This window comes from Mesorhizobium album (assembly GCF_033977205.1).
GTDB classification, from domain to species: Bacteria; Pseudomonadota; Alphaproteobacteria; order Rhizobiales; family Rhizobiaceae; genus Mesorhizobium; species Mesorhizobium album.
The window spans coordinates 283,431-339,763 of record NZ_JAVIIW010000001.1 but is presented as its reverse complement, the minus strand read 5'-3'; the positions used below and the strand labels follow the sequence as shown (position 1 = coordinate 339,763).

Sequence of the window (56,333 nt, the reverse complement as noted above, 5' to 3'; positions counted from 1 at the left end):
GGAATTCTCCCTCTCCAGCCATTTGAATTCCTGCAGGTCGTGCGACTGCGCCTCGCCGCTGGCCAGCACAAAACCGCATTCAGCGATCACCTTGTTGGCCGCGCCGATGCTGGCGGGATCGACCAGGATGTCGATATCGGTAAACGGCCGGTCCGAGGCATGGCGGTAAAGCTTGCGCGCAAAGATCGGACCTTTGACGATCCGGGCCGGCACGCCTTTTTCAGCCAGCACCTTCATGATGCGATCGCCGTGATATTGCAGCAGCATCGATTGGCCGGTCGCGATCGTCGCCTGGTCGCGCAGCGCGGAGAGCTTCTGCAGGAGGGCAGCGTCGTGCGGCAGTTGCGCGTCGCCTCGTTCCCTCAGCTTGCGCAGCATGATCGGCAGCACGCCGTGGAATTCCGCATTGGCAAGCAGCGCCATCAAGCTGTTTGCCGAAAGGCTCCGGTCCCGCTCGACCAGCGTTTCGGGATCGGCAAAATCGAGCAGCAGTTTTTCTTCGGCAGGCGAAAGCGGAGGCAGCATCAACCGGGCAATGTCGCGAACAACAGGAGGCGACCATGGTCGCAGAAAAGCCCGCGCGAAGCTACATCCCCCAGCGCAGCGCCGCCGTGTGCACCGGCGCGTCCCACAGCGCCGTCATCTCGTCGTCGAGCATCGTCAGCGTGATCGAGCAGCCGGCCATGTCGAGCGAGGTGACGTAAGAGCCGACTAGCGAGCGAACCACCGTCACGCCCTGCCGTTCGAAGATTTTGCGGGCGCTGTTGTACATCAGGTAAAGCTCCATCGACGGCGTGCCGCCGAAGCCATTGATGAAAAGCAGAGCCGGTCCCTTGGCGCGCTCGCCGAGGTCGCCGGTAATTGCGGCACAGACTTCCTCGGCGATGGCGTCGGCGCTCTTCAGCGCATCGCGCCGCCGGCCGGGCTCGCCATGGATGCCGACACCGAATTCCATCTCGTTGTCGCCGATCTCGAACGTCGGCCTGCCTGCCGCCGGCACCGTGCAGCTGGTCAGCGCCACGCCCATCGACCGCGTCGCGCCGTTGACGCGATCGCCCAGCGCTTTGAGATCGGGCAGCGCCAGGCCTTGCTCGGCCGCGCCTCCGACGATCTTCTCCACCACCAGCGTGCCGGCGACGCCGCGCCGGCCGGTCGTGTAGGACGAGTTCTCGACCGCGACGTCGTCATTGGTCACGACCTGCAGCACGCCTTCCGACATTTCGGCGGCCATGTCGAAGTTCATCACGTCGCCTTCGTAATTCTTGACGATGAACAGGCAGCCGGCGCCGGTGTCGACCACCTGAACGGCCGCCAGCATCTGGTCGGGCGTCGGCGAGGTGAAGACCTGGCCGGGGCAGGCGGCGTCCAGCATGCCGTGGCCGACCAGCCCGCCATGCAGCGGCTCATGGCCTGAGCCGCCGCCCGAGATCAGCGCCACCTTGCCCGGCTTGAGCTGTCTGCGGCGGACGAATTTGTACTCGTCGCCGAGCGTTAGGATGTCGGAGTGAGCGGAAACGAAGCCGTCGAGGCTTTCGGTGAGCACCGTGTCCACCGAATTGAGAAACTTCTTCATGGCAGTCCTCCCGAGTACGTCCTGCTTAGCCGCTGCCCTTGCCGGCGATGCTGGTGATCTTCTGGATGAATTCGTTGATCGCTCGGTCGAGCGCGGCATTCTGCTTGTCGTCGCCGAAATCTGGCACGATGAGGGAGACGTGGCGTGTCTTGCGCGGGCCCGAAGCCGTCGACATCTTGCCCGGATGCGCCTGGTGATAGGCGGTCATAAACTGGTCACGCTCGGCCTGGCTGAAATGGCAGACGGAAAAGATAGAAGGCAAATGCTTTGACGGGATCGGGATCGAATAGGCCGGGCTGGAGATCTGGGTGACGAAGCTGCGGTGCTTGCCGAGCGCATCGGCAAGGCGCTGGCGCATGCCCGACGGCCGCTGGTCGATGACCTGCGACAGGATCGTCTTGTAGGCGCGGATCGCATCTTCCGAGCCGGCTTCGGCTATCTTGGCGGTCTTGGCCATGCCGCGCTTACACCGAGACGTCCGCAATGGCCGCCTTGGCCATGGCGAGCTGCGCCGGCGCGACCGAAAGATTGCGAAGGCCGGCCTCGAGCAGCGCCGGGATGGCGGCCGGATCGCCGCCCGCATCGCCGCAGAGGCTGACCGGAATGCCTTTCTCCCGTCCGAAGGCGGCGACAGAGGCGATCAGCCGCAGGACGGCTGGATGGCGAACGGAATTCAGATGCGCGACGACGGCATTGTCGCGCGCCGCCGCCATCACATATTGGGTGAGATCATTGGAGCCGATCGAGAAGAAGGCGACATTGGCGAAAGCCTCTGGCGCGATCGCCACCGACGGCACCTCGACCATGATGCCGAGCGGCGGCAGCTCGTGGGCAACGCCGCGCGCGGCAAGCGCCGTCTGCTCCTCGGCAAACAGCGCTGCGGCTTGGGCATACTCTTCGGCTGTGGCGATCATCGGAAACATCACCTTCAGATTGCCGTGTACAGCGGCGCGCAGCAATGCCCGGATTTGCACTCGGAAGACGTCGAGCCGGGCCAGCGACAGCCGGATGCCGCGCAGGCCGAGGAAAGGATTGGTTTCCGCGACAGTGAAGCCTGGCACCGGCTTGTCGCCGCCGGCATCGACCGTGCGGATGGTCACCGGCTTGTCGCCAGCCCATTCCAGCACCTTGCGATAGGCGCGGTACTGCGTCTCTTCGTCCGGCAACGACTTGCCGAACAGGAACTCCGTCCGCATCAGGCCGACGCCATCGCAGGTCGCGATGTCGATGCCGTCGACATCGGAAGGGTCGGAGATGTTGACCTGAACGCGCACGGCAGTGCCGGCTTTCGTCGCCGCCGGCTGAGCCAGAAAAGTCTGCGCCTTGCCCTGGCGCGCCGCGAAGGCGGAGGACGACTGGCGAAAGGCTCCGACCTCGGCCGGCGAGGGCGAGAACACGATGCCGCCATGCTCGGCGTCGAGCAGCGCGACACCCGCGGGTTTGTCCGCCGAGGCGCCGAGGCCGACCACCATCGGCACGCCACGCGAGCGCGCCAGCATGGCGACATGGCTGGCCGTGCTGCCGGCCTTGAGCGCGATGCCGCCGCCTCTGCTCCAGTCGGTTTCGAGGAAGCGCGTCGGCGCGATGTCCTCGCCATAGAGGATGGCACCGGGAGGCGCGGCAGTCTCGCCGTCCTCGCTCAGGGCCCGCAGCACCTGGTCGCGAATGTCGCGCAGGTCGGCGGCGCGCGCGCGGAAATAATCCTGCTTCGAACTCTCATAGCCGGCGATTTCGGCATCCAGCGCCCGCCGCCAGGCAGCGTCGGCGGGCTGCCCCGAACCGATAGAGGCGAAGGCTGGGATACTCAGCGCGTCGTCCTCCAACATGGCGATCTGGAATTCGAGAATGCCGGCGGCGTCGCCATCGGCGGTTTCGACAAGCGAGGTCAGCCGGCTCACCGAATTGCCGATTGCCGCCTTCAGTGCTGCTTCTTCCTCCGCCGCGCTCGCCTTGCTTCTGTAGGAAATTGGGGGCCGGTCGAGGTCGAACAGCGGCCCTTCGGCATAGCCGGGAGAGGCGGGAAAGCCTTCAATCCGCATGAACCGCATTCCTTGCGGGTCGAACGCCACGTTCGCCCGTGTCAAGCGGACCGGGCATGGTCCCTATCCTCGTCGAAGTCGCGCTGCACCAGATCGACCAGCGCGCCGACGGCTTCCCCAGCACCATCGCCTCGCGCCCTTATGTGCAGCACGGTTCCCTTGGGCGCCTTGGCCGCCATCACCTTGACGATGCTCTTGGCGTCGAACCAGGGGCCGTTGGCGGCGAGCGCCACTTCCACCTCGGCCGCGAACGACTTGGCGAGTTTGGTGAACTTCACCGAAGGGCGCGCGTGCAGGCCCACCTCGTGGGTGATCAGAACCGTGGCTTCGGCGGATGCGGACATTCAGTCGGTTCCCGTTCGTTCACGACGGCGACAATTCATGCGCCGTCGCCACCACTTCCTTCAGCGAGGCTCCGCCGGAAGATTCCGTCGCCGCCATCACCGCGCCCTCGACGATCGGCGCGTTGCAGACCACGATCTTGTGGGAGCGCGGCTCGCCGATCATCTCGACCGCCATCTCGCTGTTGGTCTCGGCGCCGCCGAGATCGACCAGGATGGCGACGCCCGCTTCCGACCAAGCCTTTTCGATCGCGCCCATGATCGCTTCGACGCTGGTGCCGAGACCGCCATGGCCGTTTCCTCCGCACCATGCAAGCGGCACTTCGTCGCCCACCATCTGGCGCACCATGTCGGCCGTGCCTTCGGCGACAAGCGGCGAATGCGATACGATGACGATGCCCACATTGCTCATCAAGAACCCTCGATCGCCTCAGCGACTGCACGCACCAGAAGCGCGGTCGAGCGCGCCCCGGCATCCATATGCCCGATCGAGCGCTCCCCCAGGAAGGAGGCGCGCCCGCGCAGGGCTTTCATCGGCACGGTGGCGTCCGCGGCGTGATCGGCGGCATCGGCGATTTCCGTGGCCGTTTTGCCCTGCGCCAGCGCCTCATACACCGGCTGCAGTACGTCGAGCATGGTTTTTTGCCCGGGCTGCGATTTGCCGCGCGCCCCGACCGCCTCGATCGCCTTGCTGAGCGCCGCCGTCAGCGTGGCTCGGTCCGGCGTGCCGGGCAGCTCCTTGCCGAGCGCCATGAACAGCGTGCCGAACAGCGGTCCGGAGGCGCCGCCGACGGTCATCACCAGCTTGGTGCCGACCGCCTTCAGCGCGTCCGGCAGTGGCTTCGCTGCGATTCCGTCCGATTCGGCGCGCACGGCCTCGAAGCCGCGCTTCATGTTCAGCCCATGGTCGCCGTCGCCGATCGCCTGGTCGAGCGCAGTCAATTCATCGGCATGCGCCGCGATCGTATCCGCTGCCGCTGCGATCAATCGAGAGAATTCGGATGCGGCCATTCTCTGTCCTTCATGCCGGGGCGAACATGGCCGCCACGGCCGCGAACGCTTCTGCTATCGCAAAGGCGCCCGGATCGGCGACGCCGTCAAGCTGCCGGCCGATATAGGCGGAGCGGCCAGCCTTCGCCCTCTGCATCGCCGCCGTAGCCTCCGCGCCGTGGCGGGCCGCTTTGGCCGCCGCTTCCAGTCCGCTTGCGTCGAGCGCTTTCAGCGCCGGCTCCAGCGCGTCGACCATGGTGCGATCACCGACCTTGGCGCCGCCGTAGAAGATCATCCGGTCGAGGCCGGCGAGCAGCGCCTTGCCGAGCGACGCCCGGCCGTCGAGCGACTGCGCCGCAGCGGTGAAGAAGATCGACAAAAGCACGCCGCTGGAACCGCCCATCGAGGTGCCCAATATATCTCCGATTGCGGCGAGCGTTGCGGCCTTATCGGCAAGCGGAAGCGTGCCGATGCGGTCGAGCACGCTGCGTGCGCCGGTCGCCACCGTCGACCCCGTGTCGCCGTCGCCGGCCTTGGCGTCGAGGCTATTCAAGGGCTCTTCGAGCGAGATTAGTTTCTCGCAGACGGCCGTGATCAGCCGCATAGCGCCGGCGTCGCGACTGGTCGCCTTCGTATTGCGACTGGCGGGCTTGGCGACTGCCACGACCACCGGCGGGCGAACCGGCCTCGCCGGCGGCCAGGCATGCGGGCCGACCGGCGCCAGCAGCGCCGACTCGCGCTCCGCGCCTAGCCTGATCAGCGACAGCGAGAAGCCGTTCATGTTGAGGGCGGTCATCAGATGACCGGGGCCGATCGTCAGCGTCACCGCCTTTGCCAGCGACGAGGACAGCACGGTATTGGCGATCAGCGACATTTCGAGTGGTGGCACCGACCCGAGATTGTTGATCAGCAGGGCGTAGTGGCTGTGCGGGTCGATCCGTGCCGCAAGGCGTTCCGCCATGATGGCGACCAGCTTGCTGGCGGCCTCCAGGGCGATGCGCTCGACGCCCGGCTCGCCATGGATGCCGAGACCGAGTTCGCCGTCGTCGGCACCGAAGCGGTCTTCATGCGCCTGGCCCGGGATCGAGCAGGAGGAGAGCGAGATCCCCAACGAAACGATGTCTTTCGCCGCCGCGCGTGCCGCCGCGGCGACCGATGCGAGATCGTGGCCGGCTTCGGACAGATGCCCGGCGATCTTGTGCACGAACAGCGTGCCGGCGATACCGCGCGGCTGGGTAATGTCGGGGAGCGCGATATCGTCGGCGACGATCACCATCTCGACCGCAAAACCTTCGGCGCGCGCCTTTTCGGCGGCGAGGCCGAAATTGAGGCGATCGCCGGTGTAGTTCTTGACGATCAGCAGACAGCCGGCCGGCCCGGTCGTCGCGCGGATCGCCGCCAGCACCGCCTCGACGCTAGGCGAAGCGAAGATCTCGCCCGACACCGCGGCGGTCAGCATGCCGGCGCCGACGAAGCCCGCATGCGATGGCTCGTGCCCGGCGCCACCCCCGGAAACGATGCTCACCTTCGTCTTGTCCCAGTCGGCGCGCAGCACGACCTTGACTTCGGGATAGCCGTCGAGGCGCGCCAGCGTGCCGGAGCCTGCTGTGGCGAGAAAGCCATCTAGCGCTTCGGTGACGATCGAGTCCTTGCGGTTGAAAAAGTGCTTCATGGATTTCGTCCAGTCCGTATCTGCAGTCGTCAAAAACTGTGCGATGTGTGCGCCGGCTACATCAGCCTTTGCCCATCCGAGCCAAAATAAAGCGGCGCGCGGTAGCGGATCGTCACTCTGTCCCCCTTTTCGAGCGGCGTGTCGGGATCGGTCAGCGTCACCAGCTTCTTCGCTCCCACCGTCACATGCAGATGGTTCTGGTCGCCGAGATGCTCGACCCAGTCGACGACGCCGTCGGCATGGCCGTTGGCCGCCTTCTCGATCGACAGATGCTCGGTGCGGGCGCCGATGGTCGTGGTTCCCAACGGCGCGCCACCGTCGGGCAGCAGCCCGGCCGGCAACAGGTTGATCGCCGGCTGGCCGAGGCGGGCCGCGACATGAAGGTTTGCCGGCTCCGAATAGATGGCGCGCGGCGTGCCGATCTGGACCAGCACTCCTTCCGAGAGGATGCCTATGCGATCGGCCATGGTCATCGCTTCGATCTGGTCGTGCGTGACATAGAGCATGGTGGCACCGAGCTCCGACTGGATGCGCTTCAGCTCCAGCCGCAAGTCAGCGCGCAGCTTGGCGTCGAGCGAGGACAGCGGCTCGTCCATCAGATAGATCGCGGGTTTCCGCACCAAGGCGCGGCCGATGGCGACGCGCTGCATCTCGCCGCCGGACAATCTGGTCGAGCGATTTTCGAGCTTGTGGTCGATGCGCACCATGCGCGCCACTTCTTCGACGCGGCGGCGGATCGCCTCTTCGGGGAAGCGCCGTGCCGGCGAGCGCAGCGGGAAGGCGAGGTTGTCGTAGACCGATAGGTGCGGATAGAGCGAATATTGCTGGAAGACGAAAGCGGTGTCACGCTCGGCCGGCGATAATGCCGTCGCGTCGTGACCGCCGATGTGGATCGTGCCGCTGTCCGGCCGCTCCAGCCCGGCGATCAGCCTGAGCGTCGTCGTCTTGCCGGCGCCGGTCGGGCCGAGCAGCACGACGAATTCGCCGTCCTTGATCTGCAGGTCGAGATCGCTGATGGCGACAGTCTCGCCAAAACTTTTGGTCACACCCTGGACGCGGACGTCAGCCATGGCGCGCCTCCTGATCATGCATGGCGGTTTTCACCGCGCGTCCAGTGCCTTTCTCGAACAGCGACAGCCGCGCGCTGCTCAACGCCAGCCCGACCTGCTCGCCGGTAGCGAGATGGATACCGGCGGGCACGCGGGCCTTGATAATGCCGTCGGCGGTCTCCACCGCGACGATCTGCGTGGTGCCGAGATATTCGGTGCCGTAGATCGCGCCGCGCAGCTTCGAGGCATCGTCGAAGCGGATGTGCTCGGGCCGGATGCCCAGCGCCATGTCGGCGGGTGCGATATCCTCGCGCACTTCCGGCACCGCCACCTTGGCCCCTTGCACGACGATTTCCTTCGCGCCCCTGGCGAGGCCGCCGCCGAAGCGCAAGAAATTCATCGGCGGCGAGCCGATGAAATCGGCGACGAACATCGTCGCAGGCCGGTCGTAGATCTCGCGGGGACTGCCGAACTGCTCGATGACGCCATGGTTCATCACCGCAATTTTGTCGGCCATCGACATCGCCTCCATCTGGTCATGGGTGACATAGACGGTGGTGGCGTGGATGCGGTTGTGAAGCTCGCGCAGCTCATGCACCATCAGATCGCGGAATTCGGTATCGAGGGTCCCCAGCGGCTCGTCCATCAGGAAGCATTTTGGACGCCGCACGATGGCGCGGCCGAGCGCGACGCGCTGGCGGTCGCCGCCGGCAAGGCCGGAGACCGACTTGTCGAGCAGATGATCGATGCGGAGCAGCTTCGCGGTCTCTTCAACGCGCGCGCGGATCTCGGCCGACGCCATGCCCTGCGCTAGCAGCGGGAAGCCGATGTTCTTGCGCACATTCATGTGCGGATAGAGCGCGAAGAGCTGGAAGACGAAGGCGATGTCGCGCTCGCGCGCCCGGCGCATGGTGACGTTCTCGCCGCCGAGCAGGATCTTGCCGCCGGTCGGCAGCTCGAGGCCGGCGATCATCCTCAGCGTCGTCGTCTTGCCGCAGCCGGATGGCCCGAGCATGACGAAGAACTCGCCGTCCTCGACGACGAAGTTGGAATCCTGCACGGCGACGAATTCGCCGAAGGCTTTCCTCAGGTTCTGAACGCGGATCTCGGCCATGGCTATTCCGGGAATTTCGAGACGATGATGAACATGGCCGTGCCGGCGAGCATGGTGACGAAGGAATAGCTGTAAAGCGACAGCGCGAAGGGCTGGAACAGCATCAGGAAGCCAATCGCGATCATGGCGGTTGCGATGTTTTCCATCAGGCCGCGCCTCGCCCAGGCGGGCCAGCGGGATTTGCGTTTTATAGGCTGGGTCGTGCTCATTTGCGCACCGCGCCGAAGGTGATGCCGCGCAAGAGCTGCTTGCGGAGCAGGATGGTGAAGACGAGGATCGGCACCAGGAAGATCGTCGTGCCGGCGGCGACCGCCGGCCAGTCCTGGCCGCCTTCGCCGATGATGGTCGGGATGAAGGGCGGTGCGGTCTGCGCCGTGCCGGAGGTCAGAAGTGCGGCGAACGCATATTCGTTCCAGGCGAAGATCAGGCAGAAGATGGCAGTGGCGGCGATGCCGGTGGTCGCCTGTGGCAGCACCGTGCGCCAGAAGGCTTGCAGCCTGGTATAGCCGTCGATCATCGCCGCTTCTTCGTATTCGCGCGGGATCTCGTCGATGAAGCCCTTGAGCAGCCAGACCGCGAGCGAGACGTTCACCGCTGTGTAGAGCAGGATCATGCCGAGCGCGGTGTCGGAAAGGCCGAGCTCGCGGTACATCAGATAGATCGGGATCGCCACTGCGATCGGCGGCATGAAGCGCGTCGACAGGATGAAGAACAGAAGGTCGTCAGCCAAAGGCACCTTGAAGCGCGAGAAGCCATAGGCCGAGAGCGTTCCGAGGAACACCGCGCAGAAGGTCGAGCCGAAGGCGATGATCAGCGAATTGACGAAGCGCGGCAGGAAGTTCGACGGCCCTGCGATCACCATGTTGCGCTTGCGCACGGTCTCGTCGCAGAGCCCGGTCGCTGGCCCCAGCGAGTTGATGTATTCCGGCGTTTGCCTGGTTCGGGTGGTGAACAGGTTGCAATAGCCTTCGAGGCTCGGCTGGAAGACGATCTTCGGCGGATAGGCGATCGAATCCGGCGGCGTCTTGAAGCTGGTGGCGAAGATCCACAGCAGCGGCACGATCGAGATCAGCGCGTAGCCGACGACGATCGCGCCGGCGATCCGCTTCGAGTTGGCCGAGGGCGCGACGACGGAATGGGCGGTGGTCAGGCTCATCTCTGCTTCACCTTGTTGAGCGCCTTGACGTAGATGTTGGCCAAGCCGAACACCGCGACGAACAGGATGATGGCGAAGGCCGAGGAATAACCGGTGCGCCAGCTCTCGAAGGCCTGCCGCTTCAACGTGATCGAGGCGACTTCCGTGGTCGAGCCAGGGCCGCCGCCGGTGAGCAGGTTGACCATGTCGAACATCTTGAAGTTCTCGATGCCGCGGAACAGAACCGCCAGCATGATGAAGGGCAGCGCCATCGGCAGCGTGATCGACCAGAACTGCCGCCAGTTGGAGGCGCGGTCGACCTCGGCTGCTTCATAGATGTATTCGGGAATGGAGCGCAGGCCGGCGAGGCAGATCAGCATCACGTAGGGCGTCCACATCCAGGTATCGACGATGATGATCGCCCATGGCGCCAGCTCGACATTGGACAGCATCTGCACATTCGTCGGCGGGATGCCGGTGAGGAACGAGACCGCGTAGGCGAACAGCCCGATCTGCGGCTCGTAGAGGAAGCGCCAGAAATTGCCGACCACCGCCGGCGACAGCATCATCGGCACCAGGATGATCGTCGTCCAGAAGGCGTGGCCGCGGAATTTTCTGTCGATCAGCCAGGCCAGCGTGAAGCCGATCACTGTCTGCAGAAGGATGGTCCAGAAGACGAAATGCGCCGTCGTCTGCATGGCGATCCAGATGTCCTGGTCGCCGAGGATGCGCCGGTAATTGGCGAGCCCGAGATTCTTCACCGCCTCGTTGGGGCGATTGGCGCGGTAGTTGGTGAAGGAGAGATAGATCGCCCAGAACAGCGGGAAGATATTGATGGCGAGCAGCAACAGGATCGTCGGCGAAATGAACAGCCAGGCGAGCCCTTTGTCGCTGATGCCCCGGATCTTGCGGGCCAACGGCTCCGGCGTCGCCCGGGCAACGTTGTCCGCAGTCCGATTGAGCATGGTAAGTCCTGCTTCGGTCACTGTCAGTCTCGGCGATGGAATTTATCTGAACTGCGTCCCGTGCCAAGGGCGGCACGGGACGCTGCGGTCTGGCTCGGGAGGAGCCTTACATCTTGCCCCGACTACATCTTGCCGTCGTCCTGGAAGACTTGCGTCCAGTCCTTGACTAGGCTGTCGAGCGCTTCCTGCGCGGTGCCCTTGTCGGCCACCACATAGTCGTGGACGCGCTTCTGCATCGCCTGCAAGAGCGTGGCGTAGCTCGGCTCGGCCCAGAAATCCTTCACGATTGCCATCGATTCCAGGAAGGTCGACGCGTAAGGCTGGCTGGCCGGGAACTTCGGGTCGTTCACCACCGCATTGAGGCAGGAGTAGCCGCCGAGCGACCACCATTTGGCCTGCACATCCTTGTTGGCGAACCACTTGATGTATTTCAGCGCGGCTTCCTGCTTGTCGGAATAGGAGACCACCGAGATGCCCTGGCCGCCAAGCTGGGCGAAATGGCCCTTCGGGCCGGCCGGGTTGGTGAAGAAGCCGATCTTGTCACCACCTACCTTCTCGTCCTTGTAGAGGCCGGGCCAGGTGAAGGCGAAGTTCATATGGAGCGCGACCTGGCCTGATTTGAAGGCGTCGGCCGATTCACCCATGTAGACGTTCGACGACCCGGGAGGCGTGCAGCAATCGTATAGCTTCTTGTAGAATTCGAGGCCCTTGGCAGCGTCCGGCGAGTTGACGAAGCCCTGCATGTCGTAGGCTTTGTTCGGGTTCTGATAATCGAAGCCAAAGTCGTAAAGGACGTTGGTGACGCCCATGGTGATGCCTTCCGAGCCGCGCTCGGTGTAGATCGAGGCGCCATAGACCGTCTTGCCGTCGATCTGCCGCTTCTGGAAGAATTCGGCGATCTGCATCAGCTGGTCATAGGTCTTGGGCGGGCCAAGCTCCCAGCCGTATTTCTCCTTGAATTCCTTCTGCAGCTCGGGCCGCGAGAACCAGTCCTTGCGGTAGGTCCAGCCGACGACATCGCCCATGGCCGGCAGCGCCCAGTAGTTCGGCGTGTTCTTCGGCCATTCGGAGTAGCCGACGACGGTGGCCGGCACGAAGTCGTCCATGCTGATATGCTCCTTGTCGAAGAAGTCGTTCAGCTTGACGTAGTGGCCGTTCTCGGCGGCGCCGCCGATCCACTGGCTGTCGCCGATGATCAGGTCGCAGAGCTTGCCGTGAGAGTTGAGCTCGTTGAGGAAGCGATCGGCATAGTTCGTCCACGGCACGAATTCAAACTTCATGCCGATGCCGGTTTGCTTGGTGAAGTCCTTGGACAGTTCCACGAGCGCGTTGGCCGGGTCCCAGGCGGCCCAGCAAAGCGTCAGGTCTTCCGCATGCGCGGCGCTCGAGACGGCTGTCGACGCGAATGCCGCCGAGGCCAGTCCCAACGCCAGTTTCCAGGTCGATTTCATGCCTTACCTCCCATTTGCGAAACGCGTCCGGATGACGGTTTCAAAAGCCCTCAACCCTCGCTCCTCCAAGGGCCTGAACATGACGCGCGATGCGCAGTCGATGTTTAGTAATTTGTTTAGTAATGCTCTTTTTACTAAACAACGCAAGCGAATTCGTTGCTGCGCCGCAGCATGGCGAAACGGGCGGTTGGAATCGTTGGGAAAATAAGCCGCCGGCTGCTCGGCCGGTCGCTTGAGCCGGCTACTTGACGCTCTTCGTGCTCACCGTTACCGGCCGGATCGGCGGCGCCGGCGGCAGCAAGTCGCGTATGTCGGCGAAGGGAAACACGGGCTCGAAGCGGAAGGCTTCGGCAAGCGCGCCGGGCGCGCCATTGCACTGGCCGGCGCGAAATTGGTTTTGCGTGCGCATGCCGTCGACGAAGCGCTCGGGGTCCTGCGAGCGATGCGCGCGGATCGCTTGCGCCTTGAGATCCCAATGGGCGGAGATGTCGACATAGTGCGTCGGCGAAAAGCCGGTGCCGCCGAGCGCGTCGGCATGCAGCACCGGCACCGCGAAGGACGCCGCGATACGCGCAGTGTCGGACAGCGCTCGATGGTCGCCGTGATAATCGTTCGGCGCATGCGTGATCGCGAGATCGGGTCTTATCTCGGCGATCAGCGCCTTCAGAGTGCCGATCAACGCCCCATCCGCAACCAACGCCCCGTCGGGGAAGTCGAGGAAACGCGGCGCGACCCCAAGCAGGCCGGCTGCCACGATCGCTTCCTCGCGCCTTGCCCGGGCGAGCGCCACCGGGTCGCCCTTGCCCCCTTTGGCGCCGTCCGTGGCTATTGCAAAAGTGAGCTCTGCGCCTAGCGCGGCATAGGCGGCCATCGTACCGAACATGAAGATCTCGATATCGTCGGGATGCGCGCCCAGCGCCAGTATCTTCACTCTTTGTCTCCCGGAAACGAAACGTGCCGAACGGAATTCTGCTCGCCCTGATCGCCTATGCAAGCTACTCGTGCAGCGACGCCGTCATCAAGAGCCTGGGCGGGCAGTTCACGGTCTTCGAGATCGGCTTCTTCACCATCTTGTTTGCTGGCTGTTTTCTGTTCTTCACCCGCCCGGTCGGTGAGCGCTGGCGCGACTTCTGGCGCACCAGGCGGCCGTGGGCCGTGCAGGCCCGCGCCTGGGCAGGCATCGCCTCCGGCGTGCTCAGCGTCTATGCCTTCACCACCATTCCGCTGGCCGAAGTCTACGCCCTGATCTTCCTGGCGCCGCTGTTCGTCACCATCCTCTCCACCGTCATCCTGAAGGAGAAGGTCGGCCCCTGGCGGTGGCTGGCGGTGGTCGCCGGCTTCGCCGGCGTCATGCTCGTCGTCAGACCCGGCTTTCGCGAATTGCATCTCGGCCACCTCGCTGCCTTTGCCATCGCCTTCCTCGCCGCCACCAGCGTCATCCTGATGCGCTCGCTGGCGCAGCAGGAAAAGCGCACGACCATGCTCGGCGTGCTGGTCGGCTATGGCCTCGTCTTCAACGGCCTTGGCGCGGCGGCAACGTCGTTCATCCTGCCGGACGGCAGGCAACTGGTCTGGCTGGTCATGGCCGGCGCCTTCACCGCCTGCGGCCAGCTGCTGCAGCTTCTGGCGGCCAAATACGCGCCAGCCAACCGGATCGCGCCGACGCATTATTCGCAGATCGTCCGGGCGGTGGTCCTCGGCTCGCTGTTCTTCCGGGAATATCCCGACGCGTTGACGCTGGTCGGCCTTGCCGTCCTCGGCGCCTCGGGCCTGCTCACCATGGTGCGCGAGGAGGTGCGGCTGGGCACCGTGCGCTGGAATCCGTTCACGCGCACCAGGCTTTAAGCCGGTTGCGCGTCAGTCCGGGCCGCTGATATGCGAGCGCAATGAGAACCAGATCGTTGCCAGAGCTACCGGTATCGGCTGTGCTGCCGGCGCTCAGCCAGGCGCTGGCCGAGCGCAACAGCGCTGTGCTGGTGGCGCCTCCCGGCGCCGGCAAGACGACGCTGGTGCCGCTGGCTCTACTCGACGCGCCTTGGCTCGGCGATGGCAGGATCGTCCTGCTCGAACCGCGCCGGCTGGCCGCCCGTGCCGCTGCCCGCCGCATGGCCGAACTACTCGGCGAGGAACCTGGCGGCACCGTCGGCTATGCGATGCGCATGGAAAACCGCACCTCGGCGCGGACGAAAATCCTTGTCGTCACCGAAGGCGTGCTGTCTCGCATGATCCTCGACGATCCGGAACTGCCGGGCGTTTCGGCGGTGATCTTCGACGAGTTCCACGAGCGCTCGCTCGACGGCGATTTCGGCCTCGCGCTGGCGCTCGACGTGCAAGGCGCGCTCCGGCCCGATCTGCGACTGCTCGTCATGTCGGCGACGCTCGACGGCGCGCGCGTTGCAAAACTGCTGGCCGGGGCGCCGGTGATCGAAAGCGAGGGCCGCGCTTTCCCGGTCGAGATCCGCTATGACGAGCGCCCGGCCGGCGTGGCCGTCGAGGACGCCATGGCCAAGGCGGTCCGTTCAGCGCTCGCCACCGAGCAGGGCAGCGTGCTCGCCTTCCTGCCCGGACAGCGCGAGATCGAACGCACCGCCAAGCGGCTCGAAGGCAATGTCGCGGCCGATACCGACATCGTTCCGCTCTACGGCCAGCTCGACAACAGGATGCAGGATGCCGCGATCAGGCCGGCCCCAACCGGCCGCCGCAAGGTGGTGCTGGCGACGTCGATCGCCGAGACCTCTATCACCATCGACGGCGTGCGCGTCGTCGTCGATTCCGGCCTGTCGCGGCTGCCGCGCTACGAGCCGGCGAGCGGCCTGACGCGGCTGGAGACTGTGCGCGTCAGCAGAGCTTCGGCAGACCAGCGCACCGGCCGCGCCGGACGCACCCAGGCCGGCGTCGCCATCCGGCTGTGGCGCGCCGAGCAGACGGCAGCGCTTCCCGCCTTCACGCCGCCGGAAATCCTCGAGGCCGACCTTTCCGGCCTGCTGCTCGACTGCGCCGCTTTCGGCGTCGCCGATCCGTCGAGCCTGTCCTTTCTCGATCCGCCGCCGGCGCCCGCGCTCAACGAGGCGAGGGTTCTGCTCAAGGCATTGCACGCCATCGACGACGCCGGCCGGCTGACGGATGCGGGTGCTGCGATGCGCAAGCTGGCGCTGCCGGTGCGGCTCGCACACATGGTGGCGGAAGCGGCAAAGGCGGGCCAAGCGTTTGAAGCGGCGACGCTTGCCGTGCTTTTGACGGAGCGCGGGCTTGGCGGCGACAGCGCCGACCTTGAACGACGGCTGATGCGGTTTCGCGGGGAGAAGTCGCCACGCGCCAACGCAGCCCGGCAGCTTGCCGAGCGCCTGGCAAGGCAGGCTGGCGGCGGAAGGGCCGACACGCCGGCCGCCGCCGGTACGCTGCTGATCCACGCCTGGCCGGATCGGGTGGCGAGGGCCCGCGGCGAGCGCGGCCGCTTCGTGCTCGCCAACGGCTCCGGCGCGATGGTCGACGCCGCCGATCCGCTAGCCGGCGAGACTTGGCTGGTGATCGCCGACCTGCAAGGCAAGGCGCAGAACGCCCGCATCACCGCCGCTGCGCCCGTCGACGAGGCCGACATCCGCTCGGCCCTTGCCGACCGCATCGAGACGAAGCGTGAAACAAGCTTCGACCGCGAGCGTCGCGCCGTGCGCGTGCGCGAGACCGCCCGCCTCGGCGCCATCACGCTTTCCGAGCGCATGCTGCCGGCGCCGACCGGCGCCGAGGCGGATCGGGCCATCCTGGACGCCTTGCGCGAGCACGGCCTGTCGCTGCTCGATTGGGGCAAGGAGGCGGAGACGCTTCGCCAGCGGCTCGGCTGGCTCAATCGCGGCCTCGGCGCGCCCTGGCCCGATGTCTCGGACCAGGCGCTACTCGAGCGCCTCGAAGACTGGCTACTGCCCTTCCTTGCTGGCGATGCCTCCTTCGCGGCGATCAAGCCGGCGACGCTTATCGTGGGCTTGAAGTCGCTCGTCCCACACGACCTACAGCGCAAGGTGGATTCCCTGGCGCCGACCCATTTCGATGCGCCCTCGGGCAGCAACGTGCCGATCCGCTATGACGGCGAATGGCCGGTGCTGGCCATCCGCGTGCAGGAGCTGTTCGGCCTCGACCGCCATCCTTCGATTGCCAACGGCGCGGTGCCGCTGACGCTCGAACTCTTGTCGCCGGCGCATCGCCCCATCCAGACGACCCGCGATCTCCCCGGCTTCTGGCGCGGCTCCTGGGCGGATGTGCGCACCGACATGCGCGGCCGCTACCCCAAGCATGTCTGGCCGGAAAACCCGCTGCTGGCGGCCGCCACCAGCCGCGCCAAGCCGCGCGGAACCTGAAGGAAGTCATGCTCTATCGTTTCCACGCTTGCGGCTGTAATTCTTGGCAATGATCAACATTCTGCGCGCGCCCGATTCCCAGCAGAGCCAGCGGCTGCGGCTCAACACGCTGATCCGCCTGCGGTGGCTCGCCATTGTCGGCCAGAGCATCGCGGTGCTCGTCGTCGCCTACGGGCTGAAATTCCCACTGCCGGTCTCGATGTGCTTCGCGCTCATCGCCTGCTCGGCCTGGATGAACCTCTGGCTCACCTTCCGCTATCCGGCGGCGCATCGGCTTAGCCCGCTCGCGGCCTTCGTCATCCTCACCATCGATAGCCTGCAGCTCGCCGGACTGCTCTATATGACCGGGGGGCTCACCAACCCATTCTCGGTCCTGCTCTCGGTGCCCGTCGTCATCTCCGCCGCGTCGCTGCCGCTGCGCCTCACCGCGGTGCTGGGCGCGCTGGTCATTTCGGCGACAACGCTGCTGGTGTTCTTCCATCTGCCGCTGCCATGGTACGGGGGCTCGCCGCTGCCGATGCCCTTCATCTATGTCGCCGGCATGTGGATGGCGGTGTTCGCCTCGATCGCCTTTACCGCCATCTATGCCTTCCGCGTCGCGGCCGAGGCGCGCCTGCTCGCCAATGCGCTCGCCGCCACCGAGCTGGTGCTGCAGCGCGAGCAGCATCTCTCCGCGCTCGACGGGCTCGCGGCGGCGGCCGCGCATGAGCTGGGTACGCCCTTGGCCACCATAACCGTCGTCGCCAAGGAAATGGAAAAGGCGCTCGGCCAGGATGCGAAATTCGCGGAGGACGTGAAGCTGCTGCGCTCGCAGAGCGAGCGCTGCCGCGAGATCCTGAAGCGGCTCACCAGTCTGTCCACGGAAGGCGAGCAGCATCTTTCGCGCCTACCGCTGACCTCGCTGGTCGAGGAGGTGACGGCGCCGCACCGCGACTTCGGCATCTCGATCCGGCTGCGCCCCGGCGAGCGCATCGGGCCGGAGCCGGTCGGCCAGCGCAGCCCCGGCGTCATCTACGGGCTCGGCAACCTGGTCGAGAACGCCGTCGACTTTGCCAGGAAGACCGTCACCGTCAGCTGGAACTGGGACGAGACCGAAGTCTCCTTTTCCATCACCGATGACGGGCCGGGCTTCCCGCCGGAGATCATCGACCGCATCGGCGAGCCCTATATGTCGACCCGCCAGGGCAACGAGGCCGGCGGCGGCCTCGGCCTCGGGCTGTTCATCGCCAAGACCTTGCTGGAACGCTCCGGCGCGACGCTCGACTTCCGCAATTCGAGCGGGCTTGGCGAGGGCGCGGTGGTGCAAATCACCTGGCCGCGCAGCGTCTTTCTCAATCCCCAGCAGCTGTCCGGGACCATGTTCGACAACGCCTGAGCCTTGCGATTGCCGCATGGCAGCTTTGTTGCCGGCTGTTAAAATTGGACATTGCTGTTGCAGAATTGTATCTGCGTAAAAGTAAGGCAGTAGGATGCTGACGAAATGAGCGCAGAAGAACCCACCGGCGCAATGGTAGAAGGCGAGGACACCTCGCTGCTGATCGTCGACGACGACAAGCCGTTCCTTACCCGCCTTGCCCGCGCCATGGAAACCAGGGGCTTCGCGGTCGAGACGGCGGAGAGCGTGGAAGAGGCCGTCGCCAAGGCGCGCGCCCGTCCGCCCGCCTATGCGGTGGTCGACATGCGGCTGGGCGACGGCAACGGCCTCGACGTGGTCGCCGCCATCCGCGAGAAGCGCGACGATTCTCGCACCATCATCCTGACCGGCTACGGCAACATCGCCACCGCGGTGACGGCGGTGAAGCTCGGCGCCGTCGATTATCTGTCGAAGCCCGCCGACGCCGACGACGTTTTCGCCGCGCTCACCCGCACCTCGGGCGAACGCGCGGCGCCACCCGAAAACCCGATGTCGGCCGACCGAGTGCGCTGGGAGCACATCCAGCGCGTCTACGAAATGTGCGACCGCAACGTTTCCGAGACCGCGCGCCGCCTCAACATGCACCGCCGCACATTGCAGCGCATACTAGCCAAACGCGCGCCGCGCTGACCTGCTTGCGTCGCCAAAGACGCTTGCGCATCATCCGGCAACAGGATTCCGGCCGGCTGGCCGTGTGACGGAGGCGACATGCGCGACGAGCGGCCAAAATCGATCCTGCGCGAATTCCTCGACGGCGAGGCGGCCGGCGGCATCATCCTGATGGCGGCCGCCGCTCTGGCGCTGATCGTTGCCAACTCGCCGCTCGCTGGGACCTATTTTTCGGTCCTCCACGCCTATCTCGGACCGCTCAGCGTCTCGCACTGGATCAATGACGGGCTGATGGCGGTGTTCTTCCTGCTGGTCGGGCTGGAGATCAAGCGCGAGATGCTGGACGGCCAGCTCTCGACCTGGCCGCGCCGCGTGCTGCCCGGCATCGCCGCCGCCGGCGGCATGCTGGTTCCGGCGCTGGTCTATGTCGCCGTCAACCGGAACAATCAGGCCGCGCTCTCCGGCTGGGCGATCCCGACCGCCACCGACATCGCCTTTGCGCTGGGCGTCTTGTCGCTGCTCGGCAGCCGCGTGCCGGCCTCGCTGAAGGTCTTCCTCACCGCTTTGGCCATCATCGACGATCTCGGCGCCGTCATCATCATCGCGCTGTTCTACACAAGCGGCCTGTCGCTCGCCTATCTGGCGGCTGCCTTCGCTGCCATTGTCGTGCTGATTGTGCTCAACCGCATGCGCGTGATGAATCTCCTGCCTTATCTAGTGATCGGCGCGGTGCTGTGGGTGCTGGTGTTGAAATCGGGCGTGCATGCGACGCTTGCCGGCGTGGCGCTGGCGCTTACCATTCCGCTCGAGCGCTCGCCCGGCATCGGCCATGATGTCGAGCATTCGCCGCTGCATCGCCTGGAGCACGGCCTGCACAAGCTCGTGCCCTTCATCGTCATTCCGATCTTCGGCTTCGCCAATGCCGGCGTCCCGCTCGTCGGCTTGAGCTTTGCCGCTCTGGTCGAGCCGCTGACGCTCGGCGTCGCCGCAGGCCTCGTGCTCGGCAAGCTGGCCGGCGTGTTCGCCTCCTCGGCCATCGCCATCCGGCTCGGCCTTGCCGACCTGCCGGCCCATGCCGGCTGGCTGCATATGTTCGGCATTTCGCTGCTGTGCGGCATCGGCTTCACCATGAGCCTGTTCATCGGCCTGCTCGCCTTCGCCGGTGACGCCGCGCTTCAGGACGCTGTGAAGGTCGGCATCCTCGCCGGCTCGCTGGTCGCGGCGCTGGCTGGTACCGCGGTGCTGCTCTTGGCGCCGGCGGCGAGTGGGGTCGAAGAAGATCTGGGCTAGAACCTCTCAGGGCACGATAGGCTCCGGCGGCAGGCCAAAGGCCGCGAACAAAGTGGGGCCGAGTGGCGGCACATAGATCGTCAGCGAGGCGATTTTACCGTCGGCGGGTTCAATTACATGCAGCGAATGGGGTCGCCAGACGAAATCCTGACGCCCGAGCGCGTAAACGCCCACAGCTGGCTGGGCGTTGGCCCCGATGGCCACCGCGCGATAGCCGGCAAAATTGTCCCAGACGCTCCCCAGGAAAGCGCCGATCGCCAGGTGTCCGCGGTACCATTCCCGCCATGGCGGCATGTGATAGATGGCGTCCTCGCGCAGCAGATCGACGAGCCCGTCTAGATTGTCGGCTTGCCAGGCCCGCATGTAGCGTTCGAGCAGCAGGCCTTCGTCCGGACTGGGCACTAATCGCTTCAGTGGTCGGCCCTGGGGGTAGCGCCCGCCAAGCGTCGCGCGGGCCCGCTGCAAGGCGCTGTTGATCGAGGCGGTGGTTCCGCCAAGCAAATGCGCGGTCTCGATGGAAGACCATCCGAGCACATCGCAAAGCAGCAGGACGGCGCGCTGCCTGGGTGGCAACAGCTGGATCGCCGCGACGAAGGCGAGCCGCACGGCCTCGCGGGCCTCGTAACGCGCTTCTGGCCCCGGCCTATCATCAGCGATGTCAGGCAGTTCCGTGTCCGGATATGGCTCCAGCCAGGCGAACTCGGTGGCCGGTCCGCCGGTCGCTCTTCCTTCGGAGGGAGGTCGATCGGGCTGCTTGACAATGCGCTGCGCCGACGACCGTGCTTTGATGGCATTGAGGCAGCTGTTGGTGGCGATGCTGTAGAGCCAGCCGCGAATGGAACCTCTTCCGTCGAATTGCGACCTGGCGCGCCAGGCCTTTAGGAAAGTGTCCTGGACGAGGTCGTCCGCCTCGTTGAGCGAGCCCATCATCCGGTAACAGTGGAGCTTGAGCTCGCGGCGGTGGGCGATGGTCAGGCGCTCGAAGGCCAACCGGTCGAGGACCGGTTGGCCTGGCCGGCCTAAAGGCTCGAAAGGGCCCAGAGCGTCAGTCATGGAGAGCCCGGGGAGCTGAATTCGGCCGGCATCCTGCGCGCCTCATGCCGCCGCCGCAAGACCGCTGCCGCTGACAGTAAAGGAACTGCCTTGCAGCTTCCCGGTGGCGAGATGGACCACCGCTCGTCCAACGTCGGCCGGCGTCTGCATGTCGGTCATGCTGGCCAGGAAGTCGGCCGGGCGGATGCCCATATAGGCTGCAACGCCATCGATGCCATGATCGCCGACCCCGGTGCCCGGCATGATTCGGGCAGGCGAAAGCGCCATGAAGCGCAGGCCGAGGCCCAGGCGGTCCGATTCTTTCTGGCAATGGCCGGCCAGGAATATCTGCATGCGCTTGGCACCGGCATAGCCGCCAGAATTTGGCGGCCCTCCGCTGATTGCGGCGCCGCTGGAGATCAGCAACACTCGGCTTCCGGGCTTGAGCCGGCCATTGAGGGCTGCCCGGCAGAACAGGAAAGACGCTTTGACGTCCATTTCCCAGTTCGCCGAGAAGACCTCCCAGCTCTGCTCCGGTATAGGCGCGGAAGGAGCCAAGGCGCCCGCGCAGACCACCAGCACGTCCGGCGCAAGCGCATCGAAAACCGCTTCCGGCGCGGTTTCTGCCGTCGCATCGGCCGCAAGGGTCCTCAAGCCCGAGTGTTCCCAGGCGAGTTGCTTCAGGTCGGCGGCGCCACGGGCGACGGCAAGCACGGTTGCCCCCTCGCCAAGCGCGGCTTCCACGATCGAGCGGCCGACACCCCGGCTGCCTCCGACGACGACGACGTTCTGATTTTGCAACGATTCCATGCCTCACCTCTTTTCCAGGCCGCCGACCATTCGGACGCGCCTGTTGGTGCAGACAATCGGGATCAGCGGAAATCATCGGTGCGGAACGAAAATTCTCGCTGGCGTTAGGCAAGGGTTGGCGTGAGCCTCGGTCTGCGCCGGACGCCAGCTGCAACACGCCAACGCTCACGCTCTGCGATGAGTATTATTCGCTCTCGCCGTCAAGCGCCGGAACCGCCACGCCGGCAAGCTCCGCCGCCAAGAGCCGCGCCGCCCCGGCGCGGGCGATTCTCAGCATCAGCGCCTTGCGCGTCGCGGCCGCCATGCGGTGCTCTGGTGCCTCGCGCAGGATCTCGGCGCCATAGCCGTCGGAGAGGATGAAGCCGCATTCCTCCGGAAAGATCTCCTGCGGCACGCCGGGATGGGTGGCGAAGAAGAAGCGGTCGGAATGGAGCCGATAGTCCGGCCATTTGCGGTCGACGCGAAAATCCTCGATCGAGGATTTGATCTCGATGATCCAGATGTCCCCCTGCCGGGTGAGCGCGACGAGATCGGCCCGCCGCCCGGTGGCCAGGGACAGCTCTGGCAGCACATGCGCGCCCATTGCGGAAAGCAGCCGCTGCACGCCGCGCCGCACCAGCATGGCGCGCTCCGACTGGCGGCCGTCGATCAGCGGGTTGAGGGGAATCGGGGAAACGATGGGCATGGCCGGCACCATGCCAGATTTTGTTCACGGTTTGAACCCGTCTTTAAAGGACGATTATATATTTAACAAACCAGCCTGTGCATCTGGTGCCGTTCCGCTTTCCATCGGGAACCATCTGCCTTTCGCGTCCGTTGCTGCCGTGGACCGGTTCCGGGACGCCTGATGAAAAAAGCACGCATCCATGTAATCACCTTGGCGGTAGCCGACCTCGAGCGGGCACTCGCCTTCTACCGGGCACTCGGGCTTCAGTCTGCCGGTGTGACCGCAACGGAGTTCCCCGGCGACGATACGCATCCCGCTGGCGCAATCGTCATGTTCCACCTCGACGACGGTCAAATCCTCGCCCTTTACCCGCGCAGTGAACTCGCCAAAGACGCAGGCATCGCACCCGGGCCAGCGCGTAGCGGGGAGTTCAGCCTCGGCCATATCGTCGAGACCCGGCAGGAAGTGGACGCGCTACTGGCCAAAGCCGAAGCGGCTGGAGCACCCGTCACTGAACTGCACGACAGACCCTGGGGCATCTATTCCGGCTACTTTCGTGACCCGGACGGACATCTGTGGGAAATCATCCATAACCCAAACACGTAGCAGGCGAACAGCGCCGCTCTCCCGCTCTGTCACCAGTTTGCTTGAGGCGCTTGTCGCTGGTCTACGCGTGCACCGCCCCATCGTCCTCCATCACCCCCGCCATGTCATCCAGAATCGGACACTCCGGCCGGTCGTCACCATGGCAGGCGTGGATCAGTTTTTGCAGCGTCGCGCGCATCGACTCGAGCTCGCGCACCTTCTCCTCGATCGCCCTGACATGGGCTGCAGCGATTTCGCGCACGTCGTGGCTGGCGCGGTCGCGGTCCTGATAGAGCGCCATCAGCTGCCTGCAATCGTCGATTGAGAAGCCGAGGTTGCGCGCGCGGCGCAGGAAGGCCAGCCGGTGCACGTCGTCACGCGAGTAATCGCGGTAGCCGTTATCGGCCCGGGCCGGCCGGATCAGGCCGATCTCCTCATAGTAGCGGATGGTCTTGGCCGGCAGGCCGGAACGCTCGGCAGCATCACCGACATTCATGGCGCTCTCCTTGGTCTCGGCAGCCCTTTCGGCCGCCCCATTGATTTTGCTTCATAATCCCGTGAGCCCTGTTGCCGAAATGCCGCAGTTCGGCACTTACCGGCAGGGAAGGCCTTGCATATAGGCAGTGCACGCTTGGCAAGCAAAAGAAATGCCAGCATGAATGACGGCAAGAAAGCGGCCGACTCGTGCCGCTGATACTTTGGCGGGGCGTCGGACCTATTCATGCGCTTGAAGTCGTTTGCAATCGTCGCCGCCCTTGCGCTGTCGACCGCGATCAGCGGCTGCAGCACCATCGGCGGGCAATTGTTCACCAACAACTATGGCGCGATGACCGATGCCGGCTATCAGCTGCCGCGCGTCCCGATCGAGAAGGTTCCGGCCCGCTACCACCGGCAGGAAGTGCGGTACGACAGTTCGGAGAAGCCGGGCACCATCATCGTCGATACCCAGAACAAGTTCCTCTACTTCATCGAAGGTGACGGCATGGCGATGCGCTATGGCATCGGCGTCGGCCGCGAGGGCTTCGAATGGCACGGCACCGCCCATATCGCGCTGAAGCGCGAATGGCCGACCTGGACGCCGCCAGCGCCGATGATCAAGCGCCAGCCCGAACTCGCCAAATTCGCCAGCGGCATGGAGCCCGGCCTGAAGAACCCGCTCGGCGCGCGCGCCATGTATCTCTTCAACAAGGGTGGCGACATGGGCTACCGCCTGCATGGCAGCCCGGAATGGTTCTCGATCGGCAAGGCGATGTCGTCGGGCTGCATCCGTCTGATGAACCAGGACATTATCGATCTCTACGACCGCACCTCGGTCGGCGCCAAGGTCATCGTGATGTGATCACGTTGGCCGGGGGCAGAAGCCTTCGCAAGCGGACCGTCTAGGCAACAACAGACGTCCAAGAACAGAAAACCGGGCTGTTGGGGCCCGGTTTTTTGTTTTTGGGTGTTGATAGCGTTGGAGAATTCGCTCCGCCGCGCCAAGCGGCCGGCGGAGTAGAATTATCAGGCGACCTGCTCGACCTGCTGAACTTCCGGAACGAAGTGGCGAAGCAGGTTCTGGATGCCGTGCTTCAGCGTCGCCGTCGACGACGGGCAGCCGGCGCAGGCGCCCCTCATGTGCAGGTACACGATGCCGTTCTCGAAGCCACGAAAGGTGATGTCGCCGCCATCCTGCGCCACCGCCGGGCGCACCCTGGTGTCGAGCAGTTCCTTGATCGTCAGCACCAGCTCCTCGTCGGCCTTGTCGTAGAACTCGCCGGCCTGGCCGGCGTCGTTGGCCGGAGCAGCCGAGGCCATGACGGGCGCGCCGGACATGAAGTGCTCCATGATGGCGCCGAGGATCGCCGGCTTCAGGTGCTGCCAGTCAGGACCGTCCTTGGTGACGGTGACGAAGTCGTAGCCGAAGAAGACGCCGGTGACGCCGGGAATCTCGAACAGTCGGCCGGCCAGCGGCGAGGCCTGGGCTGCCGTGTCGGCGTCGCGGAAATCGGCGGTGCCTTCGCGCAGCACTTCCTTGCCGGGAAGGAACTTCAGCGTCGCCGGGTTCGGCGTCGATTCGGTCTGGATGAACATGGGTGTCTCCAGGCCCTTCACGGGCCGATAGTTTGGAATAGTTCTAAATAGGCTCTATCGGCTGGACATTCAAGCGAAACGCGTCGCCCGAACGGCTGGCTGGCGGAATGTTTTGCCGTGGCGAAGTGCCTCGACCATGGCAATCCTACCCTCGGACTTCCACGGTGAGTTGTCCACTCGTTTTCCGGATGTTCACCTCGGCTCCGCCGTCCGTCCGCCGGAATTCGAGATCGGCACTTGCCTCCCCGACCCGCAGCCCACGCAGCGCGACGCGGTTGACGAAATCGGGCAGCCGCGGCTGCACGATCCGCAGCATGTTTGCGAAAGCATCGGGTTCCAGGCCGAGGCAAGTGGTCACCAGGAACGGCACCGCGCCCGCCGCCCAGGCTTGCGGGTGGCACGCCACGGGATAGTGCACCGGCACCTGAAAATCCTTGCGTGGAAAACCCGCCATCGCCTCAGGTAGCCGGCTGTGGCGGAAGTGCATGGCCGCCTCGGCTATTGCCGTGAAGATCCTCAGCGCCGCGTCGTCCTCGCCATACCGCCGGCAGCCGGCTGCCAGCAGCGCATTGTCGTGCGGCCAGACGGTTCCGAGATGGTAGCCTACGGGGTTGTAGCGACGTTCCGCGGTCGAGAGCGTGCGCACGCCCCAGCCGTTGAACATGTCATCCTGCATCAGCCGCCGCACGGTTCGGCGGCCCTTGCCCCGATCCGCGATGCCGGTCCACAGCGCATGCCCCGGATTCGAGGAAACGACCGCGACCGGACGGCCGCGCGCTTCGAGCGCCAGCGCAAACGTGTCCAGGTCCTCGCACCAGAAGTCGCGGTTGAACCGTGTCCGAAGCTTTTCGGCCTCGCCGCGAAGCTCCCTGGCGCGATTGCGCTCGCCGATGCGTTCGTAAAGGTCGGCGATGGCATGTTTGGCGGCAAAGACATAGCCCTGTGCCTCGACAAGCGCGATCGGCGGCCTGGCGATGCTGCCGTCGGCCCTGACGATAGCGTCGGCCGAATCCTTCCATCCCTGATTGACGAGGCCCTTTTCCGATGGGCTCCGATATTTGAGATAGCCGTCGCCATGGTCGTCTCCGGCCTTGGCGATCCAGCCCAAGGCTCTTTCCACAGGCTCCTGCAGTTCGCGAAAGAGGCCAAGGTCGCCGGTCCAGGCCGCATGGCGGCTAAGCAGCATCAGGAAAAGCGGGGTCGCGTCCACCGTGCCGTAGAACCTGGCATGCGGGACATTGCCTGCTCCGGCGAGCTCGCCGACGCGCAGCTCGTGCAGGATCTTGCCGGGCTGCTCCTCCCGCCATCGGTCCGCCCGGCGCCCCTGATAGCCGGCGAGAAGGCGCAGCGTCTGGGCGGCGATCTCCGGCAGGAAGGCGAGCATTTCGAGCGCCACGATCAGGCTGTCGCGCCCGAAAAGCGCGACGAACCACGGCACGCCGGCCGCAAAATACTCCCTGCTGCCCAGATCCGACCTGAGCATGGCCAGATCGCGCAGCGAGCGGTCCATGATGCCGTTGAGCAGCAGGCTGTCGCTGTCGAGCTTCGTGTGCCGCTCCAGCCATTCTTCGGAGCCGGCCTGCAGGTTTCCCGCCAGGCCGTCGAGCGCGACCGTCGGCTGCTGGTTCAGGTGATTGGCCTCGGCCTCCTCGGAACATTCGTTCAGTTCTATGGTGATCGCGATGGTCTGCGTATCGCCTGGGGGCACGTGGATGCGGAACTCGGCAGTGGTTTCATGCGTGGCATCGGGCAGAGGCGAGAAGGCGATCGTCGCCGTCCTGCGCAGCCGGTCGGCGCCGTGATGGACGAAATGCAGCCTGCCCTCGCGCCAGGCGGCCCGCTCGGGCCTGCCGAGGTCCTGCTGCACCAGCCCGCGCACGTTGAAGATGTCCTCGAAACGGGCGCGGAAGTGCAAGGTCAGCGGGAAACTATGCGCCTCGTGTCCGAAATTCTGGATCGTCATGACCTCCCGCACACATGTCTGCCCCGCATCGAGGATGCGTTCCCAGCGGATGCCGAGCTCGTCCTTGGGGATCGATTGTCCCTGATCCGTTTGAAGGTCGGGATTGGTCAGCTCAAAAAGCGCCGCGTAGCCCTTTTGCGCAGTCGAGGCGAGCACGATCGGCGCCAGACCGGCCAGCGCCATCCGATAGCCGCCGAGGAAGCGGCAGTCGTGAAAATAAAGCCCGAAGCCGTGCTCGCCTTTCAGGGGGATCTGCGCGTCGGAAGCGACGACGTAGTAGAGATCGAGGCTCTTGACGGTTACCGCGCCGGCGATGCTGTCGACCATGGCCGGATGGCGCTTGGCAAGCACACGATGTCTGCGCCCCGGCTGCGCGTGCGGCGTCTGCCGAGCCTCTTGCCGGGGCCGCGCAGGCCGCAAGCGGGACCGAGCCGCCGATTTGGCGGCAGTCTCCTGCGGTTTCGATGTACCGCTCCGGCTCGTCTTCCGGCTTGATTCGTCCATCGGCGCTCCGATTGGAAGTGTCGCTGCCGTGACGATTCCAAATGGCGCGCTGCCGACACAGGCCAAGGGGCGGTGTCGGCTATGGGCTGGTTGATAACATCGATGTATTTGCGGACCGCAGGTCTGAAATCGGGCAGGACGGCCCTTCGCAAATCAGGCGAGGCTCTCGATTTCCTCGTCGGAGAGGTTCTGCGGCACCACCGTGACCGGAATGGGGAAGGCAGCACCCCGGCCGGCCACGGCGCTCACCAGCGGTCCAGGGCCTTCCTTGCCGGCGCCGGCCGCCAGCACCAGGATGGCGATGTCCTGGTCTTCCTCGATCAGCTTGTGGATCTCTTCGGTCGGCTTGCCCTCGCGCACCACCAGCTCGGGCTCGATGCCGACCTTCTGACGCACCTTGTTGGCGTAGGAATCGAGAGCCCCGCGCGCGGTCGTGTTTGCTTCCTCACGCATGATCTTCTCGACCCCCAGCCAGTGCTGGAAATCGTCCGGCTCGATGACATAGAGCAGCACCAGCACGCCGCTGGTGCTCTGCGCCCGCGTCGAGGCATAGGCGACGGCGCGCTCGCATTCCGGCGTGTCGTCGATGATCGCCAGGAATTTGCGGCGATGGCCGGCTTCGCGGCTGAGGCGTTTGGAGACCATGTTTATCTGCTCGGTATCAATTCGGCCGCAATCTGCCACCGGCACGGACCGGCGGCAAGCCGCTGGCCGGCATGGCGATGGAAGTCAAGCAAGTAGGATCGATCAGTCCTGCAGCAAGCCGATGATGTCGCGCACCGTCTTCATCGTCGTCTCGGCGAGCGCGCGGGCGCGCTCGCCGCCATCCTTGAGCACGGCGTCGACATAGGCGCGGTCGCCTTCGATGCGGCGCATCTCCGAGGCGATCGGCGCGAGCTTTTCCACGGCAAGGTCGGCGAGCGCCGGCTTGAACACGGAGAACTGCTGGCCGCCATATTCCTTCAGCACGTCGGCCTTGGAGATTTCGGCGAGGCCGGCATAGATGCCGACCAGGTTTTCCGCTTCCGGCCGGCTTGCCAGCCCGTCGACCTCGCTCGGCAAGGCTTCGGGATCGGTCTTGGCCTTGCGAATCTTCTTCGAGATGGTGTCGGCGTCGTCCGTCAGGTTGATGCGCGACAGGTCCGACGGGTCGGACTTCGACATCTTCTTCGAACCGTCGCGCAGGCTCATGATGCGCGCTGCCGGACCCCCGATCACCGGTTCGGTGATCGGGAAGTAGCCGTTCACGGTCTCCTCGCCGACCTGCATCTCGACGCCGACGCCGAGCGCCGCGATGCGCACGGAGAAGTCGTTGTTGAACTTCTGCGCGATGTCGCGGGTGAGCTCCAGGTGCTGCTTCTGGTCCTCGCCCACCGGCACATGGGTGGCGCGGTAGAGCAGGATGTCGGCGGCCATCAGGCTCGGATAGGCGAGCAGGCCCAGCGAAGCGTTCTCGCGGTCCTTGCCGGCTTTGTCCTTGAACTGCGTCATGCGGTACATCCAGCCGATGCGCGCCACGCAGTTGAAGATCCAGGCAAGCTCGGCGTGCTGGATGACCCGCGACTGGTTGAAGACGATGTGCTTCTTCGGGTCGATGCCGGAGGCGAGGAACGCCGCCGTGATCGAGCGGGTTTGATCGCCGAGATCCTGGTGCACGAGCTGCGCCGTCAGCGAATGCAGGTCGACGACGCAATAGATGCAGTCGGACTGTTCCTGGAGGGCGACGAATTTCTTGATGGCGCCGAGATAGTTGCCGAGATGCAAATTGCCGGTCGGCTGGACGCCCGAAAAGACGAGTGGCTTGAAGGCGGACATGATTTCCCCATGGCTTGTGGAGGGCCGTTTCGCGCGCGGCGAAAGTCTTGCGACGGCGCGCTTATGGACGAAGCCGAATGTGGGATCAAGAGGGGCGATCCATGACTTGGATTGGCTCTAGCCAGCCGGAATTGAAACGGCCTAGCATTGTCGTATTGTTCGGGGTCCTCATCATGCTTTCACATCTGCTTGCCGTGGCGTCTGTCTGGCTGGTCGCGGCGGTCTCGCCAGGGCCGAACTTCCTGATGACGGCGCGCATCGCCGTGGTGCGCTCGCGCGGCGCCGGCTTTGCCGCCGTCTGCGGCATCGGCATCGCCACCGTCATCTGGGGTGTCAGCGGGCTTGCCGGCATCAAGACGCTTTTCCTGGCAGCGCCGTGGGCCTACGCGACATTGAAGCTGGCGGGCGCCGGCTATCTCATCTATTCGGGTGTAAGGCTGATCGTCCTTGCCGAGAAGCGCAGTGCAGCGGATTCCGCACTATCCGTCGACGCCAAGGAATTCTCGACCAGCCGCGCCTTCTGGATCGGCTTTGCGACGAGCCTTGCCAATCCGCGTTCGGCGCTTTCGGTGGCCAGCATCTTCGCCGTCGCCCTGCCGGCGCAGCCGTCGCTCGGGCTGGGCGTCGCGTCGGTCGCGCTCATGGTGGCGATCTCGGTCGGCTGGTATGCCTGCGTGGTCTGGCTGTTCGCGGCCGAAGCGGTTTCCAACGGCTATCGCCGGCTGCGCCGTGCCATCGACCGCATAGCCGGCGGCCTGCTCGCCTTGTTCGGCGCAAGGCTGGCCCTGGAGCGCGGGTGAAGACAAGTGGAGCAAGGCGACGAAAATGGCGTGGAGACAGAGGCCATGGCCTTCAGCATCAAAAGCAAGGAAGCGGACAGGCTGATACGGGCTTTCGCAGCGGTCGAGGGTGTCGGCTTGACCGAGGCAGTGACGATCGCGATGCGCGAGGCCCTCGAGCGTCGGCGCGTTGGCGAGACGCCATTAGAAACTGCTGCGCGGCTCAGGGCCGAATTTGGAATCGAGTTGAGTGAGCAAGCGCGCAACGTGCTGCCGCGCTCAGTCTATGACCAGCTCTAAGGTGAAATCTGATGCCTGTCGACAACGCCGATCGTTGTCGGATCAGGGCTCTGGAGACTGTTCCGTGACAGGCGGTGTCACCTTTGAACCGCGCTTGACGTTCCGCCGGATCATGCCGAAATCGGCGCCGCCGGTGCCGAAGGCGGTGATGAAGTAGAGCGCCGCACCCCCGCCGACGAGCGCGAACAGCGTCGTCGCCTTCACCACCAGCGGCGAGCCGGGTCCGAGCTTCGTGGCGAAGTAATGCTCGGCGAAATAAAGCGCGACCGCCATCACCACCGCCGAAAGCACCAGTCGGGGAATGCGCTTCAGGAGCGGTATGTCGCGGCCCCAGTGGCCGCGCCGGATCAGCATGCCGAGCAGCATCGCCGCATTGACCCAGCCGGCGACGGCGGAAGCGACCGCGATGCCCGGCGCGCCCATCGAGGGAAAAAGCGTCAGAGCGGTGGCGACGTTCACGCCGACCGAGATGGCGGCGAAGACCATCGGCGTGCGCGTGTCCTCGCGTGCGAAATAGCCAGGCGTGAAGGCCTTGATCAGCACGAAGGCCGGCAGGCCGAGACCGAAGATCGCCAGGATCGAGGCGACGACCGGCGTCGAGTGGTTGGCGGCAAAGGCGCCGCGCTCATAAACCAGCCGCACGATCGGTTCCGACATCACCCAGAGCGCCGCCGCCGCCGGCAGGGTCATGAACAAAGTGAACTCGACGGAGCGGTTCTGCAGGTTGGCGGCCTCGATCAGGTTGCCCGATTTCAGCGCCCGCGACAGCTCGGGCAAAAGCACGATCGCCACGGCCACACCGACGACGCCGAGCGGCAGTTGGTAGATGCGGTCGGCATAGGCGAGCGACGACACGGCGCTGTTCTGCCCCGAGGCGATCGCCGTGCCGATCAGCTGGTTGATCTGGGTGATGCCGCCGGTGATCGCCGCCGGCAGCGCCAGGATCAGCAGCCGCTTGACGTTCGGCGTCATCTTCGGGCGCCGGAAGCCGATGGAAATGCCGGCATGGCGCACCGCCACCCAGACGATGGCAAGCTGCACGATGCCCGCCGCCAGCACGCCCCAGGAGAGCCCGAAGCCGACATCATGCGCGTCCGCCCCGTGATACCAGGCATAGCCGAGCACGCCGATCAGGATGATGTTGAGGAAAGCGGGCGCGATCGCCGCCGCGAAATAGCGGCGCAACGAGTTCAGCATGCCCGCCATCATCGCGCCGAGCGACATGCAGATCAGATACGGGAACATGATCGTCGCAAGCGTGACAGTCGTCTCGAACTTGCCCGGAATATCGGCGAAGCCCGGCGCCACCAGGTAGCGGACGATCAGCGGCATCGCCAGTTCCATGGCGATGGTGAGCGCCAGCAGCGCCGAGAACAGCACGCCGAACACTTCCTCCGAAAAGCGCTTGGCGCCGTCGGTGCCGTGCGTTTCGATCTCCTTAGCAAAGAGCGGCACGAAAGCGGCGTTGAAGGCGCCCTCGGCGAACAGCCGGCGGAAGGTGTTGGGGAACTGGAAGGCGGCGTTGAAGGCGTCGGCGACCGGTCCGGTGCCGAGCGCCGCCGCCATCAGCATCTCGCGGCCGAAACCCAGCGCGCGGCTCATCAGCGTGCCGGAAGCGACAGTGGCGAATTTCTTGACAAGGCTCATGCGGTGAATGACTGCCAGCGGAATTGCGTCAATTGGATGTCACTCGGCCGCCGCCTTGGCCTTGCCGCTGCGTTCAGGCGCATTGCCATCCAGCGTGTCGATCAGCCGCTTGTGGATAGCGGCCGTACGCGTCGGGCTGTCGATCTTTTGGCCGGTGAGGTCGGTGACATAGAAAGTGTCGATGACCTTCTCGCCGAAAGTGGTGATGTGCGCCGAGGCGATGTCGAGCGAAAGATCCGACAGCGCGCCGGTGATCTCGGAAAGCAGGCCCGGCCGGTCCAGCCCCTCGATCTCGATCACCGAGAAGCGGTTCGAGAGCGTGTTGCGGATCTCGGCGCGCGGCGGGATGCGGAAGGCCTTGGCGCCGCGCTTCGGCTTGGCGCGCTTCTCGATCATCTCGGGCAGCCAGCTCTTGCCGGACAGCACGTCCTCGATCAGCTTGCCGACGCGCTCGGCGCGGCGGCGCTCGTCCTCGTCACGGTCGAACTCCCTGGAGATCAGGATGGTGTCCAGCGCGCGTCCGTCCGACGTGGTGAAGATCTGCGCGTCGACGATGTTGCTGCCGGCCGCCGCGCAGGCGCCGGCAATCACCGATAGCAGGCGCGGATGGTCCTGCGCCAGCACGGTGATTTCGGTCACCGCCTCGAATTCGTGCGTCTTCACCATGGTGGCGAGCTTCTTGCCGGCTGCGTCCGCCTCGCGGATGAATTCGGCGTGGCGCAACTGGTCGGGCAGATCGACGGTCAGCAGGTAATTCTCGTAGTGCTGGGCGACATAGCGCTTGCGCTCCTTCGCCGGCCAGGCGGCCAGCGCCTCGGCCAGCCGCTCGCGGGCCGCCGCGGTGCGCTCGGAGCGCGACACTTCCGAGAAGCCGCCGGTCAAGAGCAGCTCGGTCTCGAAATAGAGCGTGCGCAGCAGCTGTCCCTTCCAGCCGTTCCATACGCCCGGCCCGACACCTCTGATGTCGCAGACGGTGAGGACCAGAAGCAGCTTCAGCCGTTCCACCGATTGCACGATGGAAGCAAAATCCTCGATCGCCTTGCGGTCGTTGAGGTCGCGCATCTGCGCCGTCATCGACATGACGAGATGGTTCTCGACCAGCCAGGCGACCGTCTCGGTGTCGGCAGCCGACAGCCCCATATGCGGGCAGATGCGCCTTGCGATCCTGGCGCCGGCCTCCGAATGGTCCTCCGGCCGGCCCTTGGCGATATCGTGCAGCAGCACCGCGACATAGAGCGCCTCCCGGCTCTTCTTCAGCCCCGGCATCAGCGAATGCGCCAGCGGATGCACCTTGGCGCCGTCGCCGCGCTCGATCTCTGCCAGCACGCCGATGCAGCGGATGAGATGCTCGTCCACCGTATAATGGTGGTACATCGAGAACTGCATCATGGCGACGATCTTGCCGAAGTCGGGGATCAGCTTGCCGAGCAGCCCCGCCTCGTTCATGCGCCTGAGATTGAGCTCGGCATTGCGGTCCGAGGTCAGGATGTCGAGGAACAGCCGGTTGGCCTCTTCGTCGCGCCTCAGCGACTTGTTGACCAGGCCGAGCGAGCGGGTGAGCAGCTTCAGCGCGTCGGGGTGGAACTCCAGCCCATGCTTGTCGGCGAACCAGAACAGCCGCAAGAGATTGACCGGATCGCGCTCGAACACCGTGTCGTCGGCGACGTTGATGCGATGGTTGTCGACGATGAAGTCGGACGTGCCGGCAAGCTTGCGCTTGCGCCGCGAGAAGGTGAGGAAGATGCGGTTGAAGCCGGGCACATGCTTGGCCTGCTCCTCCTCGAGCGCGGCACAGAAGATGCGGGTGAGATCCCCGACATCCTTGGCGACGAGGAAATAGTGCTTCATGAAGCGCTCGACCGCCGATAGGCCGGGATGCGTGGTGTAGCCCAGACGCTCGGCAATCTCGCGCTGGATGTCGAAATGCAGCCGCTCTTCCGCCTTGCCGGTGAGGAAGTGCATGTTGCAGCGCACCGCCCACAGGAAATCCTCGGCCTTCTGGAACTCGCGATATTCGGCCTCGGTGAAGACGCCTTTCTCGACCAGCTCCTCGCCGGTGCGGACGCGATAGAAATATTTGCCGATCCAGAACAATGTCTGCAGGTCGCGCAACCCGCCCTTGCCGTCCTTGACGTTGGGCTCGACCAGATAGCGGCTTTCGCCCGCCTTGGCATGCCGCTCGTCGCGCTCGGCGAGCTTGGCCTGGACATATTCCGGCCCGGTCGTGCGCACCACTTCGTGGTCGAAGCGGGTGAGCAACTCGTCATAGAGCTTGCGTTCGCCCCACAGGAAGCGCGCTTCCAGGATCGAGGTGCGGATGGTGATGTCGGTGCGCGACAGCCTCACGCACTCCTCGATGTTGCGGGTGGCGTGGCCGACCTTCAGCCCCATGTCCCACAGCATGTAGAGCATGTATTCCACGATCTGCTCGCCCCAGGGCGTTTGCTTGTAGGGCAGCAGGAACAAGAGGTCGATGTCGGAGCCCGGCGCCAAGGTGCCGCGGCCATAGCCGCCGACCGCGACGACCGCCATGCGCTCGGCCGCCGAGCGGTTCTTGACCCGGTAGACATGGGTCGCCGCGAAATCGTAAAGCGCCCGGATCAGCTCATCCATCAGATGCGACAGCCGCTCGGCGCAGGCGTGGCCGCCACCGTCCTCCTTGAGCATCGCTTCTGCGATCTTTCGCCCTTCGCCAAGCCTGCCCTTGAGCAGCTGCAGAACGGCGGTGCGCGTCGTCTCGCTTGAGCCGTCGCCGGCGCTCGCCGCCGTCAGCGCGGTCAGCTCGCGGCGCAAGGCGTCGCCGTCGATGATTTCGTCGAGTTTCAGGGAGATCTTTGCCATTCGGCGGCGTCTATAGCGCGTTTTCTTTGCGCTGTGTATGGGGCGGGCGAACACGTCTTCAATGGCTGCGATTGATGCAACGCAAGGCCGGACGGCCAAAATCTCCAAAAATCGAAACTGGCCCTTGACCTTCCAGTTACTGGAAGGACTACCTCCGCCCCAATTCAGACAATCCGAGGCATTTGCTCATGACCCATTTCGACCATAATCACCATCATGCGCATGGTGCAGCCTGCTGTTCGGCAGAGAGTGCCGCGTCGGCCGCGCAAGCCGTGATTCGCGATCCGGTTTGCGGCATGACGGTCGATCCGGCCGCCGGCAAGCCGACGGCTGAGCACGGCGGCCGGACATTTCATTTCTGCAGCGAGCGCTGCCGCACCAAATTCGCAGCCGAGCCGGAAACCTGGCTGACGGCGACCGATCCCGTCTGCGGCATGAATGTCGACCGCGCGAGCGCGAAGCATTTCGTCCGCCACGAGGGCCAGGGCTTTTATTTCTGCTCGAGCGGTTGCAAGGGCAAGTTCGAGGCGGAGCCGGCAAAATACCTTGCCGGCCGGCCGGAGCCGCAGCCGATGCCGAAGGGCACGCAATACACTTGCCCGATGCATCCTGAGATCATCCGCGACAAGCCCGGCGCCTGCCCGATCTGCGGCATGGCGCTGGAGCCGATGGGCGTGCCGACCGGCGATGAGGGGCCGAACCCGGAACTCGTCGATTTCACAAGGCGATTCTGGGTAAGCGCAGCGCTGTCTCTACCGCTGCTCGTCATGGCCATGGCGCCCATGCTCGGGTTCAGCATCGACAGCCTCGTCGACGGCCGGACGAAGACATGGGCAGAGCTGGCGCTTGCGAGCCCGGTGGTGCTGTGGGCCGCCTTGCCTTTCTTCCATCGCGGGTGGCAGTCCATTCTCAATCGCAGCCCCAATATGTGGACGCTGATCTCGCTCGGCGTCGGCGCCGCCTATCTCTACAGCCTGGTCGCCGCCCTGTTCCCGGACATCTTCCCGCACCAGTTCCGCGGCCACGACGGCACCGTGCCGGTCTATTTCGAGGCCGCCGCCGTCATCGTGGCGCTGGTGTTCCTCGGCCAGGTGCTGGAACTGCGCGCCCGCGAGCGCACGGGATCTGCCATCCGCGCGCTGCTCGACCTCGCTCCGAAGACGGCGCGCCTGATCGGCGCCGACGGCTCCGAAAAGGACGTGCCGCTCGACAGCGTCAAGACCGGCGACAAGCTCCGCATCCGCCCCGGCGACGCCGTCCCGGTCGACGGGGTCGTGCTGGAGGGCCGCTCGTCGATCGACGAATCCATGATCACCGGCGAGTCGCTTCCGGTCGAGAAGACGGAAGGCGATCCTCTTACCGGCGGCACGCTGAACAAGAACGGCTCGCTGATCATGCGCGCCGAAAAGGTCGGCGCCGAGACCACGCTGTCGCGCATCGTCGAGATGGTCGCCAAGGCGCAGCGGTCGCGCGCCCCGATCCAGGGACTGGCCGACCGCGTGTCCTTCTATTTCGTGCCGGCCGTGGTGCTGGTGGCCGTCATTGCCTTCATCGCCTGGGCGATCTACGGGCCTGAGCCCAGCCTGATCTTCGCCATCGTCTCGGCGGTGTCGGTGCTGATCATCGCCTGCCCCTGCGCGCTGGGGCTTGCCACGCCGATGTCGATCATGACCGCCACCGGGCGCGGCGCGCATGCCGGCGTGCTGATCAAGGAGGCTGCGGCGCTCGAGCGCTTCGCCTCGGTCGACACGCTGATCGTGGACAAGACCGGCACCTTGACTGAGGGCAGGCCGCGCCTGACGGACGTCGTCGCGGCCGAGGGCATCGATGAGAATGAATTGCTGGCGCTTGCCGCCACCCTTGAAAAAGGCTCGGAACACCCGTTGGCCGAGGCGATCGTGGATGGTGCTACGGAGCGTAGCGTCAAGCTTGCCGATGCCGAAAACTTCGAGGCGATCACCGGCAAGGGTGTTGCCGGCACGGTGTCCGGCAGAAAGGTCGCGCTCGGCAATGCGGCGATGATGGCCGACCTCGGCATCGACACCGCGCCTATATCCGCCAGGGCAGAGACGCTGCAGGCCGAAGGCAAGACGGCGATGTTCGTTGCCTCCGGCGGAAGGCTCGCTGGCCTCGTCGCCGTCGCCGACCCGGTCAAAGCGACCACGGCCGAAGCGATCAAAGCACTGCACGACAAGGGCCTGAGGATCATCATGGCGACCGGCGACAACGAGCGCACGGCAAAAGCGATCGCCGGGAGGCTCGGCATCGACGAGGTGCGCGCCGGCCTGTTGCCGGACGAGAAGGGCGCGCTGGTCGACGAGCTGCGCGCTCACGGCGCTGGTGTCGCCATGGCCGGCGACGGCGTCAACGACGCCCCGGCCTTGGCCGGCGCCGATGTCGGCATCGCCATGGGCACCGGTGCCGATGTCGCGGTCGAAAGCGCCGGCATCACGCTGGTCAAGGGCGACCTCAACGGCATCGTCAGGGCCCGCACGCTGGCGCAAGCGACGATCCGCAACATCCGCCAGAACCTGTTCTTCGCCTTCCTCTACAACGTGCTCGGCGTGCCGGTCGCGGCCGGCGTGCTCTATCCGCTCACCGGCACGTTGCTCTCGCCGATGATTGCGGCGGCGGCGATGAGCCTGTCGTCTGTCTCCGTCATATCCAACGCCTTGCGGCTGAGAACATTGAAACTCTGAGCGAAGTTCCCAGATACGAAAATCCAATCAGAAGGAGACCTGAATGACCCTTGCCAAGAAGATCGTGCTGCTGCTGATGGCGGCCGGAATGCTGCTTGCCGTGTTCCTCGAAAGCGTTCCGGCGCAGACGGAGGAGATGAAGCACGACATGCCTGGCATGGCGATGGGCGCGCAGAGTCCGGCCACCGCCGGCTACAAGGCGGCGATGGATAAGATGCACGGCGATGTGATGATCGACTACACCGGCAATGCCGATGTCGATTTCGTGCGTGGCATGATCCCGCACCATCAGGGCGCGATCGACATGGCCAAGGTGGTGATCGCCAACGGCAAGGATCCGGAAATCCGCAAGCTCGCCGAAGGCGTCGTCAAGGCGCAGGAAGCCGAGATCAAAGAGATGCAGGACTGGCTCGACAAGCATCCGGTGAAGTGACACCTCCGAGCCGGAAATCCGGACGAGGGCGAAGACTTCAGTCTGGATTTCCGGCCACGGCTGTGCTGCGATCCGGCATCACGCGGAGCAGGTCATGCCTTCCACAATCAGAACCACCACCTTGCCGTCCGGCGAAGCCGTTCCGGTGCTGGGCCAAGGCACCTGGAAGATGGGCGAGGACCGCCGGCGACGCGCCGACGAGGTCGCGGCATTGAAGCTTGGCCTTGACCTCGGCGTCACGCTGATCGACACGGCGGAGATGTATGCCGGCGGCGGCGCCGAGGAAGTGGTGGCGGAAGCCATCGCCGGGCGCCGTGACCAGACCTTCCTGGTTTCCAAGGTGCTGCCGACCAACGCCTCGCGCGCCGGCGTGAAGCGCGCCTGCGAGAACAGTTTGAGGCGGCTTTCCACCGACCGCATCGATCTCTATCTGCTGCACTGGCCGGGCAGCGTGCCTCTGGAGGAGACCGTCGAAGCCTTCGAAGCCTTGAAGGCAGCCGGCAAGATCCGCCACTGGGGCGTCAGCAATTTCGATACCGACGAGATGGAGGACCTGGTCGGCCTGCCCTCTGGCGGCAACGTCCAGACCAACCAGATCCTCTACAATCTGTCGCGGCGCGGCCCGGAATTCGACTTGGCGCCCTGGAGCCTGAAGCGGGGCATCCCGCTGATGGCCTATTCGCCGGTCGAGCAGGGCGCGCTGGCGCGCAACGCCAGGCTCGACGCCGTGGCCGCCCGCCATGGTGCAACGGCCGCGCAGGTCGCCCTCGCCTGGGTGATGGCCCAGAAAGGCGTCATTGCCATCCCGAAGGCCAGCCGGCAGGAGCATGTCCGTCAGAACGCCGCCGCCCTCGACATCGCTCTGACGGCCCAGGATTTCGCCGATCTCAACCGCGCCTTCCCGCCACCGACGCGCAAGCGCGGGTTGGAGATGATCTAAACGCTTGCCGGGATCCCCAGCCGCCTGCGGAGCCTCCGCAACGCGCGGGAAAACACACCAGTGTCGTCGGACGCCCGGGCAAGCGTGAGCGCGCCCTGGATGGCAGCGACAGTTTCCTCGGCAAGCTCGGTTGCCCCGGCCGGTCCAAGCCCAGACCGGACCAGCGCGTCGGCAAGATGTGTGACCCAGCGGCCGAAATAATCTCTGATCTGGCCGGCGAAGAGATCACGCGATTCATCCAGCGCGAAGGCGCCGACGAGGCAAACCCGCCGCCCTGAGTGGAAGTAGCTGTCGGTCGCCCCGAGCATTTGTTCGATGCCTGCCAGTGGATCGGCGTGGTCGCGCAAGGGTGCGAAGACATTTTCCTCGAACCAGCCATCGATGTTGTCGATGACGGCTCTCGCCATCTCTTCCTTCCCGCCAGGAAAGAAATGGTAAAGGCTTCCCTTGCCCAATCCCGTCGCCTCGCTGATTAGCGAGAGGCTGGCGCCCTCGTAGCCATGTTCGCGGAAAACCTCGGCCACTATTCCAAGCAATCGGTCGCGCTCGGGTGCGATGCGCCGCATGCGGGCTTAATCTTTTTGTTTGAGCATGATCTTTTCCGAAAACCGCTGCACACTTTTCCGGATCATGCTCTAGAGTCCGAGTTCCGAAAGGCCAGGATGGTCGTCCGGCCGGCGCCCGAGCGGCCAATGGTACTTTCGTTCGCTTTCGGCGATCGGCATGTCGTTGATGCTCGCAATGCGTCGGCGCATCAGCCCGTCTGCGTCGAATTCCCAATTCTCGTTGCCATAGGAGCGGAACCAGTGACCGCTATCGTCGCGCCATTCATAGGCGAAGCGCACGGCGATGCGGTTGTCGTTCCAAGTCCAGACCTCCTTGATGAGGCGGTAGTCCAGCTCGCGCGCCCATTTGCGCTTGAGGAAGGCAACGATCTCATCACGTCCGGAAATGAATTCAGCCCGATTTCGCCAAACGCTATCTTCTGTGTAGGCGAGCGAAACCCGCTCCGGGTCGCGGCCGTTCCAGGCGTCTTCCGCGAGCCGTGCCTTCTGCGCTGCTGTTTCCGCCGTGAAGGGCGGCAATGGCGGACGGCTCATATGGACCTCCTGTCCTCGTTTCGATCGAAGAAGACAGAGCATTGTACCAATCGGTACAATAAGTCAACAAAGGGCAGGGCGCTATTGTTTCGTCGCCAGCCCCTTTAGCCTGTACAGCGCCTCCAGCGCTTCCCTTGGCGTCATCTCGTCGGGATTGATGGCGCCGAGCGCCTCGCCCAGCGCATCGTTCTTTGCCGGCTTAGGCGCCTCGCGCTTCACCGCCACCGAAAACAGCGGCAGGTCGTCGACCAGCCGGTTGGTCTTGCCCGAAACCTCACCGTCCTCGAGCTGGTGCAGCACTTCCTTGGCGCGGGCCACCACCGCCTCCGGCAGGCCGGCGAGCCGCGCCACCTGCACGCCATAGGAGCGGTCGGCCGCACCCTTGCCGACCTCGTGCAGGAAGACGACGTCACCTTCCCATTCCTTGACCCGCATGGTGACGTTGGAGAGCCGAGGCAACTTTCCGGCCAGCGCCGTCATCTCGTGGAAATGCGTGGCGAAGATCGCCCGGCAACGGTTCTTCTCATGCAGATATTCGACCGCCGCCCAGGCGATCGACAGGCCGTCGAAGGTCGCGGTGCCGCGGCCTATCTCGTCGAGGATGACCAGCGCCCGCTCGCCCGCCTGGTTGAGGATCGCCGCCGTCTCGACCATCTCGACCATAAAGGTCGAGCGGCCGCGCGCGAGGTCGTCGGAAGCGCCGACGCGCGAGAACAGGCGGTCGACGACGCCGATACGGGCGCCTTCAGCCGGCACGAAGGATCCGGTTTGGGCAAGGATGGCGATCAGCGCGTTTTGCCTGAGGAACGTCGACTTGCCGCCCATATTGGGACCGGTGAGCAGCCAGATGGCGCCGGCCTTCGCTCCGCCTTCGGGCGAGAGGTCGCAATCATTGGCGACGAACGGGCCTTCGCCGGAACGCCTGAGCGCCTGTTCGACCACAGGATGACGTCCGCCGGAAATCTCGAAGGCGAGGCTGGCATCGACCGCCGGCCGGCACCAGCCCTCGCTTTCGGAAAGCAAGGCGAGGGCCGACGACACGTCGAGCACGGCGAGCGCCTCGGCGCCGGCGCGGATGCTGTCGGCCTCGCTGACTACCTCCGCCGTCAGCCGGTCGAAAGCGGCGAGCTCGATGCTCAGCGCCCGGTCGGCGGCATTGGCGATCTTCGATTCCAGCTCCGCCAGTTCGGTCGTCGTGAAGCGCATGGCGTTGGCCATGGTCTGGCGATGGATGAAGCGGGCCTTGGCGGCGTCGCTGCCGGTCATCACGCCATGGTGGTTGGCGCTGACCTCGATGTAGTAGCCGAGCACATTGTTGTGCCGGATCTTCAGCGAGCGGATGCCGGTCTCCTCGATCAGCGAGCGCTCCAGCTCGGCGATCACTTTTCGCGACTCGTCGCGCAGCGCGCGCATCTCATCGAGCTCGGCATGATAGCCGCTGCGCACGAAGCCGCCGTCGCGCTTGATGAGCGGCAGTTCGTCGTCGAGCGCCTCGCTGAGATGGCGGGCGAACGCCTCTGGCAAAGCCTTGATCGCCGCCAGCGCCGCGGCGAGCTCGGCCGGAAGAGTGGTCGTCGCGAACAGTTCGGCGATGGCGCCCGCCGCTTCAAAACCGGCGCGCAGTGCGCCGAGGTCGCGCGGGCCGCCGCGGTTCAGCGCCAGCCGCGACAGCGACCTTGGCATGTCGGCGACGCTTTTCAGGCTCGCCCGCAAGCCTTGGCAGAGCCGCGTCTCGGCGCGGAAGAACGACACAGAATCCAGCCTTGCCGCGATTGCCGCCGGGTCGGTCAATGGCGCCATCAGCCGGTCGGCGAGCAATCGCCCGCCGCCGCCGGTCACCGTGCGGTCGATCGCCTTGAACAGCGAGCCTTCGCGGCTGCCGGACAGCGTGCGCAACAGTTCCAGGTTGGCGCGCGTTGCCGGATCGATGAACAGCGTCGAGCCACTCTCCTCGCGCTCGGGGCGCGACAGCGGCGGCCGCTCGGCCTTCTGCGTCTTCTCAACATAGGCGATGGCGCCCGAGATCGCCGACAGCTCGGCGCGCGAGAAGGTGCCGAAACTGTCCGGCGTCGCCACCTCGAAGAAGCGGGCGATGCGCCCCGTGGCCGATGCCGAATCGAACAGCGACGGCGGCTGCGGGTTGGCGACCCGGCCGAGCACGTCGAAGACCGGCCGCAGCTCCGGGTCGTGGAACACCGGCTCGGCGACGATCAGCTCGCGCGGATCGACGCGGAAGATGTCGGCAAGCAGCCGCTCGGCCGTCGTCTCGGCAACCCGGAACGCTCCGGTCGATATGTCGATCCAGGCCAGCGCGAAGCTGCCCGGATTGCCCGCGGCACCGCTGCCCTTCACTCTGCCCAGCGCCATCAGGAAGCTCGATTCCGAAGGCGCGAGCAGCTTGTCCTCGGTTATGGTGCCGGGCGTGACCAGCCGCACCACGTCGCGCCGCACCACCGATTTCGAGCCGCGCTTCTTGGCTTCCGCCGGGTCCTCGATCTGCTCGCAGACGGCAACGCGAAAACCTTGCGCGATCAGCTTCTGCAGATAGTCGTCCGCCGCATGCACCGGCACGCCGCACATCGGAATGTCGTGGCCCTGGTGCTTGCCGCGCCGTGTCAGCACGATGCCGAGCGCCTGGCTCGCCTTCTCGGCGTCGTCGAAGAACAGCTCGTAGAAATCGCCCATGCGGTAGAACAGAAGCGAATCCGGGTTCGCCGCCTTGATCTCGATATACTGCTCCATCATCGGCGTGACGCCGCCCATGGCGGGTGCCGTTGTCGTCGTCTCTTGGGCGTCGGTATCGGTCGGCATGTGCATGTTCATGCCGGGACGCTAGCAGATGTGACAGTAGGGTTTAATGCCGGCGCCTCGAAAAGCAGGGGAAACCGCGCGCCATGCTGCCAGCCGGCTGTCGACCGAGCCGCCGCCTTCCATGTTGAAGCAGCTTTGCCCGCCTTGGCGGTTTACAGCGGCCGCGTGTAGCCTTAATCCGGAAATCCATAAGAAAGCAGCCGTTCCAAGCGGTGCCGAAAGGTGAGGGAACCAAAAGCATCATGGCCAGGAAAACCGAAAGCAGCGGACCCTCCGTCAGCGCGCAGGAGGCGCTCGAATTCCACGCCATGGGTCGGCCCGGCAAGCTGGAGATCGTCGCCACCAAGCCGATGGCCACCCAGCGCGATCTCAGCCTCGCCTATTCGCCTGGCGTCGCCGTTCCCGTGCGCGCCATCGCGGAAGACCCGAGCCGGGCCTTCGACTACACTGCGCGCGGCAACATGGTCGCGGTCATTTCCAACGGCACCGCCATCCTCGGCCTCGGCAATCTCGGCGCGCTGGCCTCGAAGCCGGTCATGGAAGGCAAGGCGGTGCTGTTCAAGCGTTTCGCCGATGTCGATTCCATCGACCTCGAAGTGGCGACCGAGGACGCCGACGAGTTCATCAACTGCGTGCGCTTCCTCGGGCCCTCCTTCGGCGGCATCAACCTCGAGGACATCAAGGCGCCGGAATGCTTCATCATCGAGCAGCGCCTCCGCGAATTGATGGATATTCCGGTCTTCCATGACGACCAGCACGGCACCGCCATCATCTCGTCCGCCGGCCTGATCAACGCGCTGGAAATCACCGGCCGCGACATGAAGGCCACGAAGATGGTCTGCAACGGCGCGGGCGCCGCCGGCATCGCCTGCATCGAACTGATGAAGGCGATGGGTTTTCCGCCGGAAAACATCACCCTGTGCGACACCAAGGGCGTGGTCTTCCAGGGTCGCACCGAAGGCATGAACCAATGGAAGTCGGCGCATGCGGTCAAGACCGAGGCGCGCAGCCTCGCCGAGGCGCTGGACGGCGCCGACGTCTTCCTCGGCCTTTCCGCCAAGGGTGCGTTGACCCCCGCCATGGTGCAGTCGATGGCCAAGAACCCGATCATCTTCGCCATGGCCAATCCCGACCCGGAGATCACGCCGGAAGAAGTGGGTGAGATACGCACCGATGCCATCATGGCCACGGGGCGCTCCGATTATCCGAACCAGGTCAACAACGTGCTCGGCTTTCCCTATATCTTCCGCGGCGCGCTGGATGTCCGGGCCACCACCATCAATGACGAGATGAAGATCGCCGCGGCCAGGGCATTGGCCGAACTGGCGCGCCAGGATGTGCCGGACGATGTCGCGGCGGCCTATCAGGGCAACCGGCCGAAATTCGGCCCCAACTACATCATCCCGGTGCCGTTCGATCCGCGCCTGATTTCGGCAATCCCGCTCGCGGTGGCCAAGGCCGCGATGGACTCCGGCGTTGCCCGCAAGCCGATCCTCGATCTCGACCACTATGCGCAGGAGCTTTCGGCGCGCCGCGATCCGATCGCCTCGACCTTGCAGCGCATCTACGACCGCGTGCGCCGCCAGCCCAAGCGCATCGTCTTCGCCGAGGGCGAGGAAGAGCAGGTGATGCGCGCCGCCGTCTCCTATGTGAACCAGAGGCTCGGCACGGCGATCCTGCTTGGCCGCGACGATGTCATCAAGGAGAATGCCCGCAACGCCGGCGTCGATCTCAACAAGCAGGGACTAGAGATCATCAATGCCAGGCTGTCGCGCCGCAACGGCATCTACACCGACTATCTCTATGAACGCATGCAGCGGAAGGGTTTTCTGTTCCGCGACTGCCAACGGCTGATCAACAACGACCGCAACCATTTCGCCGCCTGCATGGTGGCGCTGGGCGACGCCGACGGCATCGTCACCGGCGTGACACGCAATTATTCCACCGCGCTCGACGACGTGCGCCGCGTCATCGACGCAAAGCCCGGCCATCGCGTCATCGGTGCCTCGATCGTACTCGCGCGCGGCCGCACCGTGATGATCGCCGACACCGCCGTGCACGACATGCCGAACGCCGAGCAGATCGCCGACATTGCCGAGGAGGCCGCAGGCTTTGCCCGCCGCATGGGCTATGAGCCAAGGATTGCCATGCTTGCCTATTCCACCTTCGGCCATCCGCAGGGCGAGCGCTCCGAGCGGATACAGGAGGCGGTGCGCATCCTCGACAAGCGCCGCGTCGATTTCGAATATGACGGCGAGATGGCGGCCGACGTGGCGCTGAATCCGCGCGCTATGGCGCAGTATCCGTTCATCAGGCTGACCGGCCCGGCCAATGTGCTGGTGATGCCGGCATTCCACTCGGCCTCGATCTCGACCAAGATGCTGCAGGAACTCGGTGGCTCGACGGTTATCGGCCCGCTGCTGGTCGGCCTCAACAAGCCGGTGCAGATCGTCTCGCTGAACGCCAAGGACAGCGATATCGTCAACATGGCGGCGATCGCGGCCTATTCGGCGGGCAACTGACGAGCGGCCGGCGCTTCAACAGCATCGCTTGGGAACAAACAAAAAAGCCCGCGACGTGTCGCGGGCTTTTTCTTAGGGGCAGGGATTCGATCAGAACGAGCGCTGGAAGCGGAGGATACCGCCGACGCTGTTCTTCTTGTCGGCCTTGGTAAAGTTGCCATAGATGCTCGGATTGCCAAATTCACCGTAGTGATCGTAGTCAACTTCGGCCGTGACCGTGAAGCCGGGGACCATGGTATAGGCGACGTTCGCAGCCACACCGTAGTTCTTCTGCTCATCACCCGAGACCTGGAGGTTGAAGGCGGTCTTCTCGTTGAACTTGTAGGTGCCGCCGGCCCAGAATGCCCAGTTGCCAGCCCACTGCTTGTAGAAGCCGCGACCGCTCGCAGGAATTGTGTTGGTCGGATCGGTGAGGTTGTCGTCCGAGCCGTAGCCGAACATGCCGAACAGCGACAGCTCCTTGGTGACATTGAAGTCCACGCGGACTTTGCCGGCCACTTCCTCGTAGTTGCTGTCGTAAGCTACGACGCCCGTGATGGCACCCCAATCCTGCTTGTACTTCACGCCGCCGACGACGTGCGGAACATAGCTGTCGATCGTGCCAACAACGCCCGAACCTTCTTCGAGCGAGACCACGGCCGAAAAGCCGTTGCCGGCGTCGAAGTAGTACTGGACGACGTTGGTGTCGAAGTTGCCATAGGGAACGATCGTGTCCTGGATGACGCTGCCGGCGTAGCCGACGAACGTATCAAAGGCCGATTCGTCCTTACCGACGCGCAGCCCACCGAGCTGGATCCAGGCGAATTTCACCGAGACGCCCTTGTCAACGGCAGGATTGCCGGCGGCAAGGCTGCCATAGCCGTTGCTATTGCCGAAGTTGAAGCGCATTTCTGTGTAGGTCTTCAGGGTGCCGAGCTCGGTTTCCTGGCCCGTCCAGGTCTTGAAGGTGAAGCGGGCGTTCTTCTTCCAGGTGCCCTGCTGGCTACCGTCTTGGTGGTCGAAGGACTTCGCGCCGTCGAACGAGCCGACGTCGCCGAGGCCGATATCGTAACGGACATAGCCGCCGATGCGCAGGCAGGTCTCGGTGCCCGGGATGTAGAAGTAGCCGGCTCCGTAGACGTCGCAGATCTTGACGTATTCGGCCGGTTCCGGCTCGGCGACGGTGACCGCGTCGGCGGCGCGAGCACCGGAAACTGCGATCAGGGCCGCAGCTGAGCCGAGAAGAAGGCTCTTGATGTTCATTTTCTTGAATCTCCAGTCAAAGGTTCAAGACAGGTCTGCGCATGCCCTTCCAGGCCCTGCTACCCCCGTCCCCATCGTTGAAAAAGCTGTGCACCCCGGCGCCGCTTCTTCGCTCCCGACATGGCCTAATCGGCGGGCGCGTACAACAGAGATTATGTTCGAAAAGCGGCCTTTCGACCGCTTCTAAAAGTCCTGTTGCACGAATATCACGTCATATATTTGAAAGAATGGCACATATTGCACAAAGTATACATTTGAAATGGAAATTTGACCTGTGAAACGTGCCAAATGTGCCATTTATTACAGTTTTATGACGAAAGGATAGCCGGCTAATATTCGCGGACATCGGCACCCGGAAACGCGAAGCCATATTGGAACAACGGATCAGGGCAAGCTGCGCGCGACGCGAACCACGTCCTCGATCATGTCCTCGCGCAGCATTGCGATGGGGGTGCGACCGCCCAGTTCGGCCGAGGGCCGGGTCAGCCAGAACCAGGCCAGCCTCGGATTGGCGATCGCCGTCAATACCTCGCTAATGCCTGGGGCCGGCCTGCCGTCGACGAACTGGGCCAGCGGGAAGACATGCTTGCGGCCGCCCTTGCGCAGCGCGACAACTTCGCCCCGCCTTTGCCAGCGATGCAGCGTCGAGCGCGGGATCCGGAGCTTTTCTTCCAGGTAGGTCGACCCGGCGACCTCGCCGGCCCAGTCTTCGATCAGCATCGACTGCAGCTCGGAGGCCCACTCGGCAAAAGGCCGGGGAGCAGGCCTGACGGCCCCGATTGTCGGATTTTCGTCCACGCTGTTGGCGTCGCCCGAGTCGGCGCGTGCGATCTTCTCCGCCATTGTGCGGAAGAACTCGGACGCGAATCCGGTCCAGCCGCCCTTGAAGGAGGTGATTGCAAGCCGCTGCGCCTGTGGCAGGAAGGGAAGGGCCGCGGCAATGCTGCCGGCCATCGCGCTGGCGCAAACCAGCGCCTCCGCGTCAAGCAGGACACCATGCCGCATCAATGCCTGCTGCACGGCCTCGGCCACCAGGCCGGCCAGGGCATCCTGCGAAATTCCTTCAGGCGGATTCAGAAATCTGGTCATGCATCTGTCTTGCGCGCCGCGCTCTCCTCCCAGCCACGGCGGTTCTTGAACGGCTATAACGGAAAGCGGCAAGCGCAACGGCAACAGACGCAGCGACCGTAAAGGTTGCTGTCTTGCATTTTTGGCACCCCAACTGCTGCGGGCGTCCCGAAATGTCAGTCGTAGAACGCCCACTATGCCTGTAGGAGCGATCTATGACAGCGGCGCGACAGACGGTGTCCTTTCCTTCTCCCCTTGTGGGTGAGCAGCCGGTTCGCGAAGCGAACTCATCGTGCCGGTGGCACGATGAAAGGCCAGCGAACGCCGGGACGCTGCGGAGCAGTGGGGACCCCGGCCGGGGTGGATCGGCGCGCAGCGCCGAGACGGATGAGGGGTGTTGAAAGAATGAAGCGCGGCAGAGCTGTCACCGAGGACGGACGTGGATGAACGTGTCCGCCAAGCTGGAGCACCCCTCATCCGTCGCCTACGGCGACACCTTCTCCCACAAGGGGAGAAGGGAAAGGCCGCCTTTACAGTAGCCCCGCCTGCTCGGCCTCGCGGCGCAAATTCTGCCTTGGCCGCGGACCGATCTGCTGGATCACCAGCCCGGCGGCCAGCGAGCCGAGGTCGCCGCAATCCTTGAGACTGCGCCCGGTCGTATAGCCGTAGAGGAAGCCGGCGGCGTAGAGGTCGCCGGCGCCGGTCGTGTCGACCAGTTCCTTGATCGCCGTCGCGTTTATGGTGACGGTCTCGTTGCCACGCACGACCACCGAGCCTTTTTCCGAGCGCGTGACGGCGGCGATCTTGCAATCCTTGCGTATCGCCGCCAGCGCGTCCTCGAACGAGGAGGTCTGGTAGAGCGACTTGATCTCGTGGCTGTTGGCGAAGACGATGTCGACCGTGCCGGAGCGCATCAGCTCGAGGAACTCGTCGCGGTAGCGGTCGACGCAGAAGGGATCCGAGAGCGTCATCGACACTTCGCGCCCGGCGGCATGCGCTAGCCTCGCCGTCTGCCGGATCGCTTCCTTGGCGCGCGGCGGATCCCACAGATAGCCCTCGAAATAGGTGACCCTGGCGCCGGCGGCCTTGTCGGCTTCGACATCTTCCGGGCCGAGCTCCACGCAGGCGCCGAGATAGGTGTTCATCGAGCGCTCGCCGTCCGGCGTGACGAAGATCATCGAGCGCGCCGTCGGCGGCTCGCCGCTGAGCGGCCTAGTGTCGAAGGCGACGCCCTGGGCGTGGATGTCGTGGGTGTAGATCTCGCCGAGCGCATCGTTCGACACCTTGCCGAAGAAGGCGGCGCGGCCGCCGAAGCTCGCCACGCCCGCCGCCGTGTTGCCGGCGCTGCCGCCCGAAGCCTCGATCGCCGGACCCATGCGGCTATAGAGCAGCTCGGCGCGCCTGGTGTCGATGAGGTTCATCGCGCCCTTGATGATGCCGTTGGTCTCGAGGAAGGCCTCGTCGCACTGGGCGATGATGTCGACAATGGCATTGCCGATGCAAAGCACGTCATATTCCGGCATCAATGTCTCCGCCAACGACCACCGGCTTTCTGCCATGCCGGCCGGGCGCGGGTCTAGCGGCTTGCAACCGCTTTGCCTACCCCGAAAATCGGCATCGGTTTGCGCCGGGTCGACTTGGACGGGGTCGTTCGCCGGCTGCGGCAATGCTAGCGTCAAACTGGGCCACAACAGCAGCGATGCCGGCAGTTATGGTTTCACCGCGATCGAAACATTTCCGTCTCGTCTCGCGCTAGAAGCAGATCGTCCCGGAAACAAGGCACGGACCACCAGATGTCTGAGAAGACCGACATGACCGCCGAACTGGCGCTGTTAGGGGTTCTGGCGGTGTTGTGGGGTGCCTCCTACACCTTCATCAAGATCGGCGTCGAGACGATCCCGCCGGTGACCTTCATCGCCGGCCGCACACTGATTGCAGGCAGCATTCTGCTTGGCCTCATCCGCTGGCGCGGCCTTACCATGCCTCGGGACGCGGTGAACTGGCGCCGCTTCATGTTCCAGGCCTGCCTGAACAGCGTCATTCCGTTCACGCTGATCGCGGCCGCCGAGCGCTCGATCGACGCCGGCCTCGCCACCATCCTCAATGCCACGTCGCCGATCTTCACCTTCCTGCTGACGGCGCTGATCACGCGCCACGAACCGGTGACGCTGCGCAAGCTGGTCGGCGTCGGCGCCGGCATCGCCGGTATTTGCCTGATCGTCGGCACCGAGGCGCTCGGCGGTCTTGGTCATCAGCTCTGGGCGCAGCTTGCCGTCGTCGCGGCTACCGTCAGCTATGCGGGTGCTGCCATTTTCGGGCGCAATTTCAGGGGGCTTGATCCGATGGTGCCGGCGGCCGGCTCGATGATCTGCGGCGCCGCGATGCTTATTCCCTTGAGTCTCGTCTTCGACCGGCCCTGGACGCTGATGCCGTCGACGGCTTCCGTCCTGGCGCTACTGGGCCTTTCGGTCTTCTCCACCGCGCTCGCCTTCTCGATCTTCTTCCGCCTCATCCACACGCTTGGCTCGGTCGGCACCACCTCGCAGGCCTATCTGCGCGTGCCGATCGGCGTCGGCATCGGCGCCCTCTTCCTTGGCGAGAGCCTCGGCCCGACCGCTTGGCTCGGCATGGCCTTTGTCGTCGTCGGCGTCGCGGCCATGACCATTCCGGCCCGGCAGACCAGGCTTGCGCAATAATGCATGTCGCCCAAAAGTGTGCAGCGGTTTTGGGAGAACGACATGCACCAGAAAAAAGCATGTCGCCCAAAAGTGTGCAGCGGTTTTGGGAGAACGACATGCATCAGAAAAAATGCATGTCGCCCAAAAAGCGCTTCGCCTGAATCCGTTTCGATGCGACGCGCTTTAGTTGCGCTGGTCAAAAAGCCCGCCTATCTCGGAAGCGTCTTTTCGATGAGGGGCTTGGACCTGCCGTGATCCTCGACGCCGCCCGCGCCGCCGCCAGCCGGCTGTTCTCGCCCGAATTCCGCTCCGTCTTCCTCAAGACGCTGGGCCTGACGCTGCTGGCGCTGGTGGCGCTATGGTTCGGCGTCGAAAGTCTGCTCGAATGGCTGGCTTGGCCGTGGCTGCACACGCTTCTGCCCGGATTGCCGTCCTGGGCCGGATGGCTTGGCGCAGTGATCGCCGGCATCCTCCTGGCGATACCGATGGCGCTGCTGGTCGCGCCGGCAACGGCGATCGTCGCCGGTCTATTCCTCGACGACGTCGCCGAAGTGGTCGAGCGCACCGACTATCCGAGTGATCCGCCCGGCCGCGCGGTGCCGGCGCTGCATTCGCTGGTGCTGGCGATAAAGTTCTTCGGCGTCGTCATCCTCGGTAACATCGTCGCCCTGTTGCTGCTCCTGGTGCCGGGCATCAACATCGCCGCCTTCTTCATCGTCAACGGTTACCTGCTTGGGTGCGAGTTCTTCGAATTCGCCGCCATGCGCTTCCGTCCCGAGGCCGAGGCCAAGGCGCTGCGCCGGAAATATGCCGGCACCGTGTTCCTGGCGGGACTGGTCATCGCGGTCTTCCTGGCCGTACCGCTGCTCAACCTTTTGACGCCGCTCTTTGCGGCGGCCATGATGGTGCATCTGCACAAGGCGGTGTCGGCACGGGGGGCAGGCCGAACGCTCTGATTGCCTCAGCGCAGCAGAAAGCCTTGCCCCAACTCATCGTCCGGCTCGACGACGAACTCGGCGCGCCCGCAATAGTAGGCGCGGCCGCCGACGCGGGCGATGATCGCCTCATGCGGACCGGCAAGCGCTGTACTTGCGACCGAGCCTGAAAAGCGCGACCCGGCGATGCTTTCGAACGTCCTCGTCTGGCCGATGCCGATCTCGCCCTTGGCATGCATGGCGGCCAGCCTGGCGGTAACGCCGGAGCCGGTCGGCGAGCGGTCGACCTCGGCTTCCGCGAACACGCAGACGTTCTTTGTAGGATCGCCGGAAAATACATCCCGCCCGTCGGTCAGGATCGTGCCATAGAGGAAGGCGAGGTCGGAATGGTCAGGGTGCGTCAGCCGGAAGTCGGCCTTGAGCCTTTCGGTCAGCGCCGTCGCCGCATCAACGAAATCGCGCACCGGGTTGCGGCCGAATTCCAGCCCGAACTGCCCGCAATCGGCCAGCGCGTAGAAGGCGCCGCCATAAGCGACATCGAAGCCGATCGAACCGAAACCCTGCAAGTCGATCCTCTGGTCGCGCGCAAACAGGAAGGCCGGAACGCTCTCGAACGAAACGGCGCCCGCCTTGCCACTTTTGACCTCGACGGAGGCGACGACCAGTCCGCACGGCGCCTCGATCTTCACCGTCGTCACCGGCTCCTGTTTCTCGACAAGCCCTTCGTCGACAGCATAGCGGCCAAGCGCGATGATGGCGTGGCCGCACATGGTCGAATAGCCTTCATTGTGCATGAACAAGACCGCGAGATCGGCGCCGGGAAGGTCGGGCTCCACCAGCAGCGCGCCATACATGTCGTAGTGGCCGCGCGGCTCGAAGATCAGCAGCTTGCGCAGATGGTCGAGATTGTCGCGCACATAGGCACGCTTCTCCAGGATCGTGCCCTTCGGGATATCGGGATAACCGCCGGTGATGATCCTGAGCGGCTCGCCGCCGGTATGCATGTCGACAACGGTGAGCGTCATGCGCCGGTCTCGCGGAACAGCGCCTGCAGCTTGCCGAACGGCATGGCGGCGCGGGTGAAGCCGAAGGTGCCGTCTTGCTGGATCTCGCGCGCCGCCGTCTCCAGCATGCCGTAGGCGAAATTCGTCAGCCACGGGCCGAGCGAGACGCGTTTGACGCCTGCCATGGCAAGGTCGGCGACGGTGAAGCCGGGCCGCGCCATGACATTGACCGGCTTGCCCACCGCCGAGCAGACCAACCGCACCGTGTCGATGTCGCTCAAGCCCGGCGCATAGAGCACATCGGCGCCGGCCTTCTCGAAAGCCTGCAGCCGCTTGATCGTGTCGTCGAGATCGGTCTTGCCCCACAGGAAATTCTCGGCCCGCGCGGTGAAGACGAAATCGTGCTTGAGGGCGCGAGCCGCCTCGGCGGCCGCGGCGACGCGTTCGACCGCATGCGAGAAATCATAGATCGGATTGTCGGGGTCGCCTGTATGATCCTCGATCGAGCAGCCGGCAAGACCGGCGGCTTCAGCCGCGAAGATAGTTTCGGCGGCCTGCTCGGCGCTGTCGCCCTTGCCGCGTTCGAGATCGGCCGAAACCGGCAGGTCGGTCGCCGCGGTCACCTCGCGGCAATGGTGGATCATGGCCTCGAAGGTCACGGCGCCGTCAGGCAGGCCGCGCGAGAAGGCGAAGCCGGCGCTGGTCGTGGCCAGCGCCTTGAAGCCGAACGAGGCCAGAAGTTTGGTCGTGCCGACATCCCAGGGATTGGGCATGACGAAGGTCGAGGCATGCAGATCGCGAAAAATCTTGCCCTTGTCCATGGCGGGTCCTCAATGATGTTTTCGGTGTGGTGAAGAGAATTTATCGCGGCTGCCCGGGCCGGGCAAACGAATGCGGTTGGCTCAGAAGCGTTTGGCATTCTCTGCTGACAATCTCTCGAAGGCGTCGGAGTCCCCTACATAACGCGACTCGGCGTTGTCCCAATGATAGGTCACCGAAATGTCGTGCGAGACGGCCTCGGGCGCTGGCTCCTCGCAGCTTTCGCCGCTCGGCACGGTGGCATCGGTGACCGTCGCCCTGATCGCCGCGTAGGGTTTTTCGCCGCCGGGAGCCTGGAAGGACAGGTCCTGCGTGCGCTTGTAGGCACAGACATTCTCGTCGAACGTGTTGATCTGATCGATCGCTTCGAAGCGGTCGCCGCGGACCAGGATCAGGATCGTGCTGACATAGCCCTGGTTCGAATTGAAATGCGTGCTCATGGTGATGAGCACATCGTCGCCCGGGCCGACCGCGAGCTTGCCGGGATCGCGAAAATAGCTGTTCTGGTCGGTTCCGACATTGACCGCGTCGAGCAGCCTCGGCTTGCCTGCAAGGTCGTAGAGCGCCAGCACAGCAAAGCCCTCGGCGCTGTCCTCAGCCTGCCCGAGGTCGAAGAGCATGGCTAGACGTTCCTTACTGCCGGCCTTGATGGGAAGAACGGCAGCGTTAGGCAGGTTGATAGTCTCGGGCGGCGAGCCGCCTTCGTCGCCGCCGAGGATATGGCGCATCTCGATCGGCGCGCTGCCCTTGAAGAATCCGTCATCGCTGGCGGCGAGATCCGGGACGACCATCTTGGCGAGATCGAGATAGGTGACGTCCTGATGGCCGGGAACGGCGCTGTTCAACTCCGGAAAGCTGACGGCCTGTGCGCTCGCTGCCGCCCAGAGCCATGGCAGCAGCAGGCAAGCCAGCATGAGACGGGATAAGACGGAAATCATGGAGAGCCCCTCGAAGGCGCTCACGGTAACATGGAGTTTTGCGTCGCGCAGCCGGGACGAGATCAGTGGATCGGCACCAGCCCGGCGAGCTCCCGCATGTCGTTGAACAATATCCCGCCGGCTTCCGCCAGGCCGTCGCGGTCCGAGAACGGATCGGCATGATAGGAAAATACCCGCATGCCGGCGGCAATGCCGGCCTGGGTGCCTGCGACGCTGTCCTCGATGACGATGCAGTCGGCGGGCGCGAAGCCCATCGTCCTTGCCGCATGGAGGAAGAGGTCCGGGAACGGCTTGCCGCGACCGACCATGGTGGAAGAGAACATCGCGTGCTCGAACAGCGGCAAAAGCCCGGTCTGGCCGAGCGTGATATGCATCTTTGAGACCCGCGCCGATGAGGCGACGCAATAAGCGATGCCGGCGGCAAGCACCTTCTCGATGAAGTCGCGCACGTGAGGGATCGCCTCGACGCCATGCGCGAACAGGTCCGGCAGGCCGGCATTCCAGCGCTCGACGAAGTCGGCGCCGAGCCTGACCGCGGTCGCCGCTTCGATCTCCTTCTGCACCGAGACCATGCTGCGGCCGGAAAAGTTCTTGCGGCAATATTCGAAGGTGGTGGCAAAGCCGGCGGCGCTCAGCCATTCGGCCAGGCGCTTGTTGGCAAGGTTCTCGGTGTCGACCAGAACCCCGTCGCAGTCGAAAATGACCAGCTTCGGAGACATCAGGCGGTGCCGGTCGACCCGAACCCGCCGGCGCCGCGCGCCGTGCCGCCGGCAAGCGTACGCTCCTCGACCGCAACCTGCGTCACCGCGGCAAAGATGATCTGGGCGATCCGCATGCCGCGCGTCACAGCGAAATCCTCGTCTCCGAGATTGACGAGCAGCACCTTCACCTCGCCGCGATAGTCGCTGTCGATGGTTCCGGGCGTGTTGAGGACGGTGAGCCCATGCTTGAAGGCAAGACCGGAACGCGGCCGCACCTGGCCTTCCATGCCTTTCGGGATTTCCAGGATCAGCCCGGTCGGCACCAGCGCGCGTTTTCCGGGCAGGATCAGCAATGGCCGGTCTTCCGGCACCGCGGCTCGCAAATCCATGCCGGCGGCGCCCGTGCTCTCATAGGCCGGCAGCGGCAATCCCTCGCCATGCGGCAACCTGACGAAGCCGACAGTAGGACCGATGACGGAGGAAGGAGAGACAGCCATGCGCATGAGCCCATTCCTATCGGCGCGAATGCCGATTCGGTCAACTCGGGTGTGAACCTATCAACGGCTTTCTTTGCGGCACGGTTCCGGCGCCGTTAGCGCAGCTCCACCGGAACGACGGTCGTCTCCTTGATCTCCTCCATGACGAAGGAAGCCGAGACGTCCGACAGCGCGACCTTGGCAATCAGCCGCTGGTAGAGCCGGTCATAAGCTTTCACGTCGGCGACGCGGGCCCTCAGCACATAGTCGAGGTCGCCCGACATGCGGTAGACGCCGGTGATCTCGGCAAAGCCGGTCACCGCCGCGCGGAATTTCTGCAGCCAGTCCGGGTCATGGTTCGACGTGCGGATCAGGATGAACACCGAAAGGCCCAGCCCAAGCTTGTCGGCATCGACCAGCGCCACACGCCCGGTGATGACGCCATCCTCCTCCAGCCGCCTGACGCGCCGCCAGCAGGCGTTGCGCGACAGCGCCACGCGCTCCGAGAGCTGATCGACGGAAAGCGTGCCGTCGCGCTGCAGCTCCGCCAGCAATCTTCGATCGATTGCATCAAGTCCATGGGCCATATTGGGATGAATGTCCCATAATTGGCTTTCGTTCAAGGACAAATTGAGACCAATGAACCTTCGACCTATGGCAAGGTACCCACCATCGGGGCTCATCCCGGCAGGAGGGAGTACCAACATGACGACACGGCTTACGGCACTTTTCACCACTCATCCGGCCAAGGTCGGCGAGACCTATTTCGGCCACATGGCCTTCGCCGCCTGGTTCTGTTCCCGCCTGTTGATGGCCGCGGGCGCGGCGCTCGTTCACGCTTTCTTGCCGTTTCTGTTCGAGACTACGGCGAGCCGAATCGTTCGCGAGCTCTACGAGCGCACGCAAAACAGAGGCTCACATGCGGTGAAGGAGCCGGCGGCTCTCATGGACCGCGCCTGA

53 protein-coding genes (1 of these 53 only partly in view) are annotated in these 56,333 nt (G+C 64.8%); 16 read left to right on the top strand and 37 right to left on the bottom strand.

Features of this window, described 5'->3' with window-relative positions; genetic code table 11:
* The 15 genes from RFN28_RS01585 to RFN28_RS01515 form a co-directional block, all read right to left on the bottom strand.
* A protein-coding gene (locus tag RFN28_RS01585; protein ID WP_320285597.1) for a nucleotidyltransferase family protein crosses the window boundary here: on the bottom strand, positions 1–525 show its 5' portion. 501 nt of this gene lie to the left of the window's left edge; only the first 525 of its 1,026 coding nucleotides appear in the window; its start codon is at positions 523–525; the stop codon falls past the left edge of the window.
* Between the two features lie 61 nt (positions 526–586).
* Positions 587–1,573, bottom strand: a complete 987-nt coding sequence (gene dhaK / locus RFN28_RS01580; protein ID WP_320285596.1) for a dihydroxyacetone kinase subunit DhaK — start codon at positions 1,571–1,573, stop codon at positions 587–589.
* Positions 1,574–1,598: 25 nt separating this feature from the next.
* A complete protein-coding gene (locus tag RFN28_RS01575) occupies positions 1,599–2,030 on the bottom strand; it encodes a hypothetical protein (RefSeq protein WP_320285595.1) in 432 nt (143 codons plus the stop codon).
* 7 nt (positions 2,031–2,037) lie between these two features.
* Entirely contained in the window at positions 2,038–3,612 is a 1,575-nt protein-coding gene (gene ptsP / locus RFN28_RS01570) for a phosphoenolpyruvate--protein phosphotransferase (protein WP_320285594.1), read from the bottom strand.
* 41 nt (positions 3,613–3,653) lie between these two features.
* Positions 3,654–3,956: an HPr family phosphocarrier protein gene (locus tag RFN28_RS01565; protein WP_320285593.1), complete on the bottom strand. Its 303-nt coding sequence runs from the start codon at positions 3,954–3,956 to the stop codon at positions 3,654–3,656.
* A 19-nt stretch (positions 3,957–3,975) separates the two neighbouring features.
* Positions 3,976–4,365, bottom strand: a complete 390-nt coding sequence (gene dhaM, locus RFN28_RS01560) for a dihydroxyacetone kinase phosphoryl donor subunit DhaM (protein WP_292314107.1) — start codon at positions 4,363–4,365, stop codon at positions 3,976–3,978.
* Positions 4,365–4,964 carry a dihydroxyacetone kinase subunit DhaL gene (dhaL, locus tag RFN28_RS01555; protein ID WP_320285592.1) on the bottom strand — a complete coding sequence of 200 codons (600 nt, stop codon included), beginning with the start codon at positions 4,962–4,964 and terminating at the stop codon, positions 4,365–4,367. Before dhaL ends, dhaM begins: the two co-directional genes overlap by 1 nt.
* Before the next feature lie 10 nt (positions 4,965–4,974).
* A complete protein-coding gene (locus RFN28_RS01550; RefSeq protein WP_320285591.1) occupies positions 4,975–6,615 on the bottom strand; it encodes a dihydroxyacetone kinase subunit DhaK in 1,641 nt (546 codons plus the stop codon).
* A 56-nt stretch (positions 6,616–6,671) separates the two neighbouring features.
* A complete protein-coding gene (locus RFN28_RS01545) occupies positions 6,672–7,685 on the bottom strand; it encodes an ABC transporter ATP-binding protein (protein WP_320285590.1) in 1,014 nt (337 codons plus the stop codon).
* Complete coding sequence (locus RFN28_RS01540) at positions 7,678–8,778, bottom strand: ABC transporter ATP-binding protein (RefSeq protein WP_320285589.1); 1,101 nt, start codon at positions 8,776–8,778, stop codon at positions 7,678–7,680. The genes RFN28_RS01545 and RFN28_RS01540 overlap by 8 nt, the downstream gene beginning before the upstream one ends.
* 2 nt (positions 8,779–8,780) lie before the next feature.
* A complete protein-coding gene (locus tag RFN28_RS01535; protein ID WP_320285588.1) occupies positions 8,781–8,987 on the bottom strand; it encodes a hypothetical protein in 207 nt (68 codons plus the stop codon).
* Complete coding sequence (locus RFN28_RS01530; RefSeq protein WP_320285587.1) at positions 8,984–9,934, bottom strand: carbohydrate ABC transporter permease; 951 nt, start codon at positions 9,932–9,934, stop codon at positions 8,984–8,986. Before RFN28_RS01530 ends, RFN28_RS01535 begins: the two co-directional genes overlap by 4 nt.
* The gene (locus RFN28_RS01525) at positions 9,931–10,878 is read right to left on the bottom strand and encodes a carbohydrate ABC transporter permease (protein ID WP_126096498.1); all 948 of its coding nucleotides are present in this window, start codon (positions 10,876–10,878) and stop codon (positions 9,931–9,933) included. The genes RFN28_RS01530 and RFN28_RS01525 overlap by 4 nt, the downstream gene beginning before the upstream one ends.
* A 122-nt stretch (positions 10,879–11,000) precedes the next feature.
* Positions 11,001–12,329, bottom strand: a complete 1,329-nt coding sequence (locus tag RFN28_RS01520; protein WP_320285586.1) for an ABC transporter substrate-binding protein — start codon at positions 12,327–12,329, stop codon at positions 11,001–11,003.
* Positions 12,330–12,570: 241 nt separating this feature from the next.
* Positions 12,571–13,260, bottom strand: a complete 690-nt coding sequence (locus tag RFN28_RS01515) for a PIG-L deacetylase family protein (RefSeq protein WP_320285585.1) — start codon at positions 13,258–13,260, stop codon at positions 12,571–12,573.
* Positions 13,261–13,283: 23 nt separating this feature from the next.
* Between RFN28_RS01515 and RFN28_RS01510 the strand changes: the two genes are divergently transcribed.
* From RFN28_RS01510 to nhaA, 5 genes are all read left to right on the top strand, one after another.
* The gene (locus RFN28_RS01510) at positions 13,284–14,174 is read left to right on the top strand and encodes a DMT family transporter (RefSeq protein WP_320285584.1); all 891 of its coding nucleotides are present in this window, start codon (positions 13,284–13,286) and stop codon (positions 14,172–14,174) included.
* 41 nt (positions 14,175–14,215) lie between these two features.
* The gene (gene hrpB, locus RFN28_RS01505) at positions 14,216–16,678 is read left to right on the top strand and encodes an ATP-dependent helicase HrpB (RefSeq protein ID WP_320285583.1); all 2,463 of its coding nucleotides are present in this window, start codon (positions 14,216–14,218) and stop codon (positions 16,676–16,678) included.
* A 49-nt stretch (positions 16,679–16,727) separates the two neighbouring features.
* A complete protein-coding gene (locus RFN28_RS01500) occupies positions 16,728–18,053 on the top strand; it encodes an ActS/PrrB/RegB family redox-sensitive histidine kinase (protein WP_320285653.1) in 1,326 nt (441 codons plus the stop codon).
* 105 nt (positions 18,054–18,158) lie between these two features.
* Positions 18,159–18,722 carry an ActR/PrrA/RegA family redox response regulator transcription factor gene (locus RFN28_RS01495; RefSeq protein WP_320285582.1) on the top strand — a complete coding sequence of 188 codons (564 nt, stop codon included), beginning with the start codon at positions 18,159–18,161 and terminating at the stop codon, positions 18,720–18,722.
* 78 nt (positions 18,723–18,800) lie between these two features.
* Entirely contained in the window at positions 18,801–19,991 is a 1,191-nt protein-coding gene (gene nhaA / locus RFN28_RS01490) for a Na+/H+ antiporter NhaA (RefSeq protein WP_320285581.1), read from the top strand.
* A 6-nt stretch (positions 19,992–19,997) separates the two neighbouring features.
* On the opposite strand, the gene RFN28_RS01485 is transcribed toward nhaA, so the two are convergent.
* From RFN28_RS01485 to RFN28_RS01475, 3 genes are all read right to left on the bottom strand, one after another.
* Complete coding sequence (locus RFN28_RS01485) at positions 19,998–21,044, bottom strand: RNA polymerase subunit sigma-70 (RefSeq protein ID WP_320285580.1); 1,047 nt, start codon at positions 21,042–21,044, stop codon at positions 19,998–20,000.
* A gap of 42 nt (positions 21,045–21,086) precedes the next feature.
* On the bottom strand, positions 21,087–21,833 hold the full coding sequence (locus RFN28_RS01480; protein WP_320285579.1) for an SDR family NAD(P)-dependent oxidoreductase: 747 nt from the start codon (positions 21,831–21,833) through the stop codon (positions 21,087–21,089).
* Between the two features lie 184 nt (positions 21,834–22,017).
* On the bottom strand, positions 22,018–22,518 hold the full coding sequence (locus tag RFN28_RS01475; RefSeq protein ID WP_320285578.1) for an MmcB family DNA repair protein: 501 nt from the start codon (positions 22,516–22,518) through the stop codon (positions 22,018–22,020).
* Positions 22,519–22,680: 162 nt separating this feature from the next.
* Here RFN28_RS01475 and RFN28_RS01470 point away from each other — a divergent pair, with 162 nt between their 5' ends.
* Positions 22,681–23,106, top strand: coding sequence for a VOC family protein (locus tag RFN28_RS01470; protein WP_320285577.1), 426 nt, complete (start codon positions 22,681–22,683; stop codon positions 23,104–23,106).
* Between the two features lie 61 nt (positions 23,107–23,167).
* Here the strand turns inward: RFN28_RS01470 and cueR are convergent, their stop codons facing one another.
* Positions 23,168–23,581, bottom strand: coding sequence for a Cu(I)-responsive transcriptional regulator (cueR, locus tag RFN28_RS01465; RefSeq protein ID WP_320285576.1), 414 nt, complete (start codon positions 23,579–23,581; stop codon positions 23,168–23,170).
* A gap of 225 nt (positions 23,582–23,806) precedes the next feature.
* On the opposite strand from cueR, the gene RFN28_RS01460 reads away from it, so the two are divergent.
* A complete protein-coding gene (locus RFN28_RS01460) occupies positions 23,807–24,424 on the top strand; it encodes a L,D-transpeptidase (protein WP_320285575.1) in 618 nt (205 codons plus the stop codon).
* Positions 24,425–24,588: 164 nt separating this feature from the next.
* Here the strand turns inward: RFN28_RS01460 and RFN28_RS01455 are convergent, their stop codons facing one another.
* The 4 genes from RFN28_RS01455 to trpS form a co-directional block, all read right to left on the bottom strand.
* Positions 24,589–25,158 carry a NifU family protein gene (locus RFN28_RS01455; protein ID WP_320285574.1) on the bottom strand — a complete coding sequence of 190 codons (570 nt, stop codon included), beginning with the start codon at positions 25,156–25,158 and terminating at the stop codon, positions 24,589–24,591.
* A 145-nt stretch (positions 25,159–25,303) separates the two neighbouring features.
* Positions 25,304–27,472: an amylo-alpha-1,6-glucosidase gene (locus tag RFN28_RS01450; RefSeq protein ID WP_320285573.1), complete on the bottom strand. Its 2,169-nt coding sequence runs from the start codon at positions 27,470–27,472 to the stop codon at positions 25,304–25,306.
* 306 nt (positions 27,473–27,778) lie between these two features.
* Positions 27,779–28,270, bottom strand: coding sequence for a universal stress protein (locus RFN28_RS01445; protein WP_320285572.1), 492 nt, complete (start codon positions 28,268–28,270; stop codon positions 27,779–27,781).
* Positions 28,271–28,372: 102 nt separating this feature from the next.
* Positions 28,373–29,440, bottom strand: a complete 1,068-nt coding sequence (gene trpS / locus RFN28_RS01440) for a tryptophan--tRNA ligase (protein WP_320285571.1) — start codon at positions 29,438–29,440, stop codon at positions 28,373–28,375.
* Between the two features lie 173 nt (positions 29,441–29,613).
* Here trpS and RFN28_RS01435 point away from each other — a divergent pair, with 173 nt between their 5' ends.
* Both RFN28_RS01435 and RFN28_RS01430 read left to right on the top strand, forming a co-directional pair.
* On the top strand, positions 29,614–30,240 hold the full coding sequence (locus RFN28_RS01435) for a LysE family translocator (RefSeq protein ID WP_320285570.1): 627 nt from the start codon (positions 29,614–29,616) through the stop codon (positions 30,238–30,240).
* 45 nt (positions 30,241–30,285) lie between these two features.
* A complete protein-coding gene (locus tag RFN28_RS01430; RefSeq protein ID WP_320285569.1) occupies positions 30,286–30,519 on the top strand; it encodes a type II toxin-antitoxin system VapB family antitoxin in 234 nt (77 codons plus the stop codon).
* A 42-nt stretch (positions 30,520–30,561) separates the two neighbouring features.
* Here RFN28_RS01430 and murJ read toward each other — a convergent pair whose 3' ends face one another.
* Positions 30,562–32,166, bottom strand: a complete 1,605-nt coding sequence (gene murJ, locus RFN28_RS01425) for a murein biosynthesis integral membrane protein MurJ (protein ID WP_320285568.1) — start codon at positions 32,164–32,166, stop codon at positions 30,562–30,564.
* A gap of 39 nt (positions 32,167–32,205) precedes the next feature.
* Positions 32,206–35,007 carry a [protein-PII] uridylyltransferase gene (locus RFN28_RS01420; protein ID WP_320285567.1) on the bottom strand — a complete coding sequence of 934 codons (2,802 nt, stop codon included), beginning with the start codon at positions 35,005–35,007 and terminating at the stop codon, positions 32,206–32,208.
* 188 nt (positions 35,008–35,195) lie between these two features.
* On the opposite strand from RFN28_RS01420, the gene RFN28_RS01415 reads away from it, so the two are divergent.
* The 3 genes from RFN28_RS01415 (at position 35,196) to RFN28_RS01405 (ending at position 39,079) form a co-directional block, all read left to right on the top strand.
* Complete coding sequence (locus RFN28_RS01415) at positions 35,196–37,706, top strand: heavy metal translocating P-type ATPase (RefSeq protein ID WP_320285566.1); 2,511 nt, start codon at positions 35,196–35,198, stop codon at positions 37,704–37,706.
* 43 nt (positions 37,707–37,749) lie between these two features.
* Entirely contained in the window at positions 37,750–38,139 is a 390-nt protein-coding gene (gene copM, locus RFN28_RS01410) for a CopM family metallochaperone (protein WP_320285565.1), read from the top strand.
* Positions 38,140–38,233: 94 nt separating this feature from the next.
* Entirely contained in the window at positions 38,234–39,079 is an 846-nt protein-coding gene (locus tag RFN28_RS01405) for an aldo/keto reductase (protein WP_320285564.1), read from the top strand.
* On the opposite strand, the gene RFN28_RS01400 is transcribed toward RFN28_RS01405, so the two are convergent.
* The 3 genes from RFN28_RS01400 to mutS form a co-directional block, all read right to left on the bottom strand.
* The gene (locus RFN28_RS01400; RefSeq protein ID WP_320285563.1) at positions 39,076–39,645 is read right to left on the bottom strand and encodes a TetR/AcrR family transcriptional regulator; all 570 of its coding nucleotides are present in this window, start codon (positions 39,643–39,645) and stop codon (positions 39,076–39,078) included. The two genes, RFN28_RS01405 and RFN28_RS01400, sit on opposite strands and share 4 nt — an antisense overlap.
* A 69-nt stretch (positions 39,646–39,714) precedes the next feature.
* Complete coding sequence (locus tag RFN28_RS01395) at positions 39,715–40,179, bottom strand: nuclear transport factor 2 family protein (RefSeq protein WP_320285562.1); 465 nt, start codon at positions 40,177–40,179, stop codon at positions 39,715–39,717.
* Between the two features lie 81 nt (positions 40,180–40,260).
* Positions 40,261–42,990, bottom strand: coding sequence for a DNA mismatch repair protein MutS (gene mutS, locus RFN28_RS01390; RefSeq protein WP_320285561.1), 2,730 nt, complete (start codon positions 42,988–42,990; stop codon positions 40,261–40,263).
* 242 nt (positions 42,991–43,232) lie between these two features.
* On the opposite strand from mutS, the gene RFN28_RS01385 reads away from it, so the two are divergent.
* Entirely contained in the window at positions 43,233–45,512 is a 2,280-nt protein-coding gene (locus tag RFN28_RS01385) for an NADP-dependent malic enzyme (protein WP_320285560.1), read from the top strand.
* Positions 45,513–45,602: 90 nt separating this feature from the next.
* On the opposite strand, the gene RFN28_RS01380 is transcribed toward RFN28_RS01385, so the two are convergent.
* From RFN28_RS01380 to RFN28_RS01370, 3 genes are all read right to left on the bottom strand, one after another.
* Positions 45,603–46,754, bottom strand: coding sequence for a porin (locus RFN28_RS01380; protein ID WP_320285559.1), 1,152 nt, complete (start codon positions 46,752–46,754; stop codon positions 45,603–45,605).
* A gap of 384 nt (positions 46,755–47,138) precedes the next feature.
* Entirely contained in the window at positions 47,139–47,915 is a 777-nt protein-coding gene (locus RFN28_RS01375; RefSeq protein WP_320285558.1) for an antitoxin Xre/MbcA/ParS-like domain-containing protein, read from the bottom strand.
* 437 nt (positions 47,916–48,352) lie between these two features.
* Positions 48,353–49,345 carry an adenosine kinase gene (locus RFN28_RS01370; protein WP_320285557.1) on the bottom strand — a complete coding sequence of 331 codons (993 nt, stop codon included), beginning with the start codon at positions 49,343–49,345 and terminating at the stop codon, positions 48,353–48,355.
* A gap of 270 nt (positions 49,346–49,615) precedes the next feature.
* Between RFN28_RS01370 and RFN28_RS01365 the strand changes: the two genes are divergently transcribed.
* Both RFN28_RS01365 and RFN28_RS01360 read left to right on the top strand, forming a co-directional pair.
* Positions 49,616–50,518, top strand: coding sequence for a DMT family transporter (locus tag RFN28_RS01365; RefSeq protein WP_320285556.1), 903 nt, complete (start codon positions 49,616–49,618; stop codon positions 50,516–50,518).
* A 233-nt stretch (positions 50,519–50,751) separates the two neighbouring features.
* Positions 50,752–51,456 (top strand): sulfate transporter family protein, encoded by a 705-nt coding sequence (locus RFN28_RS01360; RefSeq protein WP_320285555.1) that lies wholly within the window; start codon positions 50,752–50,754, stop codon positions 51,454–51,456.
* A 5-nt stretch (positions 51,457–51,461) separates the two neighbouring features.
* Here the strand turns inward: RFN28_RS01360 and RFN28_RS01355 are convergent, their stop codons facing one another.
* The 6 genes from RFN28_RS01355 to RFN28_RS01330 all read right to left on the bottom strand — a co-directional run bounded on the left by RFN28_RS01355 (position 51,462) and on the right by RFN28_RS01330 (position 55,960).
* A complete protein-coding gene (locus RFN28_RS01355; RefSeq protein ID WP_320285554.1) occupies positions 51,462–52,460 on the bottom strand; it encodes a proline racemase family protein in 999 nt (332 codons plus the stop codon).
* Positions 52,457–53,260: an isocitrate lyase/PEP mutase family protein gene (locus RFN28_RS01350; protein ID WP_320285553.1), complete on the bottom strand. Its 804-nt coding sequence runs from the start codon at positions 53,258–53,260 to the stop codon at positions 52,457–52,459. Before RFN28_RS01350 ends, RFN28_RS01355 begins: the two co-directional genes overlap by 4 nt.
* 81 nt (positions 53,261–53,341) lie before the next feature.
* Positions 53,342–54,196 carry a hypothetical protein gene (locus RFN28_RS01345; protein WP_320285552.1) on the bottom strand — a complete coding sequence of 285 codons (855 nt, stop codon included), beginning with the start codon at positions 54,194–54,196 and terminating at the stop codon, positions 53,342–53,344.
* A gap of 62 nt (positions 54,197–54,258) precedes the next feature.
* The gene (locus tag RFN28_RS01340; RefSeq protein ID WP_320285652.1) at positions 54,259–54,918 is read right to left on the bottom strand and encodes an HAD family hydrolase; all 660 of its coding nucleotides are present in this window, start codon (positions 54,916–54,918) and stop codon (positions 54,259–54,261) included.
* Positions 54,915–55,400 (bottom strand): dUTP diphosphatase, encoded by a 486-nt coding sequence (gene dut, locus RFN28_RS01335; protein ID WP_320285551.1) that lies wholly within the window; start codon positions 55,398–55,400, stop codon positions 54,915–54,917. Before dut ends, RFN28_RS01340 begins: the two co-directional genes overlap by 4 nt.
* An 89-nt stretch (positions 55,401–55,489) precedes the next feature.
* Positions 55,490–55,960, bottom strand: coding sequence for an Lrp/AsnC family transcriptional regulator (locus RFN28_RS01330; RefSeq protein ID WP_320285550.1), 471 nt, complete (start codon positions 55,958–55,960; stop codon positions 55,490–55,492).
* Positions 55,961–56,078: 118 nt separating this feature from the next.
* On the opposite strand from RFN28_RS01330, the gene RFN28_RS01325 reads away from it, so the two are divergent.
* Positions 56,079–56,333 (top strand): DUF6356 family protein, encoded by a 255-nt coding sequence (locus RFN28_RS01325; protein WP_320285549.1) that lies wholly within the window; start codon positions 56,079–56,081, stop codon positions 56,331–56,333.

Bases quoted from the DNA above. Each gene is read 5' to 3' on its own strand.
- RFN28_RS01500 (WP_320285653.1), top strand. From the start codon at position 16,728: ATGATCAACATTCTGCGCGCGCCCGATTCCCAGCAGAGCCAGCGGCTG.
- dhaK (WP_320285596.1), bottom strand. From the start codon at position 1,573: ATGAAGAAGTTTCTCAATTCGGTGGACACGGTGCTCACCGAAAGCCTC.
- RFN28_RS01355 (WP_320285554.1), bottom strand. From the start codon at position 52,460: ATGACGCTCACCGTTGTCGACATGCATACCGGCGGCGAGCCGCTCAGG.
- RFN28_RS01530 (WP_320285587.1), bottom strand. From the start codon at position 9,934: ATGAGCCTGACCACCGCCCATTCCGTCGTCGCGCCCTCGGCCAACTCG.
- RFN28_RS01330 (WP_320285550.1), bottom strand. From the start codon at position 55,960: ATGGCCCATGGACTTGATGCAATCGATCGAAGATTGCTGGCGGAGCTG.
- dut (WP_320285551.1), bottom strand. From the start codon at position 55,400: ATGCGCATGGCTGTCTCTCCTTCCTCCGTCATCGGTCCTACTGTCGGC.
- RFN28_RS01420 (WP_320285567.1), bottom strand. From the start codon at position 35,007: ATGGCAAAGATCTCCCTGAAACTCGACGAAATCATCGACGGCGACGCC.
- RFN28_RS01495 (WP_320285582.1), top strand. From the start codon at position 18,159: ATGAGCGCAGAAGAACCCACCGGCGCAATGGTAGAAGGCGAGGACACC.
- RFN28_RS01540 (WP_320285589.1), bottom strand. From the start codon at position 8,778: ATGGCCGAGATCCGCGTTCAGAACCTGAGGAAAGCCTTCGGCGAATTC.
- dhaL (WP_320285592.1), bottom strand. From the start codon at position 4,964: ATGGCCGCATCCGAATTCTCTCGATTGATCGCAGCGGCAGCGGATACG.
- RFN28_RS01525 (WP_126096498.1), bottom strand. From the start codon at position 10,878: ATGCTCAATCGGACTGCGGACAACGTTGCCCGGGCGACGCCGGAGCCG.
- RFN28_RS01520 (WP_320285586.1), bottom strand. From the start codon at position 12,329: ATGAAATCGACCTGGAAACTGGCGTTGGGACTGGCCTCGGCGGCATTC.
- RFN28_RS01395 (WP_320285562.1), bottom strand. From the start codon at position 40,179: ATGAGCCGTCCGCCATTGCCGCCCTTCACGGCGGAAACAGCAGCGCAG.
- RFN28_RS01365 (WP_320285556.1), top strand. From the start codon at position 49,616: ATGTCTGAGAAGACCGACATGACCGCCGAACTGGCGCTGTTAGGGGTT.
- RFN28_RS01345 (WP_320285552.1), bottom strand. From the start codon at position 54,196: ATGATTTCCGTCTTATCCCGTCTCATGCTGGCTTGCCTGCTGCTGCCA.
- RFN28_RS01430 (WP_320285569.1), top strand. From the start codon at position 30,286: ATGGCCTTCAGCATCAAAAGCAAGGAAGCGGACAGGCTGATACGGGCT.
- RFN28_RS01460 (WP_320285575.1), top strand. From the start codon at position 23,807: ATGCGCTTGAAGTCGTTTGCAATCGTCGCCGCCCTTGCGCTGTCGACC.
- RFN28_RS01415 (WP_320285566.1), top strand. From the start codon at position 35,196: ATGACCCATTTCGACCATAATCACCATCATGCGCATGGTGCAGCCTGC.
- RFN28_RS01405 (WP_320285564.1), top strand. From the start codon at position 38,234: ATGCCTTCCACAATCAGAACCACCACCTTGCCGTCCGGCGAAGCCGTT.
- cueR (WP_320285576.1), bottom strand. From the start codon at position 23,581: ATGAATGTCGGTGATGCTGCCGAGCGTTCCGGCCTGCCGGCCAAGACC.
- RFN28_RS01545 (WP_320285590.1), bottom strand. From the start codon at position 7,685: ATGGCTGACGTCCGCGTCCAGGGTGTGACCAAAAGTTTTGGCGAGACT.
- murJ (WP_320285568.1), bottom strand. From the start codon at position 32,166: ATGAGCCTTGTCAAGAAATTCGCCACTGTCGCTTCCGGCACGCTGATG.
- dhaM (WP_292314107.1), bottom strand. From the start codon at position 4,365: ATGAGCAATGTGGGCATCGTCATCGTATCGCATTCGCCGCTTGTCGCC.
- copM (WP_320285565.1), top strand. From the start codon at position 37,750: ATGACCCTTGCCAAGAAGATCGTGCTGCTGCTGATGGCGGCCGGAATG.
- mutS (WP_320285561.1), bottom strand. From the start codon at position 42,990: ATGCCGACCGATACCGACGCCCAAGAGACGACGACAACGGCACCCGCC.
- RFN28_RS01370 (WP_320285557.1), bottom strand. From the start codon at position 49,345: ATGCCGGAATATGACGTGCTTTGCATCGGCAATGCCATTGTCGACATC.
- RFN28_RS01470 (WP_320285577.1), top strand. From the start codon at position 22,681: ATGAAAAAAGCACGCATCCATGTAATCACCTTGGCGGTAGCCGACCTC.
- RFN28_RS01475 (WP_320285578.1), bottom strand. From the start codon at position 22,518: ATGCCCATCGTTTCCCCGATTCCCCTCAACCCGCTGATCGACGGCCGC.
- trpS (WP_320285571.1), bottom strand. From the start codon at position 29,440: ATGTCCGCCTTCAAGCCACTCGTCTTTTCGGGCGTCCAGCCGACCGGC.
- RFN28_RS01325 (WP_320285549.1), top strand. From the start codon at position 56,079: ATGACGACACGGCTTACGGCACTTTTCACCACTCATCCGGCCAAGGTC.
- nhaA (WP_320285581.1), top strand. From the start codon at position 18,801: ATGCGCGACGAGCGGCCAAAATCGATCCTGCGCGAATTCCTCGACGGC.
- RFN28_RS01480 (WP_320285579.1), bottom strand. From the start codon at position 21,833: ATGGAATCGTTGCAAAATCAGAACGTCGTCGTCGTCGGAGGCAGCCGG.
- RFN28_RS01400 (WP_320285563.1), bottom strand. From the start codon at position 39,645: ATGCGGCGCATCGCACCCGAGCGCGACCGATTGCTTGGAATAGTGGCC.
- RFN28_RS01455 (WP_320285574.1), bottom strand. From the start codon at position 25,158: ATGTTCATCCAGACCGAATCGACGCCGAACCCGGCGACGCTGAAGTTC.
- RFN28_RS01550 (WP_320285591.1), bottom strand. From the start codon at position 6,615: ATGAAGCACTTTTTCAACCGCAAGGACTCGATCGTCACCGAAGCGCTA.
- RFN28_RS01350 (WP_320285553.1), bottom strand. From the start codon at position 53,260: ATGGACAAGGGCAAGATTTTTCGCGATCTGCATGCCTCGACCTTCGTC.
- RFN28_RS01575 (WP_320285595.1), bottom strand. From the start codon at position 2,030: ATGGCCAAGACCGCCAAGATAGCCGAAGCCGGCTCGGAAGATGCGATC.
- hrpB (WP_320285583.1), top strand. From the start codon at position 14,216: ATGAGAACCAGATCGTTGCCAGAGCTACCGGTATCGGCTGTGCTGCCG.
- RFN28_RS01435 (WP_320285570.1), top strand. From the start codon at position 29,614: ATGCTTTCACATCTGCTTGCCGTGGCGTCTGTCTGGCTGGTCGCGGCG.
- ptsP (WP_320285594.1), bottom strand. From the start codon at position 3,612: ATGCGGATTGAAGGCTTTCCCGCCTCTCCCGGCTATGCCGAAGGGCCG.
- RFN28_RS01380 (WP_320285559.1), bottom strand. From the start codon at position 46,754: ATGAACATCAAGAGCCTTCTTCTCGGCTCAGCTGCGGCCCTGATCGCA.
- RFN28_RS01485 (WP_320285580.1), bottom strand. From the start codon at position 21,044: ATGACTGACGCTCTGGGCCCTTTCGAGCCTTTAGGCCGGCCAGGCCAA.
- RFN28_RS01565 (WP_320285593.1), bottom strand. From the start codon at position 3,956: ATGTCCGCATCCGCCGAAGCCACGGTTCTGATCACCCACGAGGTGGGC.
- RFN28_RS01445 (WP_320285572.1), bottom strand. From the start codon at position 28,270: ATGGTCTCCAAACGCCTCAGCCGCGAAGCCGGCCATCGCCGCAAATTC.
- RFN28_RS01385 (WP_320285560.1), top strand. From the start codon at position 43,233: ATGGCCAGGAAAACCGAAAGCAGCGGACCCTCCGTCAGCGCGCAGGAG.
- RFN28_RS01535 (WP_320285588.1), bottom strand. From the start codon at position 8,987: ATGAGCACGACCCAGCCTATAAAACGCAAATCCCGCTGGCCCGCCTGG.